The sequence below is a fragment of the Flammeovirga sp. AWQ4_249 genome (genome assembly GCF_056161045.1).
The window spans coordinates 1-57,671 of record NZ_JBSWYJ010000012.1; the positions used below are offsets into that span (position 1 = coordinate 1).

General features: G+C 33.5%; 47 protein-coding genes and 1 pseudogene (1 of these 48 running past the window's edge). 25 read left to right on the top strand and 23 right to left on the bottom strand.

Translation table 11 applies throughout. The features are described 5' to 3' along the window. From ACXAHM_RS11095 to ACXAHM_RS11115, 5 genes and pseudogenes are all read left to right on the top strand, one after another. Positions 1–129, top strand: a pseudogene (locus ACXAHM_RS11095) (IS256 family transposase); the annotation flags it as partial. A 222-nt stretch (positions 130–351) separates the two neighbouring features. Then, on the top strand, positions 352–729 hold the full coding sequence (locus ACXAHM_RS11100) for a hypothetical protein (protein WP_474960512.1): 378 nt from the start codon (positions 352–354) through the stop codon (positions 727–729). A 12-nt stretch (positions 730–741) separates the two neighbouring features. Beyond that, complete coding sequence (locus ACXAHM_RS11105) at positions 742–1,107, top strand: hypothetical protein (protein ID WP_474960513.1); 366 nt, start codon at positions 742–744, stop codon at positions 1,105–1,107. 135 nt (positions 1,108–1,242) lie between these two features. Continuing rightward, entirely contained in the window at positions 1,243–1,716 is a 474-nt protein-coding gene (locus tag ACXAHM_RS11110) for a DoxX family protein (RefSeq protein ID WP_474960514.1), read from the top strand. A gap of 67 nt (positions 1,717–1,783) precedes the next feature. Next, positions 1,784–3,718, top strand: coding sequence for a hypothetical protein (locus tag ACXAHM_RS11115; protein WP_474960515.1), 1,935 nt, complete (start codon positions 1,784–1,786; stop codon positions 3,716–3,718). A gap of 58 nt (positions 3,719–3,776) precedes the next feature. On the opposite strand, the gene ACXAHM_RS11120 is transcribed toward ACXAHM_RS11115, so the two are convergent. Continuing rightward, positions 3,777–4,739 carry a helix-turn-helix transcriptional regulator gene (locus ACXAHM_RS11120; RefSeq protein ID WP_474960516.1) on the bottom strand — a complete coding sequence of 321 codons (963 nt, stop codon included), beginning with the start codon at positions 4,737–4,739 and terminating at the stop codon, positions 3,777–3,779. A 241-nt stretch (positions 4,740–4,980) separates the two neighbouring features. On the opposite strand from ACXAHM_RS11120, the gene ACXAHM_RS11125 reads away from it, so the two are divergent. Together ACXAHM_RS11125 and ACXAHM_RS11130 are read left to right on the top strand one after the other, a co-directional pair. Continuing rightward, on the top strand, positions 4,981–5,589 hold the full coding sequence (locus ACXAHM_RS11125; RefSeq protein ID WP_474960517.1) for an OmpW family outer membrane protein: 609 nt from the start codon (positions 4,981–4,983) through the stop codon (positions 5,587–5,589). Positions 5,590–5,784: 195 nt separating this feature from the next. Continuing rightward, positions 5,785–7,641 carry a PAS domain S-box protein gene (locus ACXAHM_RS11130; RefSeq protein WP_474960518.1) on the top strand — a complete coding sequence of 619 codons (1,857 nt, stop codon included), beginning with the start codon at positions 5,785–5,787 and terminating at the stop codon, positions 7,639–7,641. Between the two features lie 58 nt (positions 7,642–7,699). On the opposite strand, the gene ACXAHM_RS11135 is transcribed toward ACXAHM_RS11130, so the two are convergent. Continuing rightward, the gene (locus ACXAHM_RS11135) at positions 7,700–8,461 is read right to left on the bottom strand and encodes a hypothetical protein (RefSeq protein WP_474960519.1); all 762 of its coding nucleotides are present in this window, start codon (positions 8,459–8,461) and stop codon (positions 7,700–7,702) included. Between the two features lie 352 nt (positions 8,462–8,813). Here ACXAHM_RS11135 and rpsL point away from each other — a divergent pair, with 352 nt between their 5' ends. From rpsL to rpsJ, 4 genes are all read left to right on the top strand, one after another. Further along, positions 8,814–9,188 carry a 30S ribosomal protein S12 gene (rpsL, locus tag ACXAHM_RS11140; RefSeq protein WP_044202330.1) on the top strand — a complete coding sequence of 125 codons (375 nt, stop codon included), beginning with the start codon at positions 8,814–8,816 and terminating at the stop codon, positions 9,186–9,188. A 102-nt stretch (positions 9,189–9,290) separates the two neighbouring features. Continuing rightward, positions 9,291–9,773 (top strand): 30S ribosomal protein S7, encoded by a 483-nt coding sequence (gene rpsG / locus ACXAHM_RS11145; protein ID WP_044202332.1) that lies wholly within the window; start codon positions 9,291–9,293, stop codon positions 9,771–9,773. A gap of 6 nt (positions 9,774–9,779) precedes the next feature. After that, the gene (gene fusA / locus ACXAHM_RS11150) at positions 9,780–11,918 is read left to right on the top strand and encodes an elongation factor G (RefSeq protein WP_474960520.1); all 2,139 of its coding nucleotides are present in this window, start codon (positions 9,780–9,782) and stop codon (positions 11,916–11,918) included. 105 nt (positions 11,919–12,023) lie between these two features. Then, entirely contained in the window at positions 12,024–12,329 is a 306-nt protein-coding gene (rpsJ, locus tag ACXAHM_RS11155; protein WP_044202335.1) for a 30S ribosomal protein S10, read from the top strand. Positions 12,330–12,406: 77 nt separating this feature from the next. Here rpsJ and ACXAHM_RS11160 read toward each other — a convergent pair whose 3' ends face one another. Continuing rightward, on the bottom strand, positions 12,407–13,390 hold the full coding sequence (locus tag ACXAHM_RS11160) for a FecR family protein (protein ID WP_474960521.1): 984 nt from the start codon (positions 13,388–13,390) through the stop codon (positions 12,407–12,409). A gap of 213 nt (positions 13,391–13,603) precedes the next feature. Here ACXAHM_RS11160 and ACXAHM_RS11165 point away from each other — a divergent pair, with 213 nt between their 5' ends. Both ACXAHM_RS11165 and ACXAHM_RS11170 read left to right on the top strand, forming a co-directional pair. After that, positions 13,604–14,056 (top strand): hypothetical protein, encoded by a 453-nt coding sequence (locus ACXAHM_RS11165; RefSeq protein ID WP_474960522.1) that lies wholly within the window; start codon positions 13,604–13,606, stop codon positions 14,054–14,056. Between the two features lie 31 nt (positions 14,057–14,087). Then, positions 14,088–16,274, top strand: a complete 2,187-nt coding sequence (locus ACXAHM_RS11170) for a bifunctional alpha,alpha-trehalose-phosphate synthase (UDP-forming)/trehalose-phosphatase (RefSeq protein ID WP_474960523.1) — start codon at positions 14,088–14,090, stop codon at positions 16,272–16,274. Positions 16,275–16,819: 545 nt separating this feature from the next. On the opposite strand, the gene ACXAHM_RS11175 is transcribed toward ACXAHM_RS11170, so the two are convergent. Further along, a complete protein-coding gene (locus ACXAHM_RS11175; RefSeq protein ID WP_474960524.1) occupies positions 16,820–17,848 on the bottom strand; it encodes an FAD-binding oxidoreductase in 1,029 nt (342 codons plus the stop codon). A 155-nt stretch (positions 17,849–18,003) separates the two neighbouring features. On the opposite strand from ACXAHM_RS11175, the gene ACXAHM_RS11180 reads away from it, so the two are divergent. Next, positions 18,004–18,612, top strand: coding sequence for a hypothetical protein (locus tag ACXAHM_RS11180; RefSeq protein WP_474960525.1), 609 nt, complete (start codon positions 18,004–18,006; stop codon positions 18,610–18,612). Here the strand turns inward: ACXAHM_RS11180 and ACXAHM_RS11185 are convergent. After that, positions 18,609–19,394 (bottom strand): hypothetical protein, encoded by a 786-nt coding sequence (locus ACXAHM_RS11185; protein ID WP_474960526.1) that lies wholly within the window; start codon positions 19,392–19,394, stop codon positions 18,609–18,611. The two genes, ACXAHM_RS11180 and ACXAHM_RS11185, sit on opposite strands and share 4 nt — an antisense overlap. A gap of 345 nt (positions 19,395–19,739) precedes the next feature. Between ACXAHM_RS11185 and ACXAHM_RS11190 the strand changes: the two genes are divergently transcribed. The 3 genes from ACXAHM_RS11190 (at position 19,740) to ACXAHM_RS11200 (ending at position 24,121) form a co-directional block, all read left to right on the top strand. Then, on the top strand, positions 19,740–21,299 hold the full coding sequence (locus ACXAHM_RS11190; RefSeq protein WP_474960527.1) for a ComEC/Rec2 family competence protein: 1,560 nt from the start codon (positions 19,740–19,742) through the stop codon (positions 21,297–21,299). Between the two features lie 93 nt (positions 21,300–21,392). After that, positions 21,393–22,781, top strand: a complete 1,389-nt coding sequence (glmM, locus tag ACXAHM_RS11195) for a phosphoglucosamine mutase (RefSeq protein ID WP_474960528.1) — start codon at positions 21,393–21,395, stop codon at positions 22,779–22,781. Between the two features lie 194 nt (positions 22,782–22,975). Beyond that, a complete protein-coding gene (locus tag ACXAHM_RS11200) occupies positions 22,976–24,121 on the top strand; it encodes a cysteine desulfurase family protein (protein WP_474960529.1) in 1,146 nt (381 codons plus the stop codon). 93 nt (positions 24,122–24,214) lie between these two features. On the opposite strand, the gene bshA is transcribed toward ACXAHM_RS11200, so the two are convergent. The 3 genes from bshA to ACXAHM_RS11215 form a co-directional block, all read right to left on the bottom strand. After that, the gene (gene bshA / locus ACXAHM_RS11205) at positions 24,215–25,357 is read right to left on the bottom strand and encodes an N-acetyl-alpha-D-glucosaminyl L-malate synthase BshA (protein ID WP_474960530.1); all 1,143 of its coding nucleotides are present in this window, start codon (positions 25,355–25,357) and stop codon (positions 24,215–24,217) included. Positions 25,358–25,379: 22 nt separating this feature from the next. Further along, positions 25,380–25,703 (bottom strand): bacillithiol system redox-active protein YtxJ, encoded by a 324-nt coding sequence (ytxJ, locus tag ACXAHM_RS11210; RefSeq protein WP_474960531.1) that lies wholly within the window; start codon positions 25,701–25,703, stop codon positions 25,380–25,382. Positions 25,704–25,789: 86 nt separating this feature from the next. Next, positions 25,790–26,896: a hypothetical protein gene (locus tag ACXAHM_RS11215; RefSeq protein WP_474960532.1), complete on the bottom strand. Its 1,107-nt coding sequence runs from the start codon at positions 26,894–26,896 to the stop codon at positions 25,790–25,792. 159 nt (positions 26,897–27,055) lie between these two features. On the opposite strand from ACXAHM_RS11215, the gene ACXAHM_RS11220 reads away from it, so the two are divergent. Continuing rightward, positions 27,056–27,931: an SDR family oxidoreductase gene (locus ACXAHM_RS11220; RefSeq protein WP_474960533.1), complete on the top strand. Its 876-nt coding sequence runs from the start codon at positions 27,056–27,058 to the stop codon at positions 27,929–27,931. A gap of 62 nt (positions 27,932–27,993) precedes the next feature. Here the strand turns inward: ACXAHM_RS11220 and ACXAHM_RS11225 are convergent, their stop codons facing one another. From ACXAHM_RS11225 to ACXAHM_RS11250, 6 genes are all read right to left on the bottom strand, one after another. After that, positions 27,994–28,575, bottom strand: a complete 582-nt coding sequence (locus ACXAHM_RS11225) for a hypothetical protein (protein WP_474960534.1) — start codon at positions 28,573–28,575, stop codon at positions 27,994–27,996. 179 nt (positions 28,576–28,754) lie between these two features. Continuing rightward, entirely contained in the window at positions 28,755–32,135 is a 3,381-nt protein-coding gene (gene secA / locus ACXAHM_RS11230) for a preprotein translocase subunit SecA (protein WP_474960535.1), read from the bottom strand. A gap of 247 nt (positions 32,136–32,382) precedes the next feature. Then, positions 32,383–32,928, bottom strand: coding sequence for an FKBP-type peptidyl-prolyl cis-trans isomerase (locus tag ACXAHM_RS11235; protein ID WP_474960536.1), 546 nt, complete (start codon positions 32,926–32,928; stop codon positions 32,383–32,385). A 22-nt stretch (positions 32,929–32,950) separates the two neighbouring features. Continuing rightward, positions 32,951–34,072 (bottom strand): FKBP-type peptidyl-prolyl cis-trans isomerase, encoded by a 1,122-nt coding sequence (locus tag ACXAHM_RS11240; RefSeq protein WP_474960537.1) that lies wholly within the window; start codon positions 34,070–34,072, stop codon positions 32,951–32,953. Between the two features lie 135 nt (positions 34,073–34,207). After that, positions 34,208–35,113: an FKBP-type peptidyl-prolyl cis-trans isomerase gene (locus tag ACXAHM_RS11245; RefSeq protein ID WP_474960538.1), complete on the bottom strand. Its 906-nt coding sequence runs from the start codon at positions 35,111–35,113 to the stop codon at positions 34,208–34,210. 20 nt (positions 35,114–35,133) lie between these two features. Further along, positions 35,134–36,147, bottom strand: coding sequence for a DHH family phosphoesterase (locus ACXAHM_RS11250; RefSeq protein ID WP_474960539.1), 1,014 nt, complete (start codon positions 36,145–36,147; stop codon positions 35,134–35,136). A 597-nt stretch (positions 36,148–36,744) separates the two neighbouring features. On the opposite strand from ACXAHM_RS11250, the gene mutS reads away from it, so the two are divergent. Genes mutS through ACXAHM_RS11265 form a run of 3 tightly spaced genes read left to right on the top strand, consistent with a single transcriptional unit; the run spans position 36,745 to position 40,834 of the window. Then, on the top strand, positions 36,745–39,318 hold the full coding sequence (gene mutS, locus ACXAHM_RS11255) for a DNA mismatch repair protein MutS (RefSeq protein ID WP_474960629.1): 2,574 nt from the start codon (positions 36,745–36,747) through the stop codon (positions 39,316–39,318). Continuing rightward, complete coding sequence (locus tag ACXAHM_RS11260; protein ID WP_474960540.1) at positions 39,318–39,845, top strand: DUF4199 domain-containing protein; 528 nt, start codon at positions 39,318–39,320, stop codon at positions 39,843–39,845. The genes mutS and ACXAHM_RS11260 overlap by 1 nt, the downstream gene beginning before the upstream one ends. A gap of 23 nt (positions 39,846–39,868) precedes the next feature. After that, positions 39,869–40,834, top strand: coding sequence for a glycosyltransferase family 2 protein (locus ACXAHM_RS11265; protein WP_474960541.1), 966 nt, complete (start codon positions 39,869–39,871; stop codon positions 40,832–40,834). A 54-nt stretch (positions 40,835–40,888) separates the two neighbouring features. On the opposite strand, the gene ACXAHM_RS11270 is transcribed toward ACXAHM_RS11265, so the two are convergent. The 4 genes from ACXAHM_RS11270 to ACXAHM_RS11285 all read right to left on the bottom strand — a co-directional run bounded on the left by ACXAHM_RS11270 (position 40,889) and on the right by ACXAHM_RS11285 (position 47,395). After that, positions 40,889–41,584, bottom strand: coding sequence for a hypothetical protein (locus ACXAHM_RS11270; RefSeq protein WP_474960542.1), 696 nt, complete (start codon positions 41,582–41,584; stop codon positions 40,889–40,891). A 146-nt stretch (positions 41,585–41,730) separates the two neighbouring features. Beyond that, on the bottom strand, positions 41,731–42,285 hold the full coding sequence (locus tag ACXAHM_RS11275) for a DUF4136 domain-containing protein (protein ID WP_474960543.1): 555 nt from the start codon (positions 42,283–42,285) through the stop codon (positions 41,731–41,733). 383 nt (positions 42,286–42,668) lie between these two features. Next, a complete protein-coding gene (locus ACXAHM_RS11280) occupies positions 42,669–44,180 on the bottom strand; it encodes a SusD/RagB family nutrient-binding outer membrane lipoprotein (RefSeq protein ID WP_474960544.1) in 1,512 nt (503 codons plus the stop codon). Positions 44,181–44,263: 83 nt separating this feature from the next. After that, positions 44,264–47,395: a SusC/RagA family TonB-linked outer membrane protein gene (locus ACXAHM_RS11285; protein ID WP_474960545.1), complete on the bottom strand. Its 3,132-nt coding sequence runs from the start codon at positions 47,393–47,395 to the stop codon at positions 44,264–44,266. A gap of 303 nt (positions 47,396–47,698) precedes the next feature. Here ACXAHM_RS11285 and ACXAHM_RS11290 point away from each other — a divergent pair, with 303 nt between their 5' ends. Both ACXAHM_RS11290 and ACXAHM_RS11295 read left to right on the top strand, forming a co-directional pair. Further along, on the top strand, positions 47,699–48,829 hold the full coding sequence (locus ACXAHM_RS11290; protein ID WP_474960546.1) for a sensor histidine kinase: 1,131 nt from the start codon (positions 47,699–47,701) through the stop codon (positions 48,827–48,829). Continuing rightward, a complete protein-coding gene (locus ACXAHM_RS11295) occupies positions 48,822–49,595 on the top strand; it encodes a LytR/AlgR family response regulator transcription factor (protein ID WP_474960547.1) in 774 nt (257 codons plus the stop codon). Before ACXAHM_RS11290 ends, ACXAHM_RS11295 begins: the two co-directional genes overlap by 8 nt. 138 nt (positions 49,596–49,733) lie before the next feature. Here the strand turns inward: ACXAHM_RS11295 and mrdA are convergent, their stop codons facing one another. The 4 genes from mrdA to ACXAHM_RS11315 are packed head-to-tail and all read right to left on the bottom strand — an operon-like array spanning position 49,734 to position 54,600. Continuing rightward, on the bottom strand, positions 49,734–51,686 hold the full coding sequence (mrdA, locus tag ACXAHM_RS11300; RefSeq protein ID WP_474960548.1) for a penicillin-binding protein 2: 1,953 nt from the start codon (positions 51,684–51,686) through the stop codon (positions 49,734–49,736). 22 nt (positions 51,687–51,708) lie between these two features. Beyond that, on the bottom strand, positions 51,709–52,764 hold the full coding sequence (locus tag ACXAHM_RS11305) for a vWA domain-containing protein (RefSeq protein ID WP_474960549.1): 1,056 nt from the start codon (positions 52,762–52,764) through the stop codon (positions 51,709–51,711). Between the two features lie 23 nt (positions 52,765–52,787). Beyond that, entirely contained in the window at positions 52,788–53,699 is a 912-nt protein-coding gene (locus ACXAHM_RS11310) for a hypothetical protein (protein ID WP_474960550.1), read from the bottom strand. Between the two features lie 28 nt (positions 53,700–53,727). Beyond that, positions 53,728–54,600, bottom strand: coding sequence for a DUF58 domain-containing protein (locus tag ACXAHM_RS11315; RefSeq protein WP_474960551.1), 873 nt, complete (start codon positions 54,598–54,600; stop codon positions 53,728–53,730). Between the two features lie 172 nt (positions 54,601–54,772). On the opposite strand from ACXAHM_RS11315, the gene ACXAHM_RS11320 reads away from it, so the two are divergent. Together ACXAHM_RS11320 and ACXAHM_RS11325 are read left to right on the top strand one after the other, a co-directional pair. After that, positions 54,773–55,156, top strand: coding sequence for a DUF4296 domain-containing protein (locus ACXAHM_RS11320; RefSeq protein ID WP_474960552.1), 384 nt, complete (start codon positions 54,773–54,775; stop codon positions 55,154–55,156). A 118-nt stretch (positions 55,157–55,274) separates the two neighbouring features. Next, positions 55,275–57,470: a B12-binding domain-containing radical SAM protein gene (locus ACXAHM_RS11325; RefSeq protein ID WP_474960553.1), complete on the top strand. Its 2,196-nt coding sequence runs from the start codon at positions 55,275–55,277 to the stop codon at positions 57,468–57,470. 44 nt (positions 57,471–57,514) lie between these two features. On the opposite strand, the gene ACXAHM_RS11330 is transcribed toward ACXAHM_RS11325, so the two are convergent. Next, positions 57,515–57,671 carry the 3' portion of a GIN domain-containing protein gene (locus ACXAHM_RS11330; protein WP_474960554.1) on the bottom strand. The gene runs 659 nt beyond the window's last position, so the window shows 157 of its 816 coding nt (coding positions 660–816); its start codon lies off the right edge, out of view; it ends in the stop codon at positions 57,515–57,517.

Sequence of the window (57,671 nt, forward strand, 5' to 3'; positions counted from 1 at the left end):
GTGCTTAAATTGATCTATTTGGCTCTTAATAATATTAGTAAAAAATGGACTATGCCTATCAATAATTGGGCTTTAACTGTTCAACAATTAAAGATCAAATTTGGGGAAAGAATGCCGATCGATCTTTGATCAGAAAAACACTTTTTGACACAAAAATAAAGCGATACTTCATCTTTGAAAAGGGAAGATAAATTGACTCCTTCGTCGTCACCCTTGTCAAAAATGAAATATCACTTTTAAAATGTATCATAAAAGTTGTTCTTCTTGAAAAAAGAAACTTAATTATGAACTGAGAAAGAAATTAAACTCTGAATTAAAAACGAGACAGCGTTCAGTTTACACTCCCAAGAATTGGGACATACAAATGCAAAATGGGATAGTATTCGGAACTACATAGTAACTACTTTAAATAACGACTCACTTCTTTATCATAAAGGCGGTTGTTATCACTTTGCTACCTCTGTAATCATAAAATCAAAAGTTGGTATTCCTCTAGACAGTTTAGATTATTGGCTACCAAAAACTATTCAAGTCGTTCAAGAAATGGACTTGGAAGAATATACAAAGGCACTTCAAGATTCATCATATTACTTTGTTGACAATTTTTCAAATACTAAACATATTAATATTGAAGTCGAAGATGCACCCGAAAATATAGTATTTGAGGGTATATCATTTGAACAAAAAGATAATTATGTTGAAATTAAAGTAAGTGAATACATCAACTAATTTTATATCCCTATGAAAAGTAGTATTGTTTTAAAAAAGTCACTCCAAGCTTTCCTTATTTCCGTCATTCAATTGATTGTAATAATTGTAGTTCATGATATTACTTATTGGTTATTTCCAATAAACCATCCTACTGCAAACTTTGGAATTACTATTTTTTATTCAATGCTCTTTTTTTCAATTCTTTTATTTGTCTACAATATCTCTATAAGATTAAGACAAAAAAGTAATTATTTATTAGGCTTAACTTTCTTTATTCTCAATTGTATCTACCCTTCTATGGTTTATGATTATAGACCTTGGAGAGTATTATTTTTAATTTCCTTGACTTTGTTAGGATTTATCTCATCTGTTTTAATTTATGAATTCAGAAAATAAAAAGGATAATAAGTTATAGGTATACAATAAAAAGGAAAAATCCACAACCCCTAGGGAATTCTCCACTACTACTAACTAACCTTTCTATATGATATTTGTATCAAATAATAACCTAATAAAATATCATTCACTACAATGCAAACCGAATTAGACTTAAATATCAATAACTCAACAGGCAAGATTTTTCATGAATGTGCCGCAGTCAAAACGATTTCTATCTGTTTAAAAATTATTAGCAGCATAATGATGTTCTATTTTGCTAGTCATAAAATAATGGCTATGCCTGTATCTGTACAAGGATTTACTCAATTTGGAGAGGTATTAAATATCAATGGAATAGGCTTTATGTATTTTACAGGATATACAGAGTTCATCATCGGGCTTCTTCTCTTTATTTCTATCTTTTTAAGAAACAGAATCCACAGAGACCGAGTAGCTTTAGTAGGGTATACCTTACTTTCTGCTACAATGATTGGAGCAATTCTCACGGAATTATACATTAGAACTAACCCTATTAACTTTCTTATCGAACTAGCAGTTGCATTTCTACTCATTAGTCTAATACATAGCTCATTTATTATCAAAAAGTTATTTTTTGAAATCGATTAATAAAAATATGTTATATATAGACTAAAATTAGGCGTTTCCATAATTATAACAATCAAAAAATATAATTATGAAACGCTTTTTATTTTACATCTCATTAGTATTCTCAATCCTTTTTGCTGTTTATTTTACACTAAGAAATAATGTCAATGACCAATTGATGCACATCAAAGGGAAAGTTTTAGCCACTATTCCTCAGCAATATTCGATTAGAGTATTTAAACTAACGAAAGGTATTCCAGTATTTCTTGGTGAAGGTAATACACAGGGAAAAACATTTGGATTTGATCTTAGAGACGACTTCAATAACAATGATGTTTTGTTAGTAGAAGCATTTGATGATGAGCAACTTTCTTTAGTAAGTGTTGTCAAAAAAGAAGCACTTCAAGATTCGATTACCATTAGCCCAATCACTACAGTGGCTACCTCTGCAATTTATGCTCAGTTTATTCACCAAGGAATAATACAAGGAAACACAAAACGATTAAATATTGCTTATTTAAACATTGAAAATCTAGCTGATGTGCATACTGGGTTCTATGGAAAAACAATCTTAAATGGTGATAACTTAACAGAATCCAATACTATGGGACGATTTAATACCATTATTAATTTAATTGACGCTTATAATGAAGGTCATATATCTAAGAAAAACATATTCGATTTATTTACTCTTAACAATGAACATCCAAGAGATATTTTAGATGCTACTGCAATGATGTATAAGCATTCATGGGTCAATAAAAAAGATATTTTTGATGCATTCTCTAAGCTATTCCCTAAAAATGATGATGGTGTAAGAAATAGTACTTACGTGCCATATCTGGAAGAAACACCAAATGATTATGCTTTAATTCTTGAATTTAATGGTGGTGGTATTTATGCTCCAGGTAAGTTAGTGATTGATAAAGAAAATAATATTTGGAGTGGTCAAAATTGGATGCCTGGTTCTGAATCCAATACACTTAGAAATATTGGTGGTGGTGTTATAAAATTAGCACCTAACGGGAAACCTCTTTCACCTGCCATTACAGGTTTTAAAGCACCACAACTAAATGGTGTCGGTTGGGGAACTGGAATTGATTCTTCTAAAATATGGACTTCAAGTTTAAATGGACATGTATATACGATAGAGCAAAATGGTAAAATGACAGAAGCTACAATAAAAGGAAAAGTCGGTAATCTACATGGTATTTATGCTTCTCCAATAAACAATGATGTTTGGATTTGCGATGCTACAATGAATCAAATGATTCGCTTTAAAGGTGGTGATCCCAAAAAGGGGGAAGTCGTAAAAGTTCCTGGTTTAGCTTCTCCATTCTCAGTAGTTGTTGATCATGAAAATAATGTTTGGGTAGGAAATAGTGCAGGTTATTACGTTACAATGTTCAATGGAGATCATCCTTCAGAAACTACAAATTATTTATCTGGAGGTATCTCTGTAAGAGGTTTAGCTATTGATAATAATGATCAGATTTGGGTAAATAATAGCTTCAGTATGAATGTAAAAGTACCAAAAGTAGATCCTTCTTTAAGTATCATGGAACAATTTACTTTACTTGGTAGATATTCAATCAATAATTGGCCATACCATACTTCCAATAAAACGGGAGCAGTAGTACGCCTTAATAAAAATAATCCTAAAAAACCTGCTTGTATTATTGATACAAATAAAGCTCAAATCACAGGTCCTTGGGGTATTACAGTTGATGGAAATAACCAAGTTTGGGATGCCAATTTCTTAGCAGGGAATGTATTAAATATAGCGACAAGTGACCTCCCTGATTTAGGAATGAAAAAAGGAGAATTAATCCACAAATATGTCAGTGGTAATATTCAAGACATTACAGATGTACAAGTAGATTATGTAGGAAATGTATGGATTGCTAATAATTGGGATAATGAAAAAACAGTAGTGGGTTTAGATAATTCTGAAATCAATAGAACAAGAGGTGGAGGAAAAGGAATAAGCGTTATTTATGGAGTTGCTTCACCAAGAATATAAATCTTAATTTAACTACAATCTAACTTAAGAAGGCTAGGTAACTGATCATTTCAGATATCTAGTCTTTATTGTTTTTCAATTGATACTCTTTGGGAGTAATATCAAATTTTTTTCGAAAAGAAGTGATAAAATGACTTGTGCTCGAAAAGCTAAGTTCAGCGGCAATCATGTAAATACTTTTTCTTCCTTCTAGTAGCATAGACCGTGCAGCTTCCAATTTCACATCATTATGATATTTATGAATTGTAATACCAAATGTTTCCTTAAATAAGGCTCTCAGACGACTTGCACTCAGTCCACACTCCCTTGCTAAGACATCAATTGTCAATCCTTTATCCCATCTTGTATTTAATAATGACCTTGCTTTCAATACTGGTTGAGTACTGAATGAGTAATTATTATTTTCATTCAGCATAGCTCTTTCAGATAACTTCTCAAAAAATACAGCAATTAGATGAATTCCTACTGAATGCATCATCTCATTTCTAAATAAAGTCTCAGATGTAATCTCAAAAGACCTCAAGAATAGAGAACCTAATAGTGGAGTAAAGTGGTCTATGACATAAAAGGGTTCATCCTCTTTAAAAATTGAAGATAAATAAGATGACTTTTTAACGTAAGTGAAAAAATAATCCTTTTTCAAACGTACAGAAACAAATCGTATTCTTTTCTTTGGATTAAAATCCCACCAAAGATTCTCAAGATTATTGGTTGTAAAAACTCCATTAATTTTAAAGTCTCTTTTCTCCATTTCTTCTTTCAGTAAATCCATTTCAGCAGCACTGTTACTGTAAGGTTCTTCAAAGAAAATAGGAATGAAATTATCTTCTCCTTCAAAATCATTCCCTCCGAAAGATTTCTGCCCTCTCATTTCAAAATCAAACCGCAAAACATGTATATATTCCTGATGAATAAACCCTTCAATTTTTCCTACTGCTATTCGGTTATCAAACGTTACTGTATTCTCTGATAATTCACCATTGAATATTTCTTTCCAATCTTTTAATATTTCGATTTCCATCAATTCCTATTGTTTATGTTAAGAATAAATTAATCAGGATATCTTATATCAAAAAAAGACATTGAAGGCATTATTCATTCCTCTCAAAAGAATGAAATACAATAGCTATAAATTGATATTTATCTTATTCTTATTTGCTAAAAGGATAAGTTAAAATTTGAAGTATCATAGTGATTTTTTGAAATAGAATAACAATAAAAAGGCGTTTTAACTTCTATAAGCATCATTAAACAATCAAAAAATGAAAAATTTAAAATTTGCTATCTTTTCAATATTGTTATTTTTTGTTGGTCTAACTTCCGTTCAAGCTCAGCAAGGAAATGATATTCTGACATTTACCTATAATATTTCTGTACCTTCTTCTGGAATAAATGATTATATCACTGATGCATCATACAGAGGATTGACCTTAGATTATAGACACTTTTTAAATGATAATGTTTCAGTTGGCATGAGTATGACTTACAATCGATTTAATCAATCAGTGGGTTATCAAACATATCAAAATAATAGTGCTGCGATCTCGGGAGAGGAATTTAGATATAATAATAACTTTAGCACTTTAGCTACGATTCATTATTACCCCACAGTAAATACAAATCTAAAACCTTACGCTGGTATTGGTATTGGAGCATCTGGAAATTATTACACCAAAACTGTTGGTGGAGTTGCTGTATCAGATAAATTTTGGGGTTTTGCAATAGCTCCAGAAGTAGGAGTAATGATTCCAATTTCAGACACCAACTTTGCTTTTAATACGAATGTAAAATATAATTATCAAGCACCTTCAAAAGGCTATGATGCAACAGGATATTGGGGATTCAACTTTGGTATTACAGTAGGTCTTTAATCTACAATTATTCCCTTCTTAAGTAAGAAACTTGAGAAGGGTTTTTAATTTTTATGTACGATTTAAAGATTCACTTTCATAATTTCTTTAATCTTATATTCATGTTTAAACAAATTTGATTTTCAACTAGTACTAACTTAATTTCTATTATTAATTTACCTATTCTAATTTAATTACCTATAAACTATTGCTATTTTGGATACTCAACTTACAATACTCAAAAACCTATCGGAAGCACTAATCATGGTGAATGAGGAAGGCATCATTGAGTTTGCAAATGATGCTTTAACTGATGTTTTAGGTTATAAACCTGAAAACCTGATAGGCAGACCCATGTCAATACTAATGCCTAAGGCTACAGTACATGGTCATCAGGAGAAATTTCATTCTTTTTTCCGAAAACCAAAAACAAGAAAAATGGGAAATACAGATCCCATTAAAATAAAGCATCAAAACGGTACGGAAATCAATGTTGAAATCTCTTTAAGTAGTATAGAAATCAATGATTCGAGAAAAGCAATCGCCATGATTGTAGATATCAATCGATTCTTTAAATATAAAAATCCATTAAGAGACAAGCTTGATCTATACTCTTCATTAATTGAACACAATACAGATCACCTTTTCCAAATTGATCGAAACTTTAAAATTCGTTTTATCAATCATGTTTCTCCTGGTTTATCCAAAGAAGAGGTTATTGGTGCTTCTTTAATTGATTTACTTCCTAGTGAATACACCAAAGACCTGGTAAGAAATAAGTTAAATAAAGTCTTTGAAACGGGTTTGCCTGATGGATATGAGATTGACTTTCCTTCTCCATTAGGGGCTTTACATTATGCTACAACTGTCACGCCTTATATTAAAAATGGAGAAGTATATCGATTAAATTTGATTACAAGAAATGTTACCAATGATTATAATATCAAAAAGGAGCTGCTTGAGCGAAAAACATTTATCGATAAAATAGATCATAATTCTATTAATGGCATTTATATTTTTGATCTAAAAACATCTAGAAATATATATATCAATTCTAAATACACTGACTTACTAGGATACAAAAGAGAAGACCTAGATCGAATGAGTCAAGAAGAATTTATGTCATTATTTCATCCAAACGATCGAGAAAATATTGAAAATCATATTGAAAAAGTCATAAATGCTAAAAGAGGTGATGTTTTTTCAATAGAATATAGATTCAAAACAAAAAAAGGAGATTGGAAATGGTGTTTTTCTCAGGACAGTGGTTTCGAATATGATGAAAATGGAAAAACTACTTCTTTTATAGGTGCATTTATTGATATCAGTAAGACCAAAAAAATAGAATTAGAATTACTTCAGAAAAATAAAGAAATTGAAAACTTTGTTTATCACGCTTGCCATGATATCAAATCTCCTATTAATAGTGTATCTCAATTAATGGATCTTTCAATTACAGAAACTTCTATGAATCAGAAAGAATTTCTGATTGCTCACAAATCAATAAAAAGATTGAAACACTTAGTACTCTCTCTATTAGATTTTGGTAATGACAGCATATTTAAAAACACTGGAACAATTGATATCAATAATTTAGTAGAGCATGTAATCCAAGATTTAAGTGCGGAAATAGAAGCCTCTTCCGCTAAAATAACTATTGGTAACCTTCCTACAGTTTCTTGTTATGAAGTAGGAATTTATAGAGTATTTCTGAATATTATTACCAATGCATTGAAATTTCAATTGAAATCGGTAAAACCAATTATAAAAATTAAATGTCATTCTCAAGTTCAGCACTGGAAGTTTTCAATTAGTGATAATGGTATTGGTATCGATAACGAAAAGAAAGAAGGAATTTTCGATGCTTTTACAAGACTTCACAACTCCTCTGAATACGACGGAAGTGGCTTAGGATTAGCTAATTGTAAAAAAATAATTAATCGACACGGAGGTGATATTTGGGTAGAGAACAATAGAAATGGAGGTTCTACTTTTATATTCACCATTTCAAAAGATCTTGGTAAATCAAAAAAAGCATTGACTATAAAAAATACCGAAAAGGTATCTTCATAAAAAAAGGTGGAAACTTAATGTACAAGTTTCCACCTTTTTCTTTTCAATTTATTTCAAATCAACTTTCAGGGAAAGTGTGTTTCTTTTCATATTCTTTGAAATAGAATTTTGTATTCCTAAACAAGTTGAAGTTCAACGAAACATAAAAAACATTTCCTGAGATTTGATTATAATTTAAAGTTGTCCCCACCATTTGAGATTGATCAGAACCCCAAGAAGAATCAAAGTAATCATTGAGGTAATACTTAAACTTCAAATTCGTTCCGTAAGGGAATTGAATACCTAACATCAAACTATGTTGATAATTCACACGATCTGTGAACCATACAGAAAACTTATCTTCTTTTCTTTCTGAAACAAATGTTTTCTCTTTGTATTGTAATGGTATTTCAAATTCATAACCAGCATATATAAACATACCATGCAGGTTACCTAATTTAAATCCAACTGGAAAACCTAAGTTATAAGATCTTACTTTCTTTCTTACAGGACCATCTAAACTTGGATCTCTATAAGCTTCTGGCACATCAAAAATCATCCCTACATTTCGAATTGAAAGACCACCAAAAAAGCCTAAATGAGGATTGAGGTCTGCATTTACTACAGTCTGCCAGTTAAATACTGGAGCAAAACGCATTACTCCACTATTAATTTCTTGGTCATCAATCTTAAGCCCGGTATTTCCAGAGAACATTATTTCTAATCCCCCGGTAACATATATAGAATTCTTTTTAGCACTTTTTTGATCCTGAGCATTAGCAGTAAAGGTTACTATAAATAAGGCAGAAGTTAGGATAATTAATTTGCGTAAATTGAGCATAATAAAATTTTGTAATGTTGACACTAACAAAGATGTGAAAATAATCATCATTTCACATAATTATGTTAAAGTTAGGATAAAATAATAGTATATCACCTTTAAAGACTACAAAAAAATAGAAAGGTTGCATCCTATTAAAATCTATCACATCTACTCCATAACTCTCTCAAAATTAGAAAATTAAACATTATTAACGCAATTATTAATCAATGATAACAGTCTCATAACAAATTGTTTACATGAACATGTGGAATTAACATAAATAATTGATACCTTTGCCCACTGTAAAATTTTTGCATTCGAGAATTAATAGTATCGAACGTTAGACGCATTTAAATTTAAAGTTAAGTAAATGCCTACTATTCAACAACTTGTTAGAAAAGGAAGAAAGAAGATTGTTTTAAAATCTAAATCTCCTGCATTAGATTCATGCCCTCAACGTAGAGGAGTATGTACAAGAGTTTACACTACTACGCCTAAGAAGCCTAACTCGGCGATGCGTAAAGTAGCAAGGGTTCGTTTGACTAACGGTAAGGAAGTCAATGCTTATATCCCAGGTGAAGGACACAACTTGCAAGAACACTCAATCGTTTTGATTCGTGGTGGTCGTATTAAAGATCTTCCTGGTGTGAGATATCACATCGTTCGTGGAGCACTTGATACTGCAGGTGTTGAAGGACGTGGTCAACGTCGTTCTAAGTACGGTACTAAGAAACCTAAGAAGTAATAGATACCTACTTACTTAAAAAAATTAATTAAAGTCCAAGTCCTGAAGTCAAGACATTTTTGTCAGTAAGGGCATCTCTTAAATTATTTATTCTTTAGAGAAATGAGAAAGGCAAAACCTAAAAAGCGCTACGTATTACCAGATCCTAAATTTGGTGATACTATGGTAACAAAATTCGTTAACAACTTAATGGTTGACGGAAAGAAAAGTATTGCATACAGCATTTTCTACAACGCGTTAGAAATCGTTGAGCAAAAACTTTCAAAAGAAGGCGAAACTGTTGACGCATTAGACGTATGGAAGAAAGGTCTTTCTAACGTAATGCCTGCAGTGGAAGTTAAAGCTCGCCGTGTAGGTGGTGCTACTTTCCAAGTGCCAGTAGAAGTACGTCCAGATCGTAAAACGTCTCTAGGTATGAAGTGGATGATCACTATGTCTAGAAAACGTAACGAGCGTACTATGAAAGAACGTTTAGCTGCCGAAATCATTGCTGCTTCTCGTGGAGAGGGCGCTGCAGTGAAGAAGAAAGACGATACTCATCGTATGGCAGAAGCAAATAAAGCATTTTCACACTTTAGATTCTAATAATCCGTGGCTAAGAAGATCCATCTTTCGCACCAAAGGAACATCGGTATCATGGCTCACATTGATGCTGGTAAAACTACGACTACAGAGCGTATCCTTTATTACACAGGTAAATCTCACAAAATTGGTGAGGTACATGACGGAGCTGCAACTATGGACTGGATGGAGCAAGAGCAAGAGCGTGGTATCACGATTACTTCTGCTGCTACAACCACTACATGGAACTACCCAACTGAACAGGGTAAGGCTACTCCTGCATCTGAAGAGTACAAAGTAAACATCATTGACACTCCTGGTCACGTTGACTTCACAGTTGAAGTAGCGCGTTCATTACGTGTACTTGATGGTGCTGTAGCTCTTTTCTGTGCCGTTTCTGGTGTAGAACCTCAATCTGAAACTGTATGGCGTCAAGCTGATGACTACAAGGTACCTCGTATCTGTTTCATCAACAAAATGGACCGTGCTGGTGCAGATTTCTTAAAAGCAGTAAAAACAATTGAAGAGAAATTGGGTGCAACTCCAGTTCCTTTACAATTACCAATCGGTGCTGAAGAAGGTTTCAGAGGCGTTGTAGACTTAATTACAAACGAAGCTATCGTTTGGAACGAGGCTGACCAAGGCTTTACTTACGAAGTAATCGACATCCCTGCTGACATGGTAGACGAAGTTGCTGAGTGGAGAGAAAACCTTATCGAGGCGGTTTCTACTCACAATGAGGAGTTGATGGAGAAATTCTTCGAAGACCCAGATTCAATTACTGCTGATGAAGTTCGTGCTGCAGTTCGTAAGGCTGTTATGAACATGGAATTCTCTCCAGTAATGTGTGGTTCTGCATTTAAGAACAAAGGTGTTCAAGCACTTCTTGACGCTGTATGTTCTTACTTACCATCTCCACTTGACTTACCTGATACAAAAGGTACTAACCCTGAAACAGGTGAAGAGGAGACTCGTAAGGCAGATGCTTCAGATAAATTCTCAGCGTTAGCATTTAAGATCGCTACTGACCCATTCGTAGGTCGTTTATGTTTCTTAAGAGCTTACTCTGGTACTTTAGAAGCTGGTTCGTATGTATTGAACATGCGTACTGGTAAAAAAGAGCGTATCTCTCGTTTGATGCAAATGCACTCTAACAAGCAAAACCCAATTCCTCAAGTGGAAGCAGGTGATATTTGTGCAGGTGTAGGTTTCAAAGACATCAAAACTGGTGATACTCTTGTTGAGCTTGGTGCTCCAATCGTATTAGAAGAGATGGTATTCCCTGAGCCGGTAATCGGTATCGCTATTGAGCCTAAAACAAAAGGTGACGTAGATAAATTAGGTATGGCTATCGCTAAACTAGTAGAAGAGGATCCAACGCTTACAGTTGAAACTGACCACGAAACTGGTCAAACTATCTTAAGAGGTATGGGTGAGCTTCACTTAGAGATCATCATCGACCGTCTTAAGAGAGAATTCAACGTTGAAATTAACGAAGGTGCTCCTCAAGTTGCTTACCGTGAGGCTATCAAAGGTTCTACTGAACACAGAGAGACTTACAAGAAGCAAACTGGTGGTAAAGGTAAATTCGCTGATATCCAATTCGAACTTAGCCCAGCTGAGCCAGATGAGGACGGTGTTGTTAAGCCAGGTCTTCAGTTTGTTGACGAAATCAAAGGTGGTGTAATTCCAAAAGAATTTATTCCAGCTGTACAAAAAGGTTTCGAAGCAGCTATGGACAATGGTGCTTTAGCAGGTTACCCAATCGACGCTATGCGTGTTCGTTTATTCTACGGTTCTTACCATGATGTCGATTCAGATGCATTATCATTTGAATTAGCAGCTAAATTAGGTTTCAAAGCGGCAGCAAAATCTTGTCAGCCAATCATCCTTGAGCCTATCATGGACGTTTCTGTAGTTACTCCAGATGAGTACACTGGTGCGGTTATCGGTGATATCAACAAGCGTCGTGGTCTTCCGAAAGGACAAGAGATCTCAAACGGTGCAGTTGTAATCAAAGCTGATGTACCTTTATCAGAGTTATTCGGTTATGTGACTGACCTTCGTACTATTACTTCAGGTCGTGCATCTGCTTCATTAACTTTCTCTGAGTACAAAGAAGTACCAAGAAACGTTGCTGAAGACGTAATTGCTGAAGCTAAGAAGTAATTATAAATTGTCAATAATCATAAACATCTGAATCTACAACGGTAGGTTCAGTGTTTATGAAATATATAAACCGCTAGTGGACGGCTAGCAATCATAATTAAAGATATGACACAAAAAATCAGAATCAAGCTTAAGTCATACGATCACAACTTAGTAGACAAATCTGCTGGTAAAATCGTTGAAGCTGTAAAGAAAACAGACGCTGTAGTTGCAGGTCCTGTACCTCTTCCAACAAAGAAAGAAAAATTCACTGTTCTTCGTTCACCACACGTTAACAAGAAATCACGTGAGCAATTCCAACTTTGTACTTACAAGCGTTTAATCGACATCTTCTCGTCTTCTCCAAAGACAGTTGATGCTTTAATGAAGCTTGACTTACCTTCAGGTGTTGACGTAGAAATCAAAGTCTAAGTTTGATTGTCAATCTGAGAAACAAAAAACCACATACATGTCAAATGTATGTGGTTTTTTTATACTAAAATTTGAGTTTAATCTTCGGATTCTAAATTTTGCTGCTCTCGTTTTAGAAGCACTTTTTCTCCTTGCAAAACATAATCGATTGGCAATTTAGCACAGATTGATGTTAATGCAGATTCAATATTGTCATCATTAAAATTACCTGTAAATTGTATTTCCTTAGGTTTAATTTTATGATCTACAATAATCCCGAATTGTTTCTCTAGATCTGAAATTACCATCATTAAGGGAGCATTTTTATAGGCAAATCTACCATCTACCCATTTTGTATGTTTTAAACCTTTATCAATAGGAAGTGGTAAAATTGAATTAAATGTTTTAAGTGTTTTCCCTATTGATAATACATATTGCTTTTTCTCTATACTATGTTCCTCATGATATTGAATATCCACCTGTCCAATATTTGTCAGTTGGAACATGTGTTTATCATCCCTTAGATCAAACTTACTTCCATCCTTAGCATAAACAACTGTTCGGTCTGTTTTCACTTCAAACATGTTGTCTTCATCTCCATCATCATTCACATAAAATTGTGCATGACCATCTAGGTAGATATGACCATCAAATCCAGTCTTTAGAAATTGTATCTGAGAACCTTTCTTTAAAATTGCCACAGAACCATCAGGAAATGTATATTCTAACGTACCATCTTTAGGTGATACCTGAACAATATCATTGGAGAAAAACCATATGGTATAAATACCAACAAACACACCGATCACGGCTGCCACTCTAGTCAAAAAGGTAGACTGCGTTATTCTATCCACAAAATTACTTTTCTCTATTTCAAACTTAGGTTGATTAATTTTATGTTGAATAGCATTCCAAGCGTCATTTTTTGATGTTTTTGTAGAAGGTAGCTTTAAATTATTGGTATAGTCAGCAACTTTTTTTAATAGCTTTTCCTCTTTATCATTATCGTTTGTGGATGATTGAGGAGATTGACTATTTTTATAAGCTTTATTGCCTTTATTTATAAATTCGTCTTCTGACATAATTTTATAGAGCGTAGTTAAACTGATAATAAGGATATTAACATCTATTTACTTATACAAGTATAACTAAAAATACCCTACCTTCTCTAGTAAATCGTTTAGAAAAAATTTTAATTTCATGAAATCATTACATCTTTAAGATTAATAATTGTAAATTGTAGTGTAACATTTTTCAATGTAATTAGGCATACTGCCTACAAATTTTTTAGTAATATGAATGATGTTTGGTTTCAGCTAATACACAACCTTCAACAATATTTATGGTGGTGGATTGGTGGACTTTCTCTTTTTACAGTACTTCTTTGGGTTTATATCTATTTTCCTTTTGAAAGAAAAAAACCTATCAGTGATACAGAACTTGATGACCTCTTTGATGAATTAAAGCAATCAAAAGAGAGTGTACTCAGTGTTCTAGAAAATTATCAAGACATTTTAGATTCCAAAGAAAAAGAATTAAAAGAGTATGACGCTAAAATTCAGAATAGAGAAAATCATCTTTTATTAATATCTGATTTACCAGAAGAAATTGAACTTGAAATCAAACTTAAAGAAAGAGTTCATAATCAAAAAATGCTTCTAATAGGCTCTACCGTAGGTGCGATTATAGGTGGAATAGCCGTAGGAGTTTTTCTTAATTGGGAACGTGTGTTTCAATTTATATTATAATTACCAAATTTTTTAACTAACAAATAATTCAATGTCTAAAAAAACAATTATTGTCTCCAATAGGTTGCCTGTAACCGTCAACAAAAATGAAGACGGAACTTTAGGCTTTAACCCAAGCTCAGGTGGACTAGCAACAGGACTTAGTACCACATATAAACAAGGTGGAAATTTATGGATCGGATGGCCTGGTACTTATGACCATGATGACGATGAAAAAAAACATATAGAAAAAGAGCTTAAAAAAGACAATATGGCTCCTGTTTATTTAACACAGACAGACGTATTGAAGTTTTATGAAGGTTATTCTAACAAAACATTATGGCCTCTTTTTCATTATTTCACGGAATATGCTACCTATGAGAAAGATTTATGGGAATCTTATATTCACGTCAATGAACTATTCTTAAAAGCAATTCTTGAACATGCCGAGCCTGAAGATACTATTTGGGTTCATGATTATCAGTTATTGTTATTACCTGGTATGCTAAGAGAAGCTTTACCAGATGCTACTATTGGCTTTTTTAATCATATTCCTTTCCCTTCTTACGAGATTTTCCGTCTTCTTCCTTGGCGTGAAGAAACTCTTGAAGGTGTATTAGGAGCTGACCTTATCGGTTTCCATACCTATGATGATATGCGACATTTCCTAAGTTCGGTCAATCGTTTATTAGGTTATGACAGCTCATTGGGCCTTGTAAAAGTAAAAAATAGATTAGTTTCGGTTGATGCCTTTCCAATGGGTATTGATTATGATAAGTTTGAAAAAGCTGCTGATTCTGCAAAAACTAAACAAAAGGTGATTGCCTATGGCGACTTGTTAAGTAAAAATAAATCAATCTTATCTATTGACCGATTAGATTACAGCAAAGGTATTAAGCATAGACTTCTTGGTTTTGATACTTTCTTATCAAAATATCCTGAATATCAAGGAGAGGTTTCACTAATTCTCCTCGTTGTTCCATCGAGAGATAAAGTTGATCAATATCAAGCGTTGAAAGAAGAAATTGATACACTTGTGGGTAAGATAAATGGTAAGTATAGTCGTATGAACTGGTCTCCAATTCATTACTTCTATAGATCATTTAGTTTTGATGGTTTATCTGCACTTTACAAAGCCTCAGATGTAGGACTAGTAACTCCGTTAAGAGATGGAATGAATCTAGTATGTAAAGAGTTTGTAGCAAGTAAAACAGATCAACAAGGTGTGCTTATCTTAAGTGAAATGGCTGGTGCTGCAAAAGAACTTTCTGAAGCTATCTTGATCAACCCGAATGATGAAAATCAAATCGTTGAAGCACTGTATACTGCACTTACAATGCCTGAAGATGAACAACGCCTTCGTATGAAAGAGATGCAGAAGAAAGTAAGACGCTACAATGTGCATCGATGGGTAGAAATCTTCATGAATCAACTTGATAATATAAAAGAAAGACAAATGGCTATGAACATGAGATTATTGCCGAAAAAATCTCAAGAAAGAATGCTTGAAAAATATGAAGCAGCACAAAAAAGAATCATCTTTTTAGATTACGACGGAACATTAAAGGGATTTGCTGCTGACCCTCAATCCGTGTCTCCAGATCAAGAATTAAAAGAAATTGTTTCTAACCTAACTAAAGACCCTAAAAATAGAGTTGTCATTATTAGTGGTAGAGATAAAGAAACACTTGAAGCTTGGTTTGAAGGTTTTAAAGTGGATATCATTGCTGAACATGGCATTTGGTTAAGAAGAGGAAATGAAGGTTTCCAAATGATTGATAACCTTAATTCAGATTGGAAATCAAAAATCAGTCGTATTCTTGACAGGAATGTAGATAGAACTCCAGGATCTTTCGTAGAGGAAAAAGCATTTTCGATCGCTTGGCATTATAGAAAAGCAGATGCTGACTTTGGTGATTTAAGAGCCAATGAATTAGTAGGAAACTTAAATTACCTTGTTTCTAACATGAACTTACAAGTGATGCATGGTAACAAAGTAGTTGAAGTGAAAAGCCAAGATGTCAATAAGGGAAAAGCGGCATTAAAATTCTTAGCCGATGATGATTATGATTTTGTTTTTGCGGCAGGAGATGATGTCACTGATGAAGACACTTTCCAGGCATTACCTAAAAAATCATATACAATTAAGGTAGGATTAGGTGCTTCAGCAGCACGTTACAATCTTAAAACGGTAGCTGATGTTAGACAATTGCTTACTACTTTTGGAGCAATACAATAGTTTAATTATTCTTAATTAAAAAAGGCTAGTGTTTATAAACACTAGCCTTTTTTAATTTGTATTTTTCCAAGATTACGAAAATTTATTGGATACGATTATGATTCCTAAAAAAAGGAAAAATACGTTAAGAATTAACCAATTACATAACCAAAAAACAGGCATACCCGTTAGTTCATAATGTAAGGCAAATATTAAAGGTCAGATGAATAGAAGAAGGGAGAAGAGGAGTTGTTAAAACTCATTTGCTTTATTACAGTCGATTAATTAATGTCAGAGGAATAGACCGAAAAGAGACTGTTTACAAATAGATACGAAAAAATATTTTACTAAAAATTTCTATTAAATAGAATAACGATAGTTGAATATTTTCAAAGATATAAGTTTAGCGAAATGAACAGATTGAAGAGGAGTTGAAGTAACCCTTTACCTTGTAGGTAGAGGGTTCTTTTTTTCTTCAATCTTGATGACTCAAAGTAACGAGGAAAATTTTATTATTCCAAGATTCATTAACAAAAAAAAGTAAATAAATATAAATAAGTCAACTACTAGTAGCTTATTTTAACATTTCCACTTAATGGGTGGCTAATGCATGTTAATATGTCGCCATCATTCTTTTCTGCATCCGATAACACAGAAGTATTGCCCATCTCTACACTTCCTGATATACATTTGGCTCTACAAGCTGTACATACCCCATTTTGACAAGAGTAAGGTACGTCCAATCCTTCTTCTAAAGCTGCCTCTAGAATTGTTTGATTTGGAGCTACAAATACACTGTGTTCTTCACCGTCAACAACTAGGGTAATATTTTCTGATGATACCGAATCGCTATGATCATTTCCTGATACTGGTGTGAAACTCTCACTGTAAATCTTTGAAGTAGGCACTTTACTTCTTTTCAAAGCACTTGTAACAGCTTCCATCATACCTTCAGGTCCACATAGATAATGTTCCGAATTAACAAGTGATAATCGATTGATGACATTAATTGCAACAACATCATCAATTCTTCCTGCAAAACCACCCCATTGAGGTGACGGTTGGCTTAAAACATGTACAACTTCTAATCGATCAGAAAATTTTTCCTTTAACTCTTCAAGTTTTTCTTTAAAGATAATCGTATCCTCATTTCTATTGCCATATACTAAAGTTACCTTTGAACGTGGTTCAAAAAACAAACAGCTTTTAAGCATAGAAAATAATGGTGTAATACCTGAACCTGCTCCCCATAAGATCACATGTCTCTCCTGTTCCTTATTCGGTTCATAAACAAATTGCCCCATTGGATCTGTAAACTCTAATGAATCTCCAGACTTAACATTATCATTTAAATAATTCGAAACTTTACCATTTGGGATTCTTTTTACTGAAATATCAATAGTTGCATCCAAATGCGGAGCAGATGACATTGAATATGATCTTCTAAGTTTTTCACCATTTACCTCAGTAATTACGGTTAAAAATTGTCCTGCTTGATACTGAACTTTTTTAAATAATGGCTGTTTTAATTTTATAGTGACAGTGTCAGAAGTTTCATTAACGACTTCTTTTACTTTGAGTGTAAACTGATTCATTGAGTGCTTATTTAATTCATTATTAATTTATGACATAATAATTATAAAAGTAAGGCATTTTTAAATTCTATTAAGCACTTCTCTATTAAGTCTTACAATTTTTATATTATTTTTATATTGTATATCAATCCTCTAATATTCTATCAGCAGTAGTCATGCGGCATTTATTCTTTCTAGTTTTTATCAATTTAATATCCACATCATCATTTGCACAAAAAGCCGATTACATACCTACCAAATATATATTGGAAGTTGTACCTGATACGAGTATGTACATTATTGGAAAGACAAATGTGAATACTTTTGATTGCAATTTTAAAAATGGACTCAAAAGTAATCTCATCTTGACACAGGATATATTTAAGGAATTAGCTGGTGTAGAACATACTGGCTTAGACTTTTGTGTAACTTGTTTTGATTGTGGAATTGCAATGATGAACAAAGAATTCACAGAATTATTAAATGCTGAGAATTACCCTATAATTAGAATGGAATTGTTGTCAATGTATGTTTTTCAAGGCAATGACGGTAAAATCAAAGGGAAAGGTAAAGTTAGCATGACAATAGCAGGAAGAGAAAGAGTAGAGGATATCACCTATATAGTTCCACATCTTGAAGGAAAGAACTTTCAAATTGTTGGGTCAAAAAAAATTAACATCATAAATTATGGACTGACTCCTCCCACAAAGATGATGGGAATGGTCAAAGTCGATAAATTCATTGATGTTAATTTTAATTTCAAGTTTATTGTTGATGATCACTAATAGAGTTCCATACTTTCTGAAATCAATAAAGTCATATCATCATTAGCTTCATAGATAAACCTATATCCGTAATTTCCTTTACCAAAGAAAACAACAATAGCATCTACCTTTTCACCGTCAGTACTTTCTATATCTGATTTTAATTTTTTTATATTAGAGTAATTATGTTTGTCATCAAATGAAACTTTAGTTCTAAATATAAAAGCTTTAGCATTTGCAAACTTTACAAACTTACCTCCATATACATTTTTAGATCTTTCGTAGAAACCCTGCCCAAACTCAGCGAAGTTTCCAGCACCACTCCAGTCGATGGATTTATCCATATCATAGATATCAAAGTAGCTTTTTGGAGATTTATATCTTTTAATAAGGCCTTTATCTTCTAATCTTTTCTCAATTAGAACCTCATTGATTGTCAAAGTCTCTTTAGATTTAAACCTTACATTATAATCCGAATAATCTATTGTGACTTCATCATCTTCCAGATTTTCATCTTCGATTTCTTCCTCATCGTCAATTTCAATCTCTTCCTCTTCAACAACTTCTAATTTATCCAGAACATCAATTTTTTCAATATTCTCTTCTTTTTCAATTTCTTTAGCAGGAATAGGATAATCATCTTCAATGATTTCTTCTTCCTCATCAAAATCCATTTCGTCTTCTTCTTCGAAAAAGTCAAAATTGAAAAAATCATCTTTTGGTGCTTCCTTTTCTGCCTTACTATTTTCAGTGCAAGAAAATACCAATATACTTAGCATAAGAAATAAGTAACGTTTTTTCATCTGGATAAAATCTTCTTTATATTTCGAGCGTAAATCAAAAACTAACTAACATTCAGCTTAACGATGATTCAAGGTGCTCCTTTTTTTAAAATTAATATTGTCTTAATATTTGGGATTGTAGTTGGATTACTATGTCAACAATTTGACTTTATCTCTAATCGTCAGTTCCCTTATATTGTTTTAGCAATAATACTTACGCTAGGAATTTGTAACAAGTTCATCAAAAAAAACTTTTATGTATACAATATCCTTTTATTAAGTGTTTTTTGTATTGGTTTTATAACTATAAAGTTACAAACAAAAGAATATCCAATCCCTACGCATTCAGGATTTTATTTAAAAATTATGTCTTTATTTTCAGAGGGAAAGAAGACTAATAACTACATTGGAGAGGTACTGTATCTAGAAGATAAAAATCAGATTATTCCTTTTGAAGGAAATCTCTTTTTGACTGTCCCTAAACAGCAATTCCTACCAGAAACTATTATCTATGTCGAGCAAGAGATGAATAGAATTAAAAATGACACTTTCGGTAGTCGATTTGATCAATATCTTAGGCATCAAAGTATTTACTATAAAGTGTATGCACATGAAACAACGAATATCATTTTACCTAAAAAAAGTAATACAATTAGAAATTCATTCCGTTTAAAAGTAAAAGAAACATTCACAGGAAAGAGTAAAGGGATTGCTTTTTCATTATTGCTTGGTGATAAAAAAGGACTCGCTTTTGATGAAAAAGAGTTATTTAAAATAACAGGAAATATGCATTTATTGGCACTCTCAGGGATGCATGTCGGGATACTCGTTTTACTATTGGATTTACTTTTTTTCTGGAAGAAGAAAATACCTAAAAAGTATCAGAAAACACTTCATCTTCTACAAATTCCTATTCTTTGGTTTTATGTCTACCTAACAGGTGCATCACCTTCAATAATAAGGGCTGTTTGTATGTTTTCACTTTTAATCATTGGGAATGTATTCAAAAGAAAAATCTCAATACTTAATAGCCTTAGTTTTATCTCTTTTTGTTTTCTGTTGTTCAATCCTTCATTATTACTAGACATTGGTTTTTTATTGTCTTTTTCAGCAGTTCTATTTATTGGTTTATTTCCTCATTGGGACAAAATACAACAATTACCTTTTCTACTACGAAGTTTATTATCTCTAATTATAGTTTCAATACTAGCGCAATTAGGCACTATGGCTATTGTTGCTTATTATTTTGAATACATTCCAATTTACAGTCTCTTTTCTGGGCTTCTTTCAGGCATATTTATAAGTATCTTAATGTATTTAGGACTATTCATCCTCTTCCTTGATCTTTTACATTTACCTATAGATTTTCTACTTAACTTATTTGATTTCGTGTATTTAGGACTACACTATTGGCTTTCTATATTCAAAGATTTATATCAACTTCCTTCTCCAAGATTGTCATCAATTTCTGCAAGTATGCTGACCATTAGTTTATTTGGTTATCTCTATGCAATCATGTATAAAAAAAGGATTCGCTATAGTTTATTTTTATTTTCAATTACAATAGCTTGTCAATTGATTTACAATAAGTTGAACCATGATAAAAATATAATATTTTACGCCACGAATACTCCCGCTTTTAGTTTTACTTCTGGAAATTCTATTTATAGTTTTATACTTGGAGACAGTCTACATAATGCTTACCAATACTCTTCGATAATAAAACCACATCAACAACAGTATAAAAATAAACAGTCTTTCTTTTATCCAAAACAAGATGGCAAAGATCTTTATATATGTATAGATTCATTACAGATCAACTATTTAAAAGACTCATTTACCATCAAAAAAGATGATCTTGTTATTTTTGAATTAAAACATTCCACTTTAAAAGAGAATCATTCGATAAAATTTAGAATCGATTGATTTATTTCCTTATCCTTCGAATTTGTATGTTAAAAGACTTTAACCTCTGAATTAAAACATTAATTTTGTAGCCTAATCAAATTTTTTGAAACATTGACATTAATAAAGTCTATTTCAGGTATTAGGGGAACAATCGGTGGATCAACTGAAGATTCATTAAACCCTATTGATGCAGCAAAATTTTCATCCACATATGCAAAGTGGATCCTTGAAAACTCTGATGGAAACAATAAGGTTGTTTTAGGAAGAGATGCTCGTGTTTCTGGCGGATGGCTCGCTGATATTGTATCAGGAACCTTACAGGCAATGGGTATTCATGTGATCAACCTAGGTCTTTCTACTACTCCTACAGTTGAAATGGCTGTAGAAATGGAAGGAGCTGCAGGAGGAATTATTTTAACTGCAAGCCATAACCCTGCTAATTGGAATGCCCTAAAACTATTAGATGCCAAAGGTGAATTCATTTCTGCTGAAGCAATGGGAGAAATCCTTAAAGATGCAGAAGAAGGAAACTTTGAATTTGTAGATTACAAAAAAACAGGAAAAGTTACCCTTGACGATACATACATTGATAAGCATATTGAAAAGATTCTAGCATTACCAATGGTAGATGTAGAAGCTATTCGTGCAAAAAAATTCCGTGTAGTTATTGACTGTGTTAACTCAACAGGTGGTATCGCTGTTCCAAAATTATTGGAAGCACTTGGTGTGGATCACGTAGAGGAGTTATACTGTGAGCCTAATGGCAAATTCCCACATAATCCAGAGCCACTACCAGAGAATATTACTGAAATCTGTCGTACTTTGGAAAATGGAAACTTCCACCTTGGAATTATAGTAGATCCTGATGTGGATCGTCTAGCTTTAGTTTCAGAAGATGGTACTCCATTTGGTGAAGAGTATACATTAGTTGCTGTTGCTGATTATGTTTTAGAACATAAAAAAGGAAATACAGTTTCTAATATGTCTTCAACAAGAGCATTACGTGATGTCACTGAAAAGCATGGAGGTACTTACACTGCTTCGGCTGTAGGTGAAGTAAACGTAGTGAAAATGATGAAAGAGACTAATGCAGTGATCGGTGGTGAAGGTAATGGAGGTGTTATTCTTCCTGAACTTCATTATGGTAGAGATGCTTTAGCAGGAATTGCATTGATTTTATCGAAGTTAGCACATTACAATGGTACTGCTAACATGCTACGTAAGTCATATCCTGAATATCATATTTCTAAAAATAAGATCGAACTAACACCAGAAATTGATGTTGATCTTATCTTAGAAAAGATGGAAGAGAAGTATAAAAATCAGCCCGTTAATACACTTGATGGTGTAAAAATTGAGTTTGATAAGGAGTGGGTACATTTGAGAAAATCAAATACTGAACCTATCATCCGTATTTATTCTGAATCAGCTTCAGAACAAACAGCAGAACATCTAGCACAAAAAATTATTTCTGATATTAAAGAAATAATCAAAGCTTAAATCGTTTATTTTTTAGATTTAATAAAGACCAACAAAAGATAAATACCTAATAATCTGACTGTTGATGTCTTAATAAATTATAATCAAGCGGACAATCTATTTAGATTGTCCGTTTTTTAATTTATTTTCGCACCTTTGGTGTGTAATATTTATAACTTTCACATACATACAACCAATTCTAAATTAAACACAGCATGAGTATTTACTTAGATAGTGCAGCAAGTACACAACTTGACCCGCAAGTAAAAGAAGTAATGATGGAATCAATGGATACTGTTTATGGTAATCCATCTTCAACACACGCTCACGGTAGAGCTTCAAAAGCAGAACTCGAAAAAGCACGTAAATCAATTGCTCAATGTATCAATGCTTTACCTTCAGAAATTATTTTCACTTCAGGTGGAACTGAAACTGACAATGCAGCTATCAAAGGCCTTGTATGTGCCTATGGTTTAAAAAGAATCATTACATCAAAATTAGAACATCATGCAGTTCTTCATATCACAGAACATTTAGCAAAAGAAAATGATATCGAATTGATTTTCTTGGACTGTGATAACCAAGGTAATTTAGACCTTGACCAATTAGAAGCTTTATTACAAGAAAAAGGAGAGGAGACATTAGTAACCTTAATGCACTGCAACAATGAAATCGGAAATATTCTTGATATCAAAAGAGTAGGTGAATTATGTAAAGCTGCTGGTGCTTATTTCCATTCTGACACTGTTCAAAGTGTTGGTCACTTCCCTGTAGATGTAAAAGAGTTACATATCCACACATTGGCTGGTGCAGCTCATAAATTCCATGGTCCAAAAGGTTCTGGATTTATGTATGTAAAAAAAGGAACAAAAATGCCTGCATTAATTGAAGGTGGCGGACAAGAAAGAGAAATTCGTTCTGGAACTGAAAACGTGTGGGGTATCGTAGGATTAGCAAAAGCTTTAGAAATTGCTACAGCTGAAATGGATGCTCATACTTCACATATCAAAGAAGTTAAGGAATATATGAAAGAACAATTATCTGCTCATATTCCAGGTGTTCAGTTTAATGGTATGAGTGATGATGTAGATAACAGTTTATACACTGTATTGAACGTAAGCTTCCCTCCATCAGAGAAAAATGGTATGCTTCTTTTTGCTCTTGATTTACATAAAATATCGGTTTCAGGTGGTAGTGCTTGTAGCAGTGGGGCTGCTCAAGGTTCTCACGTTATTACTGGTATCTGTGGTGATCCTGAAAGAACTTCTGTACGTTTCTCTTTCTCAAAAAATAATACAAAAGAAGAGATCGATACAGTTATCGTTAAATTGAAAGAAATCTTAGATTTGGTTGAAGTTTAAAAATCATCAATCTAAGCAAAAAATAAAAAGAGACTGCTTCATAAACTAATCATGAGGTAGTCTCTTTATCTCTTATAAAATTAAATAGAATTACTACCCTACTTTCTCTTTTGTTTTCTCAATCGCTAACTTATAAACCTCTTCATATTGAGGAATAATCTCAGCAATGTTATAACGTTGTGCTTGCTTTAAAGCATTTGCTTTAAAACGAGGTAGATTTTCATCTTCTAAGATATATAATGCATTTTTAGCCATATCTTCCACATCTCCAACATTACTCATCATACCTGTTTCTCCATGGATGTTTACTTCAGGAATACCTCCAGCATTTGAAGATATTACAGGTACTTCACAAGCCATTGCTTCAAGGGCAGCTAGACCAAAACTTTCTTTTTCTGATGGCATTAAGAATAAATCTGCTACGGATAAGATTTCTTCCACTTCTGCTAATTTCCCAAGGAAACGAACATCATTACAAGTTCTTAATTCATAACATTTTTCTTCAAGATTAGCACGTTCAGGTCCATCTCCAACCATCAGTAATTTACAAGGAATCTTTTCTCTAACTCTTTTGAAAACTTCTAATGCATCATCAGCTCTTTTTACTTCTCTCATATTAGAAACATGAATCAGTAATTTTTCACCTTCTGGACAAATTGCTTTCTTGAAATGATCTTTCTTATGTTTTGTGAATCGCTTAAGATCAACAAAGTTAGGTACTACTTTAATATCTTTCGTCAGGTCGAAATATTGATATGTTTCTTCTTTAAGACTTTCTGAAACTGAAGTGACACAATCGGACTCATCTATAGAAAAGGCAACTACAGGCCCTAAGCTATCGTCTTTTCCTACCAAGGTCACGTCTGTACCATGAAGTGTGGTAACGATAGGCATATTGATACCTTTTTTTGCTAAAATTTTCTTTGCTGTGTAAGCTGCTGAAGCATGAGGAATTGCATAATGAGCATGCAATACATCCAATTTTTCAGACAATGCCACTTCCACCATTTTACTTGTCAAAGCAAGTTCATATGGAGGATATTTAAATAATGGATAAGTTTTAATATCTACTTTATGATAGTAGATATTTTCATCAAAAAACTCTAGTCTTGTAGGTTGATCATAAGTAATAAAGTGTACCTCATGACCAAGGTCTGCAGCTAAACTTTTTCCTAATTCAGTGGCAACTACCCCACTACCACCGTAGGTAGGGTAACATATGATACCAATTTTCATGGCGTTATATATTTGATGATAATTAAGCTACAATATCTGCATATGAGATTCCCATGTGAGAAGCCGTATACGCTACTTCTCCTTTGTCTAAAACAATAACTTGAGGAGATTGGTGCTCAACATTGAACTTTTCTGCAATAGCGTTCGAAATATTTCTGTATTGAATCAAATCAAGGTAATATGCTTCAATACCATTTCCGTCATCCCATGACCTTTCTAATCTATTCAACGCCATTGAACTGATAGAACAACGTGTAGAGTGTTTTAAAATTAGGACTTTTTTTGATTGAGATAATGCAACCAACTCGTCTAATTGAGAGATATCGGTTAACTGATGCCAGTTCATAATTTCTAAAATTCGTTTAAACAACGTTTGCAAGGTAGCGAAAATTAATGACAATCAGTAATCAATTACTCCCATGTACTTGTCGATTATTCCGGATTGTTCTTTTGAACGATTTGTTCTCTATGCTTTCTCTTTACTTCTAAATCTTTTTGTTTATCATCCAGCCACATTTCCTCTCGCATTTGCCATTGTTTTACAGCTACTCGATTAATTATTTCATCGATTACTGAACTACCTAATTCTTGAATTAGCTTTTCGTTTCCTTCTTTTGCTTTTGAGAATAATATTCCTTCTATAATTTCATACACAACATCCTTGAGTACTTCTTCATTTTTTTCAGAAGCAATATCAGAGAACAATTCATTGGTTACTTTAAAAACAATATCGGAGATAGCATCTTCTAATCTTGAGGATGCATAGCTTCCTAAAACAGGTATTTTTTTAATATCTTTTACTTCACTATTCTCACTAACAGCCTCTTCAATTAATACAGAAACATAGCCTTCCAACTCTTCTTGTCGGTTACTATAAGTCTCTCTCATCGCGTGCATTACTTTTCTGGAAATAAAAATAGATAAGTTTTCTTGATAAGGCTTTATTACATCCGCCATAAACTTCTGATTAGAATAACTTCCTGAATTCAATTCATCTTTGACTCCTTCCAAAACATTAATGACTACGGCATCTGAAATTTCCTCTACCACAATTTCCTTTACATGTAATGCAGAACGGAAAAGGCCCAAGTTTTCCAAATTTATTACTTCATGTTTATGCCACCTTACAAGCATTGCAAAAACACGAAAAAGTCTAAAAAAGTGCATTCCAGGAAAAGAACCAATCAAATCATAGAAGTAAACAAAAGGATAGAAGTACCATTTTGCAAACTGTTTTTCCTTATACGATTCATACCATGACTGTAAAAACTCTAAAAGATAAAGAAAGGCAAAACCCAATTCTATGATTTCAAAATTATCATAGATATATACTTTATAAAAAGAAGTAAAATTGACAGAAACCATATTCAAAAGTTCTCTGACAATATCTGTAGAAAATAAAGAATTGAACCCTACCCATAGCATTTGGAATAAGATTACATTCAAGACGACAATGTCTCTAAATAATTTTCTTCGTTCTTCTTTTGTATTTAACTTCTGGAAATCAAAATCTCCCTTTTTAAGGAAAAAAAATCTCATACACGTATAAAATGATATTATCCTAAAGATAATTAAATCTCATGATCCACAATTGTAATACTAAAAAAATACTATGTTTTTTAAGGTTAGAATTACATTATTTTAGAATCCTAATGTATATTTATTCTAACAATTGACAACACACAAACACCTTATTATATGTACAATAAACCAATGCTTCGAGAGGATGCTCTTGAAGGCAAAACGTATATCGTGACTGGAGGTGCAACAGGTCTAGGAAAATCAATGACAAAATATTTCCTTGAACTTGGAGCCAATGTCACTATTTGTAGCCGAAAGGAAGAAAAATTAAGTGCTGCTGCAGATGATTTAGCTGAACAAACAGGGAAAAGACCACATTATGTAGTTTGTGATGTACGAAAGTATGATCAAATTGAAAATGTAATAAATGAAACAGTTGAACAATACGGTAGAGTAGATGGCTTGCTTAATAATGCAGCTGGTAATTTTATTAGTCCAACAGAAAGATTAAGCCATAAAGCATTTGATACTATTGTTGATATAGTTCAGAAAGGAACGTATTACTTTACGCTTGCTATTGGAAAACATTGGATTGCTAATGGACAAAAGGGTACAATGCTTAATATTGTAACGACTTATGCGTCTACAGGATCAGGTTATGTCGTTCCATCAGCTGTTGCAAAAGCAGGAGTCCTTGCTTTGACGAGATCTTTAGCAGTTGAATGGGCAAAATATGGAATTCGTTCGAATGCTATTGCTCCTGGACCTTTCCCAACCAAAGGAGCTTGGGATCGTTTATTTCCAGAAAATTTAAGAGAACAATTTGACGAAGCAAGTAAAGTACCATTAAAGAGAGTAGGAGAGCATCAAGAATTAGCCAATCTTGCTGCTTATTTGATGTCTGATTTTTCATCTTATGTCAATGGTGAAGTGATCACTATTGATGGTGGAGAGTGGCTTCAAGGAGCTGGTGAATTTAATCACTTAGAAGCGATACCATCACCTGTATGGGATGATATTGCAGCTAGTATAAAGAAAAATAACAAGAAATAATCTTACATTAAAAAAGGGAATTGAAAAACGATCAATTCCCTTTTTTATGATTCTAATGATTTCTATTTATAATCATCTTCCTCAATATGTTCAGCTTCTGCTTTTCTAGCATTCGCTTTTTTGATTTTTCTTGCGACTTCATCGGCATTCATTTTTTCTTGAATTAAGAATGCTGATCTATATTTTTTCTTAATGCTCATATGTACACCATGAGCTGTAAGACGATCAAAGTAATAACCTGCACGAACTTTATAATTAGGTTGTTCAAATGTCATGTCTACTTCATAATTTCCATAGATATGATTGAGATTATAGACGATATCTTCTGCTTTTGATCTATCATCTCCTGAATAAACTAAGATTCTATAGACAGGTACTCCACCTAAATCTCTTGCAGATAATTGAGCTAATATTGAATCTACCTCTGAATTAACATATCCTTTAGGTAATACTAAATCATCACCTTCTTTAGGTTGTTGCTCTACCACTTCTTCTTTAGATTCCTCTGTTACTTTTGGTAAATAAGGTGTAAAGTTTGTATCCACCAATTCCGATGCTGGAGTGGTTGACTTTGGTTGTGAAGTTTTACAAGCTGCAGTACCAACTAGTAAAGCGATTATCGTATAACGTATTAGTAGTTTCATATTTGATTTAAAATATTAGAACAATCAAAGTTAATCATTTTTATTAATCATCAATATCAGAATAACAGAAAACAATTAATATTGCTTCAACTGTCATTTTAATATTTAACAAAAAGAGCATAAAAAAAGACTGCTTCAATAATGAAACAGCCTCTTTTTATGTGTTTTATATCGATGAATTACCCTTCGATGATTACACATTTTCCGTTTTGAATATCATTCTCCACAGATTTATATTTTACACCTTCTTTGACAGTTCCGTCTGAATATTTCACCGTAACTCTGTCATTTCTTTGGTATACTTTTTCACTTTGACGTGGTTTTACAACCTCTACTGGTCCTCTTGGTGCTTCAGGAACACCTTCACCTTGTGGCGTAGCATCTGGAGCTAGTGCATTTCCTGCATCTGCTTTATTTGCTGTTACCTTAGGTTCGGGAGCTTGTCTCTTTGGCATCTCTGGAGCTGGCATTGGAGGAGCTTCTTGAACAGGAATTTTAGCTTTCGCTAAGAAACTAATAATCTCATCATTCACTTCTGCTAAGAACGATTTGAATAATTCAAACGATTCAAATTTGTAAATCAATAATGGATCTTTTTGTTCGTGAACCGCATTTTGTACTTGTTGCTTTAACTCATCCATTTCACGTAAGTGATCCTTCCATAAATGGTCAATCACTGCAAGTGTAACACTTTGTTCTAAAGCACTAACTACTTCTTCTCCTTCGTTTTCAAGAGCATTTTCAAGGTTTACATGTACTTGGAACATCTTATGACCATCTGTAAATGGAATCACAATATTTTCAACTACACCACCTCTCTCTGCTTTTACTTTTTCGAAAACAGGTTTTGCTTTCTCCCAAAGTTGAGCATTCTTTTCTTTATAATGCGTTAAAGCTTCTTTGTAAAGCTCTTGCGTTAAGTACTCTTCATTATGATGTTGGAAGCCATCTTCCTTGATTTTAGTAGAAATACCTAAGATTTTCAGGCAATCTAATTTAAAACCTTCATAGTTTCCTACGTGCGTTTCAGAGATGTTTGCTGCTACATCATAGAAAGAGTTCATCACATCTACCTGTAAACGATCTCCAAATAAAGCATTTCTACGTCTCTTATAAATTACTTCTCTTTGGTAGTTCATTACGTCATCATACTCTAATAGACGCTTACGAATGGCAAAGTTGTTTTCTTCTACTTTACGTTGAGCTCTTTCAATAGATTTTGTAATCATTGAGTGTTGAATTACTTCACCCTCTTGAAGACCCAATCTATCCATGATACCAGCGATACGGTCTGAACCGAATAAACGCATCAAGTTATCTTCCAATGAAACGAAGAATTGAGAAGACCCTGGATCACCTTGACGACCAGAACGACCTCTTAGCTGACGGTCAACACGACGAGATTCGTGACGAGATGTACCAATAATAGCTAAACCACCAGCATCTTTCACTTCTGGAGGAAGCTTAATATCTGTACCACGACCGGCCATGTTCGTTGCAATTGTTACTGTACCAGGTTGACCTGCTCTAGCAACAACTTCCGCTTCACGACCATGTTGTTTTGCGTTTAGTACTTGATGTTCGATACGTCTCATTTTCAACATACGAGACATCACTTCTGAGTTTTCTACAGAAGTTGTACCTACAAGAACTGGACGTCCTTGTTCAACAAGCTTTTGACACTCATCCGCAACAGCATTAAACTTCTCACGGATAGTTTTATATACATAATCCTCTCTATCGTCACGAATAATTGGGCGATGAGTAGGTACAGTTACAACATCTAACTTATAGATCTCATAAAATTCACCTGCTTCCGTTTCGGCTGTACCTGTCATACCTGTAAGTTTGTGGTACATACGGAAGTAGTTTTGTAAAGTCACTGTTGCATACGTTTGCGTAGCATCTTCAATCTTTACATTTTCTTTTGCTTCCAAAGCTTGGTGTAAACCATCAGAATAACGACGGCCTTCCATGACACGACCAGTCTGCTCATCTACGATTTTCACCTTGTTGTCCACCAAGATATAATCCACGTCTTTTTCAAATAACGTGTAGGCTTTCAACAATTGTTTCATCAAGTGAATACGTTGAGATTTTGTATCAAACTCAGCCACTAAAGCATCTTTTGCTTCAATTTTCTCTTCGTCTGACATCACAGCATCGTTCTCAATTTTACCAATACCTGTAGCTAGGTCAGGTAAAACGAAGAAGTCAGGAGTATTTGCACCAGTCACTGAAGCAATACCTTTTTCTGTTAATTCAACACTATTATTTTTCTCTTCGATGACGAATAATAAAGGCTCATCTGCTTCAGGCATTCTACGGTTATTATCCGCCATGTATTCGCCTTCAACTTTTTGAAGCAATTGCTTCATACCTTCTTCACCTAAGAATTTAATCAAAGGCTTATATTTTGGAAGTGAACGATGTGCTCTTAGTAAAGCTAATCCTCCTTCTTGCTTATTCCCCTCTTTGATTAATTTTTTCGCATCATTCAACATCTTTTGAGTTTGCTTTCTTTGCTCCTCTACTAAAAGTTGAACTTTTGGTCTTAATTCACCAAACTCTTCTTGTTGATCACCTTTTGGAACTGGACCTGAGATAATTAATGGAGTTCTCGCATCATCAATTAATACGGAGTCAACCTCATCAATCATTGCAAAGTGATGTTCTCTTTGCACTAAATCATCTTTATCTCTAGCCATGTTATCACGTAGGTAATCAAAACCGAATTCGTTGTTTGTACCGTATGTGATATCAGCTCTATATGCTTTTCTTCTTGATTCAGAGTTTGGTTGGTGTTTATCGATACAATCTACTGATAAACCATGGAACTGGAATAATGGTGCATTCCACTCCGAGTCACGCTTTGCTAAGTAGTCGTTTACTGTTACAACGTGAACACCTCTTTTTGCCAATGCATTTAAGTAAGCAGGTAATGTACCAACAAGTGTTTTACCTTCACCTGTCATCATTTCACCTACTTTACCTTGGTGAAGGAAAATACCTCCTAACAACTGTACATCATAGTGGATCATGTTCCACTCTACTTCATTACCTGCTGCCAACCATTTGTTAGCCCAAGTTGCTTTGTCACCTTCAATCGTGATATTACCATATTTCACGGCCATTTCACGATCGTAGTCTGAAGCAGTTACTGTCAGTTGTTTATTTTCTGTATATCTTCTGCCTGTTTCTTTTACCACTGCAAATGCTTGTGGTAAAATATCCATTAATATCTCTTCTAATTTTTCATTACGTTCTTTCTTCAACTTGTCAATTTCTTTGAAAGTTTTGTCTTTGAACGCAAGGTCTAATTTAGGGTCATTGTCGATTGTCTCCTGTTTTGTTGAAATTTCTTCATCAATTGAAGCTAATCCACTTTGTATGTAGTCGATAAAATGAGCAGTTTTAGCTCTTAGTTCGTCATCTGAAACTGATGATAATTTTTTATATTCTGCATCAATTTTGGCTAAATACGGTCTAATTTCTTTTAAATCTCTATCCGATTTAGTTCCAAAAATTTTAGAGAATGCTTTGGTTATTGAACCTAACATATATTTATTTTTGATTTGATCTTTATTACAAAATATCTTGTTATGTCTAATATCAAAATCGCACCATTACATTAAAAGCATTAGGTTTTTCATTGATATCGGACAATTTGTCACAAATTTAATGTATTAAAACGATTTTCAATAGGATGATGTTAGAAGTTGTATTATATATTCACTTTTTTTTCTTTAAACAAAAAAAACCGGAGAATAGGCTGTGCTAATCTCCGGTTTTTTCAAAGTATGTATATTATTGTTCGTCTGTTGTCCAAAGACTATCCACACGAATATTAAATATTAATGTCGCATTAGGTGGAATAGCACCTGTACCTGCTGAACCGTATCCTAAATGAGAAGGAATTATAACTCTCGCTTCTTGCTTTTCATGCATTTCGAAAAGAGCGATATTCCAACCTTCAATTACTGATGATTTTCCTAAAACCACAGGAAAAGGCTCATCTAACAAAACGTTACTATCGAAGATATCTCCGTACATCACCCAACCTGTGTAAGTTACTTCCATTGAGTCACCGTAAGATATTTTACGATCAGTTAGGATTTCATCTTCTGGCGTAATTGATGACATATAAACACCATAAGTGTAATATTTATCAATTGCTTCTTGATGAGAATCTGCACTAAAGTAAGGCGGGTCAGCCATGATATATTCTTCTATCAAGTAATTTTCAGCCTCTACGGGATCAATCTCCTCAATAATTTCACTTGACTCGGTACAAGATACACCGAGAGCAAAAATGCTTAAAAGCAGTAAGTAGTGTCTAATGCGGTTATGCATACTTTGTTTATATACTAAATTTTTATTGCTCGTCTGCTTTCAACTCAATCGTAAAGACTAAAGTTTTGAAAGGACGAATTACTTTAAATAAATCTGTTGTATTCGGATTATCGCCTGTTTCCCAATACGCCGTATGAGATGGCATTACAAATATAGCTTTTTCTCCGATTCTCATAGAGCGTAATGCTTTATACCAACCATTAATAACTGTAGATGAAGCATTTTTTTCTTGAGCTTCATTGATATCTTTATAAACGATAACTTGAAACTTAGATTTATCAGAGCCTGTATTTGAATCAAAAACTTCTCCATTTTGATCAATGAATTTACCTTCGTAGCGAACTTGTACAGTATCAGCAATATTTACTTGAGGGCCTAAACCTTCAGTAATAGTATGCTTAACGATAAAGTCTTGCATTACTAAATCAGTAACTGGGCTATCATCAGAGAAGTAGTTTTCTGCAACAACAGAAGTACTATCAACTAATCCTTGATCTTCAATACCATTAAATCCATCAATAGAATCCATTGCATATTGTAATGCATCTTGGTATTCTTTTGATGCCTGAGTAAAAGCAGTTCTTTGCTCAGTAATCTCAAAATCTTCTAGTGTTACTATATCATTAAATTCTAATCCAACCGATGTTGAAGCTGTACCACCGAAAGCTAAGTATGAAGGAACGTAAATTCTATCTACTGTCTGATCAGCTACATTAAGTACTGCATCTGTTACACCTAAACAGATAGCTCCTCTACGCATTGAGAACGTATAAGTAGAATCTTTTAAGAATACAGTTGTTACTAAGTTATCTGGATCAGTATCTACTTGCTCATCACCAATCAAACCTTGATCAAATCTTCTCAAATCAAGTTTTAATTCGAAAATACGAGTGTCTTTTCCGTCAGATTGAGGTAAATCTCTTGGAAACAACGATTGTGATCCGTTTGGAGTAATATATACACCATCACCACTTGGTAATGTACTCGTTTTATAATAATCTATCGCGTTCTCATTTAAGTATGATTCTAGAGTTTCAGTATCTTTAGCTCTGTAATCTACGATGTCATCATTAATACAAGATGTGAATCCAAGTAATGTGAAACCTGCGATAGCTGCTTTCAAAAATTTGTAAGTATTGTTCATATGATAAGTAGGTTTATTTATTAGATTTTGTTCGACGAATGAGAAGGACAGTTTAAATTTAAATATCCTAATACAACAAATCTACATCACTTATCAGTAGTAAACCCATTGTATTAGAATATATTATCTTATAAATTATTTTGAAGGATTAGTAAAATCGATCAATTCAACGTCAAATTTTAATACAGAGAAAGGCTTGATCATTCCACCTGCACCTCTCGCTCCATAACCTAATGCTGAAGGAACAAATAATGTTGCTTTAGTACCTTTGTTTAATAAAGCAAAACCTTGATCCCAACCTTTGATTACTCTACCTTGACCCAATGGGAAGTTAAATGGTTGTCCTCTATCTACAGAAGAATCGAATTTAGTTCCATCTAATAGAGTACCAGTGTAATGTGCTTCGATGTTTGCACCTTTTTCAGGAGCGTCACCTTTACCTTCTTCAGTAATTACATAGTACAAACCTTCATCTGTTTTTTGAGCATTCGTGATGTTGTTTGCTTTCAAGTATTCTTGAATTAATTCATCATCAATTGCTGCATATTTTTCAGTTTCAGCTTCTTGCTTTGCAATCATTTGTTGGCGGTAGTCATTCTCATCTTTGTATACATTTTTAGTACGTATAGAGATGACTACTTCTTGAGAAGGATCCTTAATAAATGCTGGAGGCATTTTTCCGAAGAACTCAGAAGCTACCATTTGCATTTTAGCAGAATCACCTTCGTTAAGCTCACCAATCATTTCACCTAAATAATCAGGGTTTTGACCTTGAGCAATTCTTTGTTGATTTACTGAATCAGAGAATACTTGCACTGCAGCAAACTCTCTTCCTGTTTCAGTGATATCAAAAATTGTAGAATCAGAAGTTGTAGAAATATTTAAAGTAAATTCAACAATATTGTTTTCATCAATTGCTGCTCCTCCGCCACTTTCAACGACAGTAAATTTTTTACCTGATGGAGTTTCTTTTTCTGTTGGTCCACAAGCAATAGCACCCATCATTAGGGCTGCAACTGCTATATTTCTTTTAATTTGCATATTCAGTTTATATTAATTCTCTATTTTAATTTTTCCTCGAGTACTTTTTTGAATTTAGCGACTGCTTCCTCAATAGTAATTCCATCAATTCTACCACCTGCAGCATTTTTATGGCCTCCACCATTAAAATGTTCTGCAGATAAGTCTGCTACAGAAAAATCACCAATCGATCGGAATGATACTTTTATTCCATCACGTTCGTCTTTTTCTTTGAATAAAGCTGCGATCTTAATACCATTTACAGATAAAGCATAGTTTACTAAACCTTCCGTATCTCCAGATTGTAAATTGAATCGTTCTCTATCATCTTGACTTACTGTAAAAAATCCTGTATTTAATTCAGGCCAAAAAGTAAGGTTTTCACCTAGAGCATGTCCTAAAAATCGTAAACGAGTTTCAGTATTATTGTCGTAGATTAAATTGTAGATTCTTGCAGTATCTAATCCAGTATCTTTTAAAGATGCTGCAATACGTAATGTACGGCTACTTACACTAGGGAATTTAAATGACCCTGTATCTGTAATCAAACCTGCATATAAACAAGCTGCGATACGTTGATCTATTTTTTGTTCACCTTTATCTAAGGCGATAAATTCATATACTAATTGTGCTGCAGCAGCTGCATCAATATCCCAAAGTTCGTAATCCGCAAATTCTTCTTTACCTCTATGATGATCAATCATTACAATTGTTTTCTTGCTAATGCAATTTCTCACCAAGGGACCAAGTTCTTCGATTCGGTTCAAAGAAGAAAAATCAACACAGAAGATTACATCCGCTTCTTCAATAATTTGCTCTGAAATCTCTGGCTTTTCTTTGTTATATATCACAACTTCTTCATGCCCTGGCATCCAATGTAAAAAAGATGGGTAAGCATTTGGAGAAAGTACTGTAGTCGTATGCTCGCTTTTTCTCAGATACCAAGACAAGCCCAAAGCTGATCCAATTGCATCGGCATCAGGTTTAGTATGTGGTATAATCGCCACTTTTCTTGGTTCTTCAAAAAACTCTTTTAGTGTACTAAAATTGTGCATAAATTTTTCACTTATTGAGTAACTCCTTTATAGGAATCACATACATGTTTTACTTCACACAAATTTGAGAAGTATGCACAAAAGTCTTAAAAAATGTAGTCTTAATCAATTTATTATCAATTCTCTAAGTTGATTATTATTACTTTTTGTCAACATTCAAATATAACTTATTGAAAATCTGAATATTAGTTAGTTAAATCTTCATTTTTTATTTACGTTAAAATACCTTTTAATTCGTTTTAATTATAAAAATTATCCTGTTTTATCTCATTTGTATTCAATATAGCTCTCTTAATATGTTTTACTCCTATTAAGAATATCAATGCTCTTTAAGTCTATTTTGCCTTAGATTTCAAACAAAATATAAAATCGTAAACCACTCATAAAATGCAAAAATTCATCTTCAATTCAGCTACTTATTTTGCTTTGATTATTATGTAATAAAGAAAATTTTAACATTGAATAAGTTCATTAATCAATGCTTTCATTAAATTTGCATCTTATGAGTTTATCTATGAATAATACTACATAGATAGCAACACATTTAACTAATCAAATAAAACCTTGGGGAAGACAAAGACAAAGAAGGAAACTCCGATGATGAAGCAGTTTAATGCTATAAAAGCTAAGCACCCTACTGCTATGTTATTATTCAGAGTTGGTGATTTTTATGAGACGTTTGGTGATGATGCAGTGACTGCGAGCAAGATCCTTGATATTGTATTAACAAAAAGATCAAATGGCTCTGCTTCTGAAACTGCTTTAGCTGGATTTCCTCATCATTCTTTGGATACATATCTTCCTAAATTAGTTAAGGCAGGACAAAGAGTTGCGATTGTAGATCAATTAGAAGATCCTAAAACGGCAAAAGGTGTTGTCAAAAGAGGAATCACCGAATTGGTCACGCCAGGTGTGTCGATGAATGACAATGTTCTTAGCGTAAAACAAAACAACTACCTTGCAGCTATTCATATTCACAAAAATGACTTAGGAATATCTTTTCTTGATATTTCTACTGGTGAGTTTTTTGTTGCTCAAGGAGACAAGAACTATATCGATAAGTTATTACAAGGTTTTGCTCCTTCTGAGGTTTTGTATTGTAGAACTGAACAAGAGCAATACACTGAGTTATTTGGAGATGCTTACCCAACTTTCCGCCAAGATGATTGGGTGTATACATCTGAATATGGCTATGATAAATTAACTTCTCATTTCAATACTAAGAATTTAAAAGGTTTTGGTATTGAAAACCTTCCTTTAGCCATCATCGCTGCTGGTGCAATTCTTAATTATCTAGAATTAACAGAGCATCATCATATCGATCATATACATCAAATCAGCCGTATTCAAGAAGATAAATACGTTTGGTTGGATAAATTTACTGCCAGAAGTTTAGAATTAATCTTCCCTCAAAATGATGGCGGTATTCCATTGATTGAAATCATGGATAATTGTGTGACTCCAATGGGGGCACGTTTATTAAAGAAATGGACTGTTCTTCCACTTAAAGATCAAAAAAGCATTGAAGCTAGACTTAATGTCGTTCAATATTTTACAGAAGAAGAAGATACAGCTGATGATATTTTGGGACATCTTCGTCAGGTAACAGATATTGAAAGATTAATTTCAAAAGTTGCTGTAGGAAGAGTAAACCCCAGAGAAATTGTTTTTATCAAGAAAGCATTACAACATGCTGCTCCGATTAAAGAACAATTAGCTAAGATTAAGCACACTGAAATCCAAAGCATTGCAGACCAAATCAATACTTGTCAGGTTTTAGTCGACCGTATTGAAAAAGAAATGCAAGATAATCCACCATTAAACCCTGCTCAAGGAAATATAATCCGAACAGGTGTAGATACTGAGTTGGATGAATTGAGAGCTATTTCTCATTCTGGAAAGGATTTCTTACAAAAAATTCAGGAAAGAGAAAGTGAGAGAACAGGTATTCCTTCTTTAAAAATCGGATATAATAAAGTATTCGGTTATTACCTTGAAGTGCGTAATACTCATAAAGATAAAGTGCCTGCTGAGTGGATTAGAAAGTCTACTTTGGTCAATGCAGAACGTTATATCACAGAGGAATTAAAACAGTACGAAGAGAAAATTTTAAATGCAGAATCTCAAATTTCTGTCATTGAGAATAAACTTTTCATGGATCTTATCCACGCTGCTACCGAATATATTACACCTATCCAACAAACCGCCGCTACATTAGCGAAGTTGGATTGTTTACTTTCTTTTGCTACCAATGCATTAGAGTGTAATTATGTAAAACCTAAAATTACTGCTGATAAAGCCTTATCTATCAAGGAAGGACGTCATCCGGTTATCGAAAGGCAACTTTCTGCTGATGATCCATATGTACCAAATGATGTTTATTTGGATACAGATGAACAACAAATTATGGTAATTACTGGTCCTAACATGTCTGGTAAGTCTGCTTTACTTCGTCAAACTGCCTTGATTGTATTAATGGCTCAAATGGGATCTTTTGTTCCAGCAAAAACTGCTACAATTGGTATCGTTGATAAGGTTTTTACTCGTGTAGGTGCATCTGATAACCTTTCTAAAGGTGAATCTACTTTTATGGTAGAGATGACTGAAACAGCAAGTATCTTGAATAACATTTCTGACAGAAGTTTAATCTTGATGGATGAAATTGGTCGAGGTACAAGTACATATGATGGTGTATCTATTGCTTGGGCGATTGTTGAATACCTTCACAATCATAAAAAAGCAAGAGCAAAGACACTTTTCGCTACACATTATCATGAATTGAATGAGTTAGCAGAAGATTTCCCTCGTATCAGGAATTTTAATGTCTCTGTAAAAGAACATAAGAAGAAAATCATTTTCTTGAGAAAACTAAAAGAGGGTGGAAGTGAACACAGTTTTGGTATACACGTTGCCCAATTAGCGGGTATGCCACCAAAAGTTGTTCGTAGATCTGAAGAGATTTTAGAGCACTTGGAACAAGATAAACGGAAGGAAAAGAATACAGAAAGAATCAAAGAAGTACCGAAAGATAATTATCAATTGTCTATTTTTGATGCTGTAGATCCTGTTGCCAAAAAATTAAAAGAAGAATTTGAAAAAATTGATGTTAATACAATGACACCAATTGAGGCAATGTTAAAATTAAATGAGCTTAAGAAACTTCTATCATAATGGAAAATCAACTTTCATATAGACCAACGGCAATAAAGTATGCTATTATCTTAGGTTTATTCCAATTTGGTTACAATGCTTTTCTTGTCGAATTAGGAAAATCATTAGATCCCTTCTTATGGATCTACTTAAGTTTATTTATTATCATTAATACCTATATCTTTGCTTTTAGAGAATTTAGGTCAATGAATGGCAATGCACTTTCATTCAAACAAGGAAGAAATTTAGGAACTATCTTAGCATTAGTTGCTGCAAGTATTTACTATATCTTCCAATATTTTTATGTTACCTATATTGATGATAGATCCGTTTTATTACAAATCGAAGCCGTTAAAGAGTTTATTAAACAAGCTCCTGACTTTTTTCCTGACAATGAATTAGCAATTGAGGAATTTAGTAAGACTGTTCGATCTGCTTCTCAATATATTTCTAACACAATCCTTTTTACATTTCTTGGATTCCTTTTATCATTAATTACTGCTAAATTGATGAAAAGAGAACCAATGAATGGCGAATTCGATAATTAAAAAACAAGCTTCAACATCCAATTATGGAAGAAAATAAAATAGATGTTTCTGTTGTCATTCCTTTACTTAATGAGGAAGAATCACTCCCTGAATTAGTCAGTTGGATTGATAAAGTCTTTCAACAAGAAAAGATCAATGGAGAAATATATCTAATTGACGACGGTAGTACTGATAATTCTTGGGATATCATTGTCGATTTAAAAAAGAAATTTGACTACGTTCATGGAATTCGTTTCCAAAGAAACTATGGTAAATCTGCTGCACTTCAGATTGGTTTCCAGGCTGTAAAAGGTGAAGTAGTGATTACAATGGATGCAGACCTTCAAGATAGTCCAGACGAAATACCTGAACTAAGAAGAATGGTTTTAGAAGAAGGGTATGATATTGTTTCTGGATGGAAGGAAAAAAGATATGATCCAATTACCAAAACCATCCCAACCAAGTTATTTAATGCTGCTACTCGTTTATTATCGGGTATCAAATTAAATGACTTCAATTGCGGTTTGAAAGCGTATAAGTTGAATTGTGTGCAAGGTATTGAGGTATATGGGGAAATGCACCGCTACATACCTGTTATTGCCAAATGGAATGGATTTTCAAAAATTGGCGAAAAACCCGTTCAACATAGAGCAAGAAAATATGGAACGACAAAATTTGGTCTAGAACGCTTTATTAATGGTTTCTTAGACTTAATGTCGATTACTTTCGTTTCTCGATTCAAAAAAGCTCCAATGCATTTCTTTGGTTTATTGGGAACACTTTCATTTATGACTGGTTCATTAGCCGCATTATGGTTGATAGGAGAGAAGGTTTATTTATCTTTTAATCATCTTCCAGTAAAAAGACAAGTGGTAGAACAACCTTTATTTTACCTAGCATTAACTGCTGTAATTATTGGTTGCCAAATGTTTATGACTGGTTTTATTGCAGAGATGGTCTCCTTAAATCAGCCCAATCGACATGATTATCATATTAAAGGGAGAATTTAGTGAAAAAGCGAGATAACTTAAACTGATAAGTTATCTCGCTTTTTTGTTTTATTCTTACAAGAAAAAACCTAATTGAACTTTCATAGTTGAGGTATCAAGATCTGTTAAACCTAAGGTTGTAAAATCATTATCTCCATCTATTGTTACATTACCAAAATTGGCTTCTACTCCTAAAGAAAGAAGACCAGATCTAAATGAGAGACCCACAGAATGATTTAACCCTGCCATCATTTCATCATCAATATAATTTGCCTCTAACATTATCAAAGTAGGTCTAATATTATAGTAAACATTCACACCTAAATTCTTTAATACTTGAAAGGTAAATTTTGGACCTAATTTTAGAAATGACATATCTAAGATATCATAACCTTCCTGATTTCCATTAATATAAGTATCAATTTCACCATAATTGATATCAAACCAGTTTACATTAATGGCCAACCCCATTTTATTTCCTCTTAATAGATACCAGTTGTTTCCAACTTGAACACCAAACATTAGATTATTAGACCATGAGTCATAGTTTGACATTCTAAAATTGTAATAATCATATGACCTCATGTAATCTGAATTTGGAAATGTAATATTGAAATCAATATTAAAACCATTTTTAAGAAATTTGTTTTTGACTACTTTTTTCACTTTTGTTTCTACTTGGTCTTGCCCTTGATATTCTTGAGCAAGAGTAGTGAAATTTGTAGATAGTAAAAGTAATAGCATTGAAGCTATTAGGTAAAAGAACTTCATAATAGAGTAAAGTTATATTTATAGATAAAGATTGAATTAAAAGTAGCATGATTTGTAATACTAAATATAATTGGTTAATTACACAAAAAAAAGCCTAATGAATAGAATTTATTCATTAGGCTTTTTAAGAGATGATTTTATTATATCTATTTCACCGGGTATTTATTAAAAATACTCTTAACGAAGCGGTTGATATTTCTTTCTCTAACTACAGGGCTTTCTTGTCTTTCTGTAAGAGTGCTTACAGCTGCAGCTTCCCATAGTAATTTCTTTTGCTTTGTATCAAAGATATCAATTACAAAAGTTCCTTCTGTGTAATCATATTCTGAGTAATGAGTTGCACCCATGCCCCAAGGTCCATACCATCCACCGTATCCGGCATTATATGATGTTACACTTTTCTTTTCTTTTGTAGTAAATACCATTCCTACTTGAAGATCTGCTAAAGTATCTTTTTCTGAGTAAGTATACCCTAATGTCTCCATATTTGAAATTACAGCATTTTTGACTCTTTCTCTATCAAACTCATTGACTTTGGCGTTTGTTTTTTGCCAAGGTAGGATACTGAACGTTTTGTACGTTGTAAAATCAGTACCTGGCTTGTAGTCTGTGTAAATTTTTGTTGATGAACAAGAAGTCACTAAAAAAGCCACTCCAAAGAACAAAGCTGCTGATAATATAAACTTATTTAGATTTTTCATGTTGTTAATATTTTGATTGTTTAGAATGAAACCGGATCGATTTTCTCATTTTTAATAGGCATCTAAATGTAAAGATACTTTGTAAATGATTTATAGTATTTTACTGAAACTATGTCAAGAAGGTTTAAAGACTAACATTCATTAAGACGATATAATTAATTTTAACGTCTTACTTTTCAGTAATGGAAAATAAAAATATCATAGATCAAGAAAAATTATAGTACAAAAAAAAGGTCCCACATCTGTGAGACCTTTCACTATTTTCACGAATAATACAATAAGGAGATTGAAACAGGCAGAGGAATAGTTATCCTCTGCTTGTATGTAATTCATTGTCCGTTATATTATTATTCACCTAAATTCAATTCTACTCTGATGAATTATTAGTTCCACCAGAAGTTTTGAGGCATACTGTTCGCTGCATTCATGTTATCCAAGTTTGTTGCAGCTTCAGAAGCAGGATAAGCAATTTTCCATTGGAAATACTCATCAAAACCACCATCATTACCTTGAGATGTAGCTTTGTAATCTACACCAGGAACGAAGATAGTACCAAAGAAGATATCTGAGTTTCTTCTTACTTCAGCATATGCTTCAGGTCCATTACCAATTAAACCAATCCACTTTTGCTTTAAGATTTCAGCAGTTGGGTTAGCATCAAAGTTTGCTTTAACTGATGCCCAGAAAGCAGGGTAGTTTGTTTCTACATCTGAACCTAAACCATAATACTCTAATGATAAGTTTACACCTTCAGTAAAGTACTGTAATTGCATTGCAGGATCACTTTCATGTTCTGCTCTTAAGAAAGCGACTTCCATAGGAGTTGCTACAAATTCAGGAGTGTCATAAGAACCAATATTTGCTCTGTTCGCTCCGAAACCTACATTTCTTGCCGAAATATCTTCACCATGCATTAATTGTGCATCAAACCAATCTATAGTAACGGTAGTTCCGTTATCATCATATGAATTTGTAAAGAATACTGGTAAACGAGGATCATCATCTGCTACATCAGTATTTCTTTGGTTCATCGCATTTAAGATCGCTTGAGAAGGGAAAGCACCACCCCAATCGAATGAGAATGCATCACCGTTAGAACCTAAGTTCCAAACATCACCTTCACCTGTGAAAGGAATTAAAGCAATATCTGCATTTGTTTCGATCAATGGAGCACCTAAAGCTTCAGTTACTTTAGCCGCATCTCCAATACGAGTTGCTAATCTTAAACGTAATGAGTTGGCTAATTTTTGCCACATTGAGTGATCACCACCGTAAACTAAATCAGCAGATCCAAAAGAGTTACCTGCAGTACCTAAAACTTGAACTGCATTGTCCAATTTAGCTATCATATCTGCATAAATAGCACTTTGTTCGTCATACTTAGGCTTAAGAAGGTCTTGTGTTAATTGTTCTCCAGCTTCAGCTGCTGCAAAACCTTTACCTGCGTTAAAGTATGGGATATGTCCATAGATATCTGTGATACGGTGAGCATTGTATACTTTCCATACATCAAGGATAGCCAATTTTGCTGGATCAGCATCATCTTCTTTTACATCCTTAATAGCTACTTCTAAGTTACCTACGATTTTTACGTAAGACTTATTCCAATATTCTCCAACCCAAACAGGACCGTTACCCGTAAGCCAAACTCTTGAGTCACCCCAAGCACCTACGTAGTGCATACCAATTTGACCTGTTGTTAATGAATTAAGACGTGATGTCTCGTGACCAACACCTGCTACCGCTAATTGCGTAAAAGTAAAAGTTTGTGCAGGAGAAGGTTTTGTTGGGTTGTTAGGGTTAGTGTTTAACTCCTCGAAGTCATCTGTACAAGCAAATGCTCCGAATAATGACCCTGCCAACAATATATTTTTAAGAGATTTAGTAAATTTCATGATTCTCTATTATTTCTGGTGAATAAAATGTTGAATAGAGGTAAGGCAGTTTGAGACTACCTTACCAGATTCTACATTATTTATTAGAACTGTAGGTTTAAGTTGAAACCATAGCTAGCAGTTGAAGGAAGAGCAGCATACTCAATACCTAACATACCTCTAGATACAATTGACTCAGGGTCGATACCGTCCATACCGTTGTAGAAGAACATTAAGTTTCTACCTACGAATGATAAAGAAGCTTGTTTCACGAATACCTTTTGTGTCCATTTTTGAGGAAGATTATAACCAATACTCAATTCTCTTAACTTCACATATGATGCATCTTTTACAAAGTCATCAGCTACGTTTGAAGCACCGATTTGACGGTAGTACTCTTGAGTATCCATCATTTGTTCGTTACCATTAGCATCCATTACTTTCACACCACCTGCGTTTCTTTGATCAGCAGTAGTTTGGTGGTTACCATTTTGGTGTAAAGCATAGTTAGTGTAAGAGAACATATCACCACCTACTTTAGCGTCAATCACTACATTTAACATGATGTTTTTGTAAGTGAAAGTGTTCACTAAACCAAGCATATAATCAGGAGTAATGTTACCTAATGAAAGCATTCCATTACCGTTTTCGTCAGCTTGTAAGCTAAGGTTACCATCCTCGTTTAATTGAGGTAAACCGTTAGAAGCTCTTTCAAGTCTAGCACCTTTGATTTCACCAAATGGCTTTCCAACTTCAGCAAAGATATTTGCTTCACCTCTAGCAGACTTGTTTAATAAGATTTGTGTTAAACCTTCTTCTTCATATAATTCCTCTAATGAGTTAGTGTTTCTAGTAAAGTTAACACCTGCTGTCCAGTTAAGACCATTTGCTTTCTTAAGAACATCAGCAGTTAATAATACTTCGAGACCTTTGTTTCTCATTGAACCTTGGTTTATCACTACTGAGTGAGCACCTGTAGTGTAAGGAAGAGTTACAGGAATTACTTGGTCTCTAGTAACTGCATTGTAGTATGTTACGTCTAAACCAATTCTGTTGTTTAAGAATTTCAAATCAGCACCTAATTCAACTGAAGTAGTTCTTTCAGGACCAATGTTTGGATCTACTAAACCGATGAATAAATCATCACCTCTATTATTTACATTACCAATTGAACCAGCAGGTTGACCATTGATAACATCTTGAGTAATTACTGAGTAATTTAATGTTTGAGCATAAGGGTTAGTATCAGAACCAACTTGAGCATAAGAAGCTCTTACTTTACCAAATGTAAAGATTGACTCATCGATATCTAATAATTCAGAGAATGCAAAAGCTGCAGTAACTGAAGGGTAGATATAACCACTAGTGTGAGTTGGTAAAGATGAAGACCAGTCATTTCTTACAGTAGCATCTACGAATAATACGTTTTTGTAAGCAAGTCTTAGTTGAGCATATAATGATTGTACTTCTTTTTCAGTTAAGTTTTCTGTAGTAGCAGTACCATCAGCAGCATTATTGAAGCTATACCAATCTCTTTCTAATAGAGCATTCGCTTGTGTTTGGTTATGCACAACTTCTTGTCTTAATAAGTTACCACCTGCTAAAACATCAACTGATAATTCGTTATCAAAATCTTTCTTCCAGTTTACTAAGAAGTCAGTATTTTGCTCTTGTACATTGAATAAATCTTTTGTTAAACGACCAGCTTGGTGATAAACATTTTGTCCTTTTGGAGCAGTTCTATAACGCTCGTGTGACCAGATATCAGCTGAGTGACGGATTTGAACGTTTAAGTTCTCCGTGATGTCATATTTTACAGAACCCATTGCAATTACTCTATTTTTCTCATCCCAGTTTGGTGAGTGATTGATAGAGAAGTAAGGGTTGAATACAAAGTTACTTGAAGTGAAGTTGTAATGCTCACCGTCTCTTAAGTAGTTGTTTTTAAGATCAGAAGTACGAACAGATCTTGGCATTTGAATAAATGAGAACATAGGGTTTTCCATTGTCTCTGCCATGTATGCTCTGTTGTTACCTTGAACATTTACGTAGTTAATCTTTGTATCGAAAGTTAATTTTCCGCTTCTCAAACGACCTCTTAGACCTAAGTTGTTTCTGTCAAATGAGCTAGAAGGAATAAGACCTTTGTTTTGTAAGTTTGCATAAGAAACTCTGAAGTCAGCATTTTCAGAACCACCTGAAACTGCAATAGAGTTTGTCATAGTAGTACCAGTTTGGAAGAAATCTTCTACGTTGTCAGGTTGAGCTGAGTAAGTTGATTGATTTCCTGTCCAATCTACATAAGATTGTCCTTCCATTCTTGCACCCCAGCTACTTTGAGCATATGAAGGGTCTCTAATTAGGTTTTCATCTGGAATAGCACCATCTCTACCAACACCATAATCATTTTGGTATGAAGGCATGATAAGTGGCTTTTCCATTGTAAAGTTACCATTGTATTCTACATGAATACCTGGCTCTTTTTTACCTGCTTTTGTGTTAATTACGATAACACCACCACCTGCACGTGAACCGTATAAAGCTGCTGCTGCAGGTCCTTTTAATACTGACAATGACTCAATGTCATCGGCATTCAAATCACCAATACCATCACCGTAGTCTACACCACCGTCCCAGTAAGAACCTTGAGCAGAGTAGAATGAAGAGTTGTCGATTGGCACACCATCCACGATATAAAGTGGTTGGTTTGATCCAGTTAAAGAGCTGTTACCACGAATTACTACACGAGAAGATCCACCTGCTCCAGCAGCTGTTTTAGTAATTTGTACACCTGCAACTTTACCAGATAAGTTGTTGATTACGTTAGGTTCTTTAGCGATTGCTAAATCATCTCCTTTTACTTCTTGTACTGAGTAACCTAATGATTTAGATTCTCTTTCCATACCAAAAGCTGTTACTACAACTTCATCAAGTTGTTCAGCATCTACGTCTAAAGAGATGTTTAATGTTGATTGGTTACCTACAACTACTTCTTGAGAAACATAACCAATGTAAGAGAAAACTAGAGTAGCTCCCTTATCAACTGATAATGAAAATTCACCATTAAAGTTTGTTGTAGACCCTGTAGTAGTACCTTTTACAAGTACGTTTACTCCAGGTAAAGGCTCTCCTGAGCCATTTTCTTTTACTACACCTTTCACAAGATTCTCTTGTGCATAGAGGAAATTAGTCATTAGTAGCAAGCTAATGACGAATGTTAGTAGTCTGATTTTCATATTGAACTGAAGGTTAGATGAACAGACGATGTGGACAGAGAGATTAATAGTTATGCCCACAAACAAAGGAAACCCTCCTTTGCATATTCTTGATATCGTAAATGTATAACAGACACTTAAGGTTTTTTAAAAAAATAGATTAACAGTAGTTAACTAATGTTATACAACATTATTTTTAGGATAAACAGCATTCATCTATGGATAAACGTCATAAAATCCTATATTTATAGCTTTAAATCTAATTTAATTGTCTCATTGACATTTAACATCTAATTAGGAGATATTAATAAACGTAAGTTAACTATGGCTATATCTACTAATACAAAAAATGTCAACGAACATATCAACTTTTTTGAACATATCCCTGAAGTGATGACACTAAAATCACAGAAACCTATATTATATCATACTATCTTTTGGGTAATTTACTTTGTTTTAAATGGATTAAGATGGGGAAGCTATTATGATGACTATACTTATTCATTCCAATCTAATGTAATAGGCTTTGCGATACACATTCCACTTACCTATTATCATGCGTATTATTTACTACCAAAGTTTATTCCTTCAAGAAAATATGTTCAATACCTCATACATTTATCTATTGCATTGATAGTTATGATGTATGCGAAAGTATTTTTGACGCAACAATTCCTATTACCTGTTTGGCCTGAGGCGGGAACTCAAGCTGAAATTTTTAGTGTTAACCATGTAGTAGCCATTATTACTGGAGAGCTCTACGTATTGGGTATAACCACCTCTATTACTCTGACACACAATTGGATAGCAAATCAAAAACGCACCAGAGAATTAGAAAGGCAAAATATGATGACGGAATTGAATCTTTTAAAATCACAGATTCAACCTCATTTCTTATTTAATACACTAAATAATATATATTCTTTGACATTGGATAAAAGTGATGATGCTCCAGACGCTGTGATTAAATTATCCGAGTTGATGAGTTACATGTTATATCAGAAAGAATCTAGAGTATTGCTTTCAGATGAATTATATTATATGCAAAATTACCTGGATCTTGAGAAGCTACGATTCGGTAACCGTTTAAATTTAACATTTGAAGTAGAAGGAGATGATGACGGAGTTCGTGTACCCCAATTATTGTTACTCCCTTTTATTGAAAATACCTTTAAACACGGGACAAAGAATAAACTAAATGAAATAGATATTTCACTTCATTTGAAGATTACAGATGATTTTATCAATTTTGAAGTAGAAAATCCGAATATTGACCAAACTCCTCTTCCTTTTACTATAAAAAGTAATCAAACAACTAAACCGAAGACGGGTGGTTTCGGTCTTGTCAATGCAAAAAGAAGATTAGGATTATTGTATGGTAATCGTTATTCTTTAGACATAAATGATGGCGAACAGATTTTTAAAGTAACACTTAAAATTCCAAGAGATGAGTAAAATAAAATGCCTAATTATAGACGATGAACCTTTAGCGATTAAGGTGATTGAGAATTATTTGATGCGTCTCAATGAATTTGAAATTGTAGCAAAATGTGAAAGTGCAATTGAAGCATTTAATATTTTGCAAAATGAAAAAATTGATCTTCTATTTTTAGATATAAATATGCCAATGCTTACAGGAATTGATTTTGTAAAATCATTGGAACAAAAACCAGAAGTAATTCTTACAACAGCACATAGAGAGTATGCTTTAGAAGGATTTGAAATCTCTGCTTTAGATTACTTATTGAAGCCGATTTCATTCCAACGTTTTTTGAAAGCTGCTAATAAAGCTTCTCAGTTTATTCATACAAAAGAAGCTGCAAAAACTCCAGCAAAAACTACTTCAGCTACTGTTTCGGCAGGTTCAACTGTCACAAGTCAAGAAGAAGAACGCTTCATTTTCTTAAAAGTGGAAAAGAAGATGCTTAAAGTTTTCTTAGATGATATTATCTATATGGAAAGCTTAAAAGATTATTTAAGGATTTATACAAAAGAAACTGAAATGGTCGTGCATTATACATTGACCAAGATTCTTGAAAATCTTCCAGAGGATGAATTTATCAGAATTCATAGATCGTATGCTATTTCCCTTAAAAAAGTAAATGCAATTGAAGGGAATCAAGTTGAGCTTAAAAATGGAAAAATGCTTCCAATTGGACGACTATACCAACAGACAGTAAAGGATACGATTTATAGCAAAGGAATTATGCCTAATTCATAGAAAACAAGTTTTTTCACTTAAGAATAAAACAGAAAGAGTGAAGAACTAGATGAATTATCTAGTTCTTCACTCTTTTTATTTATATGGAATTAAAACTAACTACGTTCTTAGTTCTTCATTCTTAACTCTTAATTAAAATTAAGCAGCAGAAGAAGTCGTCACCCTAACTGAGTCTCTCTGATTTTGTCTTCTCTTCTGTAATTCTAATTGACGTTGTCTTGCTTTTTCTCTTTTTTCCTTAAGGATTCTCTCTCTTTCTTTTCTGTCCTTTTCACGTTGAATAAGATCGACACTATTGACATATTTTTCTGTATAAGGTCTTTTTACTTCTCCATTTACATATTTCTCCATCATTAAACTTGCAATAGGAGCAGCCCATGTACCACCAAAACCGGCATTCTCTACATAAACAGCAATGGCAATTTTAGGATTATATAATGGAGCAAAGCCCATAAATATAGAGTGATCTTCTCCATGAGGGTTTTGGGCAGTACCAGTTTTACCACAAATTACAATATCAGGGCTATATGCCCTTCTTGCAGTACCAATTCTAGGTACATCAGCCATAGCTCTTGCAATATGATCCACATATTCGGGTTTAACATCGACTTTATGTTTCTCTTTGTATTGCTTAAGTGGACCATCACCTCCTACATCTTTAATAATATGAGGGGTATAATAATAGCCTCTATTGGCGATAATAGCTCCTAAATTAGCTAATTGAATGGGCATTGCTAATACTTCACCTTGTCCAATACTAATCGACTGAATAGTACTAATTTTCCAACCACCACCTTTGTAAGCACGGTCATAGCGTTTTGAACTTGGTACTAAGCCGCCTTTTTCATAAGGCATATCAACGCCTAATCTTCGACCCAAACCATATTCCATTACTTTTTCTCTCCAATCATCTAATGTTTTACGTAAAAGATCTGAAGTTTCATATCTTTTACCTTCATCATTAAGTATTCTTCTGATTTCTTGATAATACCAAGGGTTACAAGAATTAATGATTGAACCTGCAACATTTAATGGTGTTTTATGATCGTGACAACCTACTAAGTGTTTATTACAACTAAAATAAGTAGTTAAAGTATCCACAGCTCTATCTTGAAGACCAATCATCGCCATGACTGTCTTAAAAGTTGATCCCGGAGGATAACGTGACTGCATGGCTCGGTTAAATAATGGTTTGTCTTCACTTCTAGATAAACCACTGTATATTTTTGATACTCTTTTACCTTCTCCTGTTAATTCATTTGGATCATAAGATGGAGCAGAAATCATTGCCAAAATTTCCCCTGTACTTGGATCAATTGCTACTATAGCACCTTTCTTTCTTCCCATTAACATTTCTCCATAGGCTTGTAAATCCAAATCAATAGAAGATGTTAAAGTAGCTCCAACTCTTGGAATAGTATCAAATTTACCGTCTTCAAATTTACCTTTGGTGACACCTTTTACATTTTTCATGATGTAACTCACACCACGTTGTCCTCTCAATTGCTCCTCGTAAAATCTTTCAATACCACTTTTACCAATAAGGTCACCACTTTGATAATAATTAGCTGTATCAGTTTTATCCAAAAAAGTTTGAGATACTTCCTTTACATAACCTAAAGCATTAGCCAAACTTTTATGAGGATACGATCGAATTGTTCTTGCTTGAACACTTAAACCTTTATAAGGAATAATTCTGTCTTGAATTTTAGCATATTCCGTTTCAGTTAGCTGCTTTTTGAAAATAGAAGGTTTGTACCAAGAATAACTTTTAGCTTTTTTAATATTATCTCTAAATTCTTCAAGAGTATAATCAAGCATTGAAGCTAATTCAACAGAATCTTCTTCTCCTAACTTGAAATATTTAGGCACAATCATAATATCAAACACTGCTGCATTTGAAGCTAATAACTTTCCATTACGGTCATAAATCATTCCTCGTAAAGGATATTCCACGACACGTTCTACTATATTTGCTTCCGCCCTTGTTTTGTAGCTTTTACTAAATACTTGAATATTTAATAAAACTATCGCATAGGTGATAAACAAAATAGAAAAGCCAATGATGAGATGCCAACGTCTTAATTCCATATTTTCTTCTTCCCTTCTTTACTTAATCTTCTAAGGCATTTGTTAAGAATGTACTCTTCAATAGTAACCACATTAAGAAGAATGCAATTCCCCAAATCAAGTAAATCTGATAGAAGTCTTTTGTATCCTTATATCTTGTTTCTTTGATTTCTGCTTTCTCATATTGATCGATTTGATCAAAAATTGCAGTTAATGCTCTATTGTTTGTAGCTCTAAAATACTTTCCTTTACCAATTTTTGCAATTTCTCTTAGTGCTGTTTCATCTAAATGTTGTTCAATATACCTCGGACGACCAAACATATCTGTTCCGTATGGTACTCTTCCTTCTTTACCAACACCAATTGCATATACTTTTACACCAAAACCATATGCTAATTCTGCTGCCGCTTTTGGTGCTAAACTACCTGCTGTATTTTCACCATCAGAGAGTAAAATTGCCACTTTCGTTTTAGATTCAGATTCTCTCATTCTATTGATTGCAACACCCAAAGCTTCACCTATTGCAGTTCCCGGTTCTTTGATCATATCAAAATCAATATCCTTGATTAAATTTTTCAATAAGCTATAATCTGTCGTCAATGGGGCATAAGAAATTGCTTCTCCAGAGAAAATAACCAGACCGATTCTATCTTGAATACGACCATCGATAAAACGGGTAGCTACTTTCTTCGCTGCTTCCATTCTATTCGGAACAAAATCCTCAATTTTCATAGAGTGAGAAATATCAAGAATCAACATGATATCAATACCTTCTGTCCATTGATCAATTTGTTCATTGGTCTTTTGAGGTCGAGCTAAAGCAATTAACATTAAGGTCAATGCAATAGATAAAACAACAGGAGGAATAAATCTTAAAAAAGTACTCCAATCTGCCTTTAAATGTCCATCAGGTAATGCTACATCTAATTTTTGTCTAATATTGTACTTCAATAACCATCGTATTAAAAAGAGAGATGGAATAATTAAGAATACAACAGGTATACCTAAAATCTTAAAAAAGATAATAGGATTTCCCCAATCAAAACTTTCTAAAACAGATGGCAAAAACCAATCGAATGATAATATATTATCGTACATACTATTTTGTACTTAATCTTTTCTTATTTCTTAAAAACAAATGCTCCTTCAGGCTTTTCCATGGCATAATCTTGCCCTTGTTTTGCCCACTCTTTTAGCTCTTCTAAAACATTTTGTGCTTCCTCTATTCCTTGTCCTGCATAAATTACTCTATCCAATACTTTCAATTGAGTTTCTAACTCCTTAGAGTGAAGTGCTTGTCCAGCTTCTTTTGAAGTCATCGCTTGAATTGGAAGTGCAATTACTGAAGTCATAAAAGATTTCCACAATACAACAGATTCTTCTACATTAATCACAGACATTTCTCCTTTGATATGCTTGGTATAATTCAATAAGAATTGATCGTATTGTTTCTGTAATTTTTTCTTTCTGAAGTGTTCTTTGATTTTTCCACCAAAACCAATTAATACCACTAAAGCAATTACTACAACTACTGCTAGGAAGATTAATAAATAAGGATAATTAAATTCCTGCTTAACCGGCATGTACTCTACATTGGCATATAATTGTGTAGAATCAGGCATTACTGGAATGAGGTCTTTAAAAAACAACCCATCCAAATAAGCTAAAGTAGAATCTTTTTCTCCATTATTAATGATATAAACAGGCAAACCAAGTTCATAAACTGAATCTATATCGTAGGTTGCTAAAATATATTCTACACAGTCAACACTGATATTATTTACAGTCCTTGTAGGAAAGTAATTTTTGTCCTGTAATTCAAAAGGAGCAAAATTATATGTTGAATCTGGGAATAAAATTTCTTCGTCAGGTGCATGTTCAAAAGTCAAAGTATATCGTACTTCCTGACCAAGCATAATACTATCCGTATTAAATCGGCCATAAGGTCGAGAACTTTCTTCCTCCTGTCCAAACAAATAGTTTGCTGTTAGTACAAATGTGATAAAAAGTATTTTATTAAAAATGTTATTCATTAGAATATGCTTTATCAGATAACCCTAATTATTTTTTTGCTGAATTTCGAACTTTAAATAGTTTAATCAAACGAGGAACATAATCTTCCTGAGCGTTGATAAACAAATAATTTCCGCCATTTCTCCTGATTAGATCACTTAAGCCCACTCTATTTTGAGCATAAAATTTATCTAATCGATTTCTAAATTGTTTTGAAGATGTATTTACCCAAATTGTTTTACCTGCTTCTTTATCAAAAAGCGGAGCAATACCAATTCTTGGGAAAGTAGTTTCTCTGTCATCTCCAACATGGATTACGATGACATCATGCTTTCTACACATTGCTTTCAGATGCCTTTCGTAACCTTCATCTACGAAGTCAGATACAATAATCACAATACTTTTTCTTTTAAGCATTGCTAATGTTTGTCCTAAAGCTCTTCCAATATTTGTTTTTGGAGATCGAGGTCTTAATCGAAACAACTCACCAAATAATTGATAAGCATGTTTCTGTCCTTTATTAGGTTTGACATATCTTTCTTTATCGTCAGAGAAACATAATAGTCCTATCGAACTTGCTTCTTTGATAGCGGATAATGATAATACCCCAGTAATCTCTTTTGAAACATCTATTTTTTTCCTTCCCTGCTTTCCTATATCCTGAGAGGCACTTACATCTACTACAAAGAAAACACTTTGTTCTTTCTCTTCCTTAAATGTTTTGACAAAAGTTCCGTGACCTTTTGCACTCACATTCCAATCTATGTGTCTAATGTCGTCTCCATATTGATATTGACGTACATCATCGAACTCTAAACCGGACCCTTTGAATACAGAATGGAAATCGCCTTGCATCTGCGAGTCGATCGCTTTTCTGATACGAATTTCGTAGCGTCTTAACTTTTTCAGCAGTTCTTTCATTACAATTCGGTGTTTCTTCTTTATAAATTCACTCTTCCGAGTTACCAAATTTAGTTCAACCATATTGTTGTGAGCAACTTGTACGCTCATTTAACACTATTTAACCACAAATTTAGCTGTGGTAACATAATATGATTCATGCTTTCTAAACTCTTTAGGTATTTTTGCCTTTATGAAAAGAATATTTAATCTACTCGTATTAGGATTATTACTTGTAAGTTGTGGTCCTGAAAAGCCACAAGCTCCAGCGGATTTAATTCCAAAGGATAAGATGGTGACAATTTTGATAGATCTTTATAAAGCGGAAGCGACGATCTCTACACAACACCTTCCTAAGGATGAGGCTATGAATGCATATGCACTTTTAGAAGCTGGTGTTTATTCAAAAAATAATATTGATTCTACAGCTTTCAATAAGAGTTATGCTTTTTATCTTCAAAAAGATGTCGTGACAGCAGAGGCTATTCAAAAAGAAGTTGTAGATAAATTAAAAGCTGAAAAAGAAGAACAAAATAAGGCGAATACAAGCGACGCTAAAGAATTACCTAAAAAGTAATTCTATATAATATAAACTAAATTCATTTCTTCTTCAGGAATAAATGAATCCCAATTAGGCACCATTGTGTGCCTTTTTCTGTTTAAAGCTTTGAAGGATTCTAAATAATACCTCAATTATGAGCATCAAAACATTATTAATTACACCTCCTCTTACTCAATTAAATACGCCTTACCCTGCCACAGCTTATTTAAAAGGCTTTTTAAGGGAAAAAAACATTCCTGCTTATCAAGTAGATTTAGGACTGGAATTAGTATTAAAAATATTTAGTGAAGAAGGTCTAACTGCTTTATTTGATGAAGCAGAAGAAGTCATTGGAGAATGTTCTGATAATGTTCAGCGTATATTTATGCTTCAAGATGATTACTTGGAAACGATAACTCCAGTAATCCGCTTTTTACAGAACAAAGACAATACACTCGCTCACAGTATTTGTCAAGATAATTTCCTTCCAAGAGCCAAAAGATTTCAACAATTAGAAAATGTAGATTGGACTTTTGGTACAATGGGTATCAATGATAAAGCAAGATATCTTTCTACTTTATACTTAGAAGATTTAGGGGATTTTATTATTGAAGCCATCTCTGAAGATTTTGGTTTTAGTCGATATGCAGAGCGAATTGCAATGTCTGCGACCAATTTCACTCCTTTAGAAGAAGCTCTGCATCAACCTTCTCATATTCTTGATAAATGGCTTTTAGAAATTCTTGAAGAAAAGGTAGCGTTAATTTCTCCTGATTTAGTCGCTATGACTGTTCCTTTTCCAGGAAACTTATATGGTGCACTAAAATGTGGGAAATACATCAAGGAAAATCACCCAAAAGTTGCTGTCGCAATGGGAGGAGGCTATCCTAATACTGAATTAAGAACGTTACAAGATCCCCGTGTATTCCAATACTTGGATTATATCACTTTGGATGATGGTGAAGGCCCTTTGATGAATCTCATGAAATATTTAGAGGGAAACATTAAAGCTAGTCAATTACAAAGGACCTTTATGATCAACCCTGAAGGAGAATTACAATACATTGATCAAAAAGTTCAGAATGTTATACCACATAGTGAAGTTGGAACACCTGATTACAGTGATTTACTTTTAGATCAATACCTTTCTGTTATTGATGTAGCAAACCCAATGCACAGATTATGGAATGATGGTCGATGGAATAAATTGACTGTTGCTCATGGTTGTTATTGGAAGAAATGTACATTCTGTGATATTTCTTTAGATTATATCGGTCGCTACGATCCAGCTCCAGCGAGTATGATTGTAGATCGTATTGAAAGAATTGTTGCAGAAACAGGACAGACAGGTTTTCACTTTGTAGATGAAGCAGCTCCTCCTTTAGCATTGAGAGATATTGCTATTGAATTGATTCGAAGAGGAACTAAAATCACATGGTGGGGAAATATTCGATTTGAAAAAACATTTACTCCTGATTTATGTAAACTGCTTGAATTATCTGGCTGTGTTGCTGTATCTGGAGGGATAGAGGTAGCTTCTGATCGATTACTGAAATTGATGAAAAAAGGAGTCTCAGTAAAACAAGCAGCACAAGTGACTAGAGCTTTTAGCGAAGCTGGAATCATGGTACATGCTTATCTTATGTATGGATTCCCAACTCAAACAGAACAAGAAACTATAGATTCTTTAGAAGTCGTTCGTCAGATGTTTAGCAATCACTGTTTACATTCAGGATTCTGGCATCAATTTGCTATGACAGCACATGCTCCTGTGGGTTTGAACCCCGATGAATATAAAGTTGAAAAAGATGATTTTGAGTTTGAAGGATTTGCATGGAATGACCTTCCACACAAGGATCCAACTGGTACAAAACACTCTCGTTTTAGTGAAGGTTTAAAAGCTTCAATTTTCAACTATATGCATGGTATAGAGTTGGATTTACCCGTTCAAAGATGGTTTAATTTCTCTGTTTCACCGACAACATTAGGTCCTAATTTAATAGAAGAATATCTTCATGAAAAGGGGAAAGATGATCATGAATTAGGAAAACATTCTTTGCTGTGGTTAGGAAAAACACCTATGCTTGATATTGACGAGGAAGAAGATTTTGCTCAATTAATTTTCATCAATAAAAAAGAAGATTTAGAAATAGAATGTCATCCAATCCTTGGAGAATGGATTGCAGAAAATATTGAGTCTTTTAGTATATATAATGAAGAAGGTTTTATGAAGATAGAAACTATCGCTGAAGCTTTCGAAGAAGAAACGGGTTTCTCATTTACAGATTTTACCAAAAGCGAAGTTTGGAGAACTTTAAGAAAAAATGGATTATTAATTATCCGATTTTAAAGAAAAAACGCCTTACCATTGTTACTCATGGTAAGGCGTTTTATTTAATTTATATTTTCTATTTCTACAGAAGAACCGTCAATATCTTTTTCAATTTTTTCTGGGTCACCTTTGTAGTGAATCTTAGCACTACTATTTTTCACTTTGATTTCTAAATCTTTATTACAAGTTATTGTTACTTCAGATGAACTATCTTCGATT

Bases quoted from the DNA above. Each gene is read 5' to 3' on its own strand.
- ACXAHM_RS11110 (WP_474960514.1), top strand. From the start codon at position 1,243: ATGCAAACCGAATTAGACTTAAATATCAATAACTCAACAGGCAAGATT.
- ACXAHM_RS11200 (WP_474960529.1), top strand. From the start codon at position 22,976: ATGAGTATTTACTTAGATAGTGCAGCAAGTACACAACTTGACCCGCAA.
- ACXAHM_RS11270 (WP_474960542.1), bottom strand. From the start codon at position 41,584: ATGAAGTTCTTTTACCTAATAGCTTCAATGCTATTACTTTTACTATCT.
- ACXAHM_RS11325 (WP_474960553.1), top strand. From the start codon at position 55,275: ATGAGCATCAAAACATTATTAATTACACCTCCTCTTACTCAATTAAAT.
- ACXAHM_RS11135 (WP_474960519.1), bottom strand. From the start codon at position 8,461: ATGCTCAATTTACGCAAATTAATTATCCTAACTTCTGCCTTATTTATA.
- ACXAHM_RS11215 (WP_474960532.1), bottom strand. From the start codon at position 26,896: ATGAGATTTTTTTTCCTTAAAAAGGGAGATTTTGATTTCCAGAAGTTA.
- ACXAHM_RS11320 (WP_474960552.1), top strand. From the start codon at position 54,773: ATGAAAAGAATATTTAATCTACTCGTATTAGGATTATTACTTGTAAGT.
- ACXAHM_RS11225 (WP_474960534.1), bottom strand. From the start codon at position 28,575: ATGAAACTACTAATACGTTATACGATAATCGCTTTACTAGTTGGTACT.
- ACXAHM_RS11265 (WP_474960541.1), top strand. From the start codon at position 39,869: ATGGAAGAAAATAAAATAGATGTTTCTGTTGTCATTCCTTTACTTAAT.
- ACXAHM_RS11240 (WP_474960537.1), bottom strand. From the start codon at position 34,072: ATGAACAATACTTACAAATTTTTGAAAGCAGCTATCGCAGGTTTCACA.
- ACXAHM_RS11125 (WP_474960517.1), top strand. From the start codon at position 4,981: ATGAAAAATTTAAAATTTGCTATCTTTTCAATATTGTTATTTTTTGTT.
- ACXAHM_RS11245 (WP_474960538.1), bottom strand. From the start codon at position 35,113: ATGCAAATTAAAAGAAATATAGCAGTTGCAGCCCTAATGATGGGTGCT.
- ACXAHM_RS11160 (WP_474960521.1), bottom strand. From the start codon at position 13,390: ATGTCAGAAGACGAATTTATAAATAAAGGCAATAAAGCTTATAAAAAT.
- ACXAHM_RS11180 (WP_474960525.1), top strand. From the start codon at position 18,004: ATGCGGCATTTATTCTTTCTAGTTTTTATCAATTTAATATCCACATCA.
- ACXAHM_RS11290 (WP_474960546.1), top strand. From the start codon at position 47,699: ATGGCTATATCTACTAATACAAAAAATGTCAACGAACATATCAACTTT.
- bshA (WP_474960530.1), bottom strand. From the start codon at position 25,357: ATGAAAATTGGTATCATATGTTACCCTACCTACGGTGGTAGTGGGGTA.
- ACXAHM_RS11310 (WP_474960550.1), bottom strand. From the start codon at position 53,699: ATGAATAACATTTTTAATAAAATACTTTTTATCACATTTGTACTAACA.
- ACXAHM_RS11115 (WP_474960515.1), top strand. From the start codon at position 1,784: ATGAAACGCTTTTTATTTTACATCTCATTAGTATTCTCAATCCTTTTT.
- ACXAHM_RS11105 (WP_474960513.1), top strand. From the start codon at position 742: ATGAAAAGTAGTATTGTTTTAAAAAAGTCACTCCAAGCTTTCCTTATT.
- ACXAHM_RS11120 (WP_474960516.1), bottom strand. From the start codon at position 4,739: ATGGAAATCGAAATATTAAAAGATTGGAAAGAAATATTCAATGGTGAA.
- mrdA (WP_474960548.1), bottom strand. From the start codon at position 51,686: ATGGAATTAAGACGTTGGCATCTCATCATTGGCTTTTCTATTTTGTTT.
- ACXAHM_RS11295 (WP_474960547.1), top strand. From the start codon at position 48,822: ATGAGTAAAATAAAATGCCTAATTATAGACGATGAACCTTTAGCGATT.
- ACXAHM_RS11260 (WP_474960540.1), top strand. From the start codon at position 39,318: ATGGAAAATCAACTTTCATATAGACCAACGGCAATAAAGTATGCTATT.
- ACXAHM_RS11170 (WP_474960523.1), top strand. From the start codon at position 14,088: ATGTCTAAAAAAACAATTATTGTCTCCAATAGGTTGCCTGTAACCGTC.
- ACXAHM_RS11275 (WP_474960543.1), bottom strand. From the start codon at position 42,285: ATGAAAAATCTAAATAAGTTTATATTATCAGCAGCTTTGTTCTTTGGA.
- rpsG (WP_044202332.1), top strand. From the start codon at position 9,291: ATGAGAAAGGCAAAACCTAAAAAGCGCTACGTATTACCAGATCCTAAA.
- ACXAHM_RS11305 (WP_474960549.1), bottom strand. From the start codon at position 52,764: ATGTACGATAATATATTATCATTCGATTGGTTTTTGCCATCTGTTTTA.
- ACXAHM_RS11190 (WP_474960527.1), top strand. From the start codon at position 19,740: ATGTCTTTATTTTCAGAGGGAAAGAAGACTAATAACTACATTGGAGAG.
- ACXAHM_RS11165 (WP_474960522.1), top strand. From the start codon at position 13,604: ATGAATGATGTTTGGTTTCAGCTAATACACAACCTTCAACAATATTTA.
- ACXAHM_RS11280 (WP_474960544.1), bottom strand. From the start codon at position 44,180: ATGAAATTTACTAAATCTCTTAAAAATATATTGTTGGCAGGGTCATTA.
- ACXAHM_RS11175 (WP_474960524.1), bottom strand. From the start codon at position 17,848: ATGAATCAGTTTACACTCAAAGTAAAAGAAGTCGTTAATGAAACTTCT.
- ACXAHM_RS11315 (WP_474960551.1), bottom strand. From the start codon at position 54,600: ATGAAAGAACTGCTGAAAAAGTTAAGACGCTACGAAATTCGTATCAGA.
- mutS (WP_474960629.1), top strand. From the start codon at position 36,745: ATGATGAAGCAGTTTAATGCTATAAAAGCTAAGCACCCTACTGCTATG.
- rpsL (WP_044202330.1), top strand. From the start codon at position 8,814: ATGCCTACTATTCAACAACTTGTTAGAAAAGGAAGAAAGAAGATTGTT.
- ACXAHM_RS11285 (WP_474960545.1), bottom strand. From the start codon at position 47,395: ATGAAAATCAGACTACTAACATTCGTCATTAGCTTGCTACTAATGACT.
- rpsJ (WP_044202335.1), top strand. From the start codon at position 12,024: ATGACACAAAAAATCAGAATCAAGCTTAAGTCATACGATCACAACTTA.
- ytxJ (WP_474960531.1), bottom strand. From the start codon at position 25,703: ATGAACTGGCATCAGTTAACCGATATCTCTCAATTAGACGAGTTGGTT.
- ACXAHM_RS11235 (WP_474960536.1), bottom strand. From the start codon at position 32,928: ATGCATAACCGCATTAGACACTACTTACTGCTTTTAAGCATTTTTGCT.
- ACXAHM_RS11220 (WP_474960533.1), top strand. From the start codon at position 27,056: ATGTACAATAAACCAATGCTTCGAGAGGATGCTCTTGAAGGCAAAACG.
- ACXAHM_RS11250 (WP_474960539.1), bottom strand. From the start codon at position 36,147: ATGCACAATTTTAGTACACTAAAAGAGTTTTTTGAAGAACCAAGAAAA.
- ACXAHM_RS11185 (WP_474960526.1), bottom strand. From the start codon at position 19,394: ATGAAAAAACGTTACTTATTTCTTATGCTAAGTATATTGGTATTTTCT.
- secA (WP_474960535.1), bottom strand. From the start codon at position 32,135: ATGTTAGGTTCAATAACCAAAGCATTCTCTAAAATTTTTGGAACTAAA.